Annotated in this window: 51 protein-coding genes (1 of these 51 only partly in view); 30 read left to right on the top strand and 21 right to left on the bottom strand. The window is 64.7% G+C overall.

The features are described 5' to 3' along the window. Positions 1-145: 145 nt before the first annotated feature. Together PMI40_RS18230 and PMI40_RS24115 are read right to left on the bottom strand one after the other, a co-directional pair. Positions 146-793, bottom strand: a complete 648-nt coding sequence (locus PMI40_RS18230; RefSeq protein ID WP_008118396.1) for a DUF1120 domain-containing protein — start codon at positions 791-793, stop codon at positions 146-148. 135 nt (positions 794-928) lie between these two features. Next, positions 929-1,108: a hypothetical protein gene (locus tag PMI40_RS24115; RefSeq protein WP_157221610.1), complete on the bottom strand. Its 180-nt coding sequence runs from the start codon at positions 1,106-1,108 to the stop codon at positions 929-931. On the opposite strand from PMI40_RS24115, the gene PMI40_RS18235 reads away from it, so the two are divergent. Genes PMI40_RS18235 through PMI40_RS18260 form a run of 6 tightly spaced genes read left to right on the top strand, consistent with a single transcriptional unit; the run spans position 1,107 to position 6,819 of the window. Continuing rightward, on the top strand, positions 1,107-2,153 hold the full coding sequence (locus PMI40_RS18235; RefSeq protein ID WP_008118398.1) for a LacI family DNA-binding transcriptional regulator: 1,047 nt from the start codon (positions 1,107-1,109) through the stop codon (positions 2,151-2,153). The two genes, PMI40_RS24115 and PMI40_RS18235, sit on opposite strands and share 2 nt — an antisense overlap. A gap of 51 nt (positions 2,154-2,204) precedes the next feature. After that, positions 2,205-3,212: an ABC transporter substrate-binding protein gene (locus PMI40_RS18240; protein WP_008118400.1), complete on the top strand. Its 1,008-nt coding sequence runs from the start codon at positions 2,205-2,207 to the stop codon at positions 3,210-3,212. A gap of 20 nt (positions 3,213-3,232) precedes the next feature. Then, the gene (locus PMI40_RS18245) at positions 3,233-4,093 is read left to right on the top strand and encodes an ABC transporter permease (protein WP_008118402.1); all 861 of its coding nucleotides are present in this window, start codon (positions 3,233-3,235) and stop codon (positions 4,091-4,093) included. 10 nt (positions 4,094-4,103) lie between these two features. After that, entirely contained in the window at positions 4,104-4,907 is an 804-nt protein-coding gene (locus PMI40_RS18250) for an ABC transporter permease (protein ID WP_008118407.1), read from the top strand. Next, the gene (locus PMI40_RS18255) at positions 4,904-6,001 is read left to right on the top strand and encodes an ABC transporter ATP-binding protein (protein WP_008118408.1); all 1,098 of its coding nucleotides are present in this window, start codon (positions 4,904-4,906) and stop codon (positions 5,999-6,001) included. Before PMI40_RS18250 ends, PMI40_RS18255 begins: the two co-directional genes overlap by 4 nt. Further along, positions 5,998-6,819: a phosphodiesterase gene (locus PMI40_RS18260; RefSeq protein ID WP_008118411.1), complete on the top strand. Its 822-nt coding sequence runs from the start codon at positions 5,998-6,000 to the stop codon at positions 6,817-6,819. The genes PMI40_RS18255 and PMI40_RS18260 overlap by 4 nt, the downstream gene beginning before the upstream one ends. Before the next feature lie 66 nt (positions 6,820-6,885). On the opposite strand, the gene PMI40_RS18265 is transcribed toward PMI40_RS18260, so the two are convergent. The 5 genes from PMI40_RS18265 to PMI40_RS18285 form a co-directional block, all read right to left on the bottom strand. Further along, positions 6,886-7,212: a barstar family protein gene (locus PMI40_RS18265; protein ID WP_008118413.1), complete on the bottom strand. Its 327-nt coding sequence runs from the start codon at positions 7,210-7,212 to the stop codon at positions 6,886-6,888. Between the two features lie 7 nt (positions 7,213-7,219). Next, positions 7,220-7,639, bottom strand: a complete 420-nt coding sequence (locus PMI40_RS18270) for a biopolymer transporter ExbD (RefSeq protein WP_008118414.1) — start codon at positions 7,637-7,639, stop codon at positions 7,220-7,222. Then, on the bottom strand, positions 7,636-8,343 hold the full coding sequence (locus PMI40_RS18275; RefSeq protein WP_008118415.1) for a MotA/TolQ/ExbB proton channel family protein: 708 nt from the start codon (positions 8,341-8,343) through the stop codon (positions 7,636-7,638). The genes PMI40_RS18270 and PMI40_RS18275 overlap by 4 nt, the downstream gene beginning before the upstream one ends. 104 nt (positions 8,344-8,447) lie before the next feature. Next, on the bottom strand, positions 8,448-9,254 hold the full coding sequence (gene dapB, locus PMI40_RS18280; protein ID WP_008118417.1) for a 4-hydroxy-tetrahydrodipicolinate reductase: 807 nt from the start codon (positions 9,252-9,254) through the stop codon (positions 8,448-8,450). Positions 9,255-9,285: 31 nt separating this feature from the next. Next, positions 9,286-9,828 carry an outer membrane protein assembly factor BamE gene (locus tag PMI40_RS18285; protein ID WP_008118419.1) on the bottom strand — a complete coding sequence of 181 codons (543 nt, stop codon included), beginning with the start codon at positions 9,826-9,828 and terminating at the stop codon, positions 9,286-9,288. Between the two features lie 97 nt (positions 9,829-9,925). On the opposite strand from PMI40_RS18285, the gene fur reads away from it, so the two are divergent. Further along, complete coding sequence (fur, locus tag PMI40_RS18290) at positions 9,926-10,351, top strand: ferric iron uptake transcriptional regulator (protein WP_008118421.1); 426 nt, start codon at positions 9,926-9,928, stop codon at positions 10,349-10,351. Positions 10,352-10,446: 95 nt separating this feature from the next. On the opposite strand, the gene hrcA is transcribed toward fur, so the two are convergent. Beyond that, positions 10,447-11,472, bottom strand: a complete 1,026-nt coding sequence (hrcA, locus tag PMI40_RS18295; RefSeq protein ID WP_008118423.1) for a heat-inducible transcriptional repressor HrcA — start codon at positions 11,470-11,472, stop codon at positions 10,447-10,449. Positions 11,473-11,547: 75 nt separating this feature from the next. After that, on the bottom strand, positions 11,548-12,264 hold the full coding sequence (locus PMI40_RS18300) for an HAD family hydrolase (RefSeq protein ID WP_008118425.1): 717 nt from the start codon (positions 12,262-12,264) through the stop codon (positions 11,548-11,550). Between the two features lie 184 nt (positions 12,265-12,448). Between PMI40_RS18300 and PMI40_RS18305 the strand changes: the two genes are divergently transcribed. The 8 genes from PMI40_RS18305 (at position 12,449) to PMI40_RS18340 (ending at position 24,383) form a co-directional block, all read left to right on the top strand. Continuing rightward, positions 12,449-13,366 carry an NAD kinase gene (locus PMI40_RS18305; RefSeq protein ID WP_008118426.1) on the top strand — a complete coding sequence of 306 codons (918 nt, stop codon included), beginning with the start codon at positions 12,449-12,451 and terminating at the stop codon, positions 13,364-13,366. A gap of 61 nt (positions 13,367-13,427) precedes the next feature. After that, positions 13,428-15,074: a DNA repair protein RecN gene (gene recN, locus PMI40_RS18310; protein ID WP_008118428.1), complete on the top strand. Its 1,647-nt coding sequence runs from the start codon at positions 13,428-13,430 to the stop codon at positions 15,072-15,074. Between the two features lie 25 nt (positions 15,075-15,099). Next, positions 15,100-16,137, top strand: a complete 1,038-nt coding sequence (hemH, locus tag PMI40_RS18315) for a ferrochelatase (protein WP_008118430.1) — start codon at positions 15,100-15,102, stop codon at positions 16,135-16,137. Positions 16,138-16,588: 451 nt separating this feature from the next. Then, a complete protein-coding gene (grpE, locus tag PMI40_RS18320; RefSeq protein WP_008118433.1) occupies positions 16,589-17,158 on the top strand; it encodes a nucleotide exchange factor GrpE in 570 nt (189 codons plus the stop codon). Between the two features lie 138 nt (positions 17,159-17,296). Then, positions 17,297-19,243: a molecular chaperone DnaK gene (dnaK, locus tag PMI40_RS18325; RefSeq protein WP_008118434.1), complete on the top strand. Its 1,947-nt coding sequence runs from the start codon at positions 17,297-17,299 to the stop codon at positions 19,241-19,243. 208 nt (positions 19,244-19,451) lie between these two features. Further along, positions 19,452-20,582 (top strand): molecular chaperone DnaJ, encoded by a 1,131-nt coding sequence (gene dnaJ, locus PMI40_RS18330; RefSeq protein ID WP_008118435.1) that lies wholly within the window; start codon positions 19,452-19,454, stop codon positions 20,580-20,582. A 317-nt stretch (positions 20,583-20,899) separates the two neighbouring features. Further along, a complete protein-coding gene (can, locus tag PMI40_RS18335; RefSeq protein WP_040502413.1) occupies positions 20,900-21,577 on the top strand; it encodes a carbonate dehydratase in 678 nt (225 codons plus the stop codon). A 328-nt stretch (positions 21,578-21,905) separates the two neighbouring features. Next, positions 21,906-24,383: a hypothetical protein gene (locus PMI40_RS18340; protein ID WP_238540978.1), complete on the top strand. Its 2,478-nt coding sequence runs from the start codon at positions 21,906-21,908 to the stop codon at positions 24,381-24,383. A 28-nt stretch (positions 24,384-24,411) separates the two neighbouring features. On the opposite strand, the gene panB is transcribed toward PMI40_RS18340, so the two are convergent. Together panB and PMI40_RS18350 are read right to left on the bottom strand one after the other, a co-directional pair. Next, complete coding sequence (gene panB, locus PMI40_RS18345; RefSeq protein ID WP_008118438.1) at positions 24,412-25,242, bottom strand: 3-methyl-2-oxobutanoate hydroxymethyltransferase; 831 nt, start codon at positions 25,240-25,242, stop codon at positions 24,412-24,414. A gap of 4 nt (positions 25,243-25,246) precedes the next feature. Continuing rightward, a complete protein-coding gene (locus PMI40_RS18350; RefSeq protein WP_008118439.1) occupies positions 25,247-25,888 on the bottom strand; it encodes a deoxynucleoside kinase in 642 nt (213 codons plus the stop codon). Positions 25,889-26,245: 357 nt separating this feature from the next. Here PMI40_RS18350 and PMI40_RS18355 point away from each other — a divergent pair, with 357 nt between their 5' ends. The 10 genes from PMI40_RS18355 (at position 26,246) to PMI40_RS18400 (ending at position 37,487) form a co-directional block, all read left to right on the top strand. After that, positions 26,246-27,286: a chemotaxis protein gene (locus PMI40_RS18355; protein ID WP_238540979.1), complete on the top strand. Its 1,041-nt coding sequence runs from the start codon at positions 26,246-26,248 to the stop codon at positions 27,284-27,286. 11 nt (positions 27,287-27,297) lie between these two features. After that, positions 27,298-27,666: a response regulator gene (locus PMI40_RS18360; RefSeq protein ID WP_008118441.1), complete on the top strand. Its 369-nt coding sequence runs from the start codon at positions 27,298-27,300 to the stop codon at positions 27,664-27,666. Between the two features lie 16 nt (positions 27,667-27,682). Beyond that, positions 27,683-28,015 carry a lipid asymmetry maintenance protein MlaB gene (locus PMI40_RS18365; protein ID WP_008118442.1) on the top strand — a complete coding sequence of 111 codons (333 nt, stop codon included), beginning with the start codon at positions 27,683-27,685 and terminating at the stop codon, positions 28,013-28,015. Beyond that, on the top strand, positions 28,012-30,207 hold the full coding sequence (locus tag PMI40_RS18370) for a chemotaxis protein CheA (protein WP_008118443.1): 2,196 nt from the start codon (positions 28,012-28,014) through the stop codon (positions 30,205-30,207). Before PMI40_RS18365 ends, PMI40_RS18370 begins: the two co-directional genes overlap by 4 nt. Before the next feature lie 47 nt (positions 30,208-30,254). Then, positions 30,255-32,036: a methyl-accepting chemotaxis protein gene (locus PMI40_RS18375; RefSeq protein ID WP_008118444.1), complete on the top strand. Its 1,782-nt coding sequence runs from the start codon at positions 30,255-30,257 to the stop codon at positions 32,034-32,036. Between the two features lie 82 nt (positions 32,037-32,118). Then, positions 32,119-33,672: a methyl-accepting chemotaxis protein gene (locus PMI40_RS18380; protein WP_008118445.1), complete on the top strand. Its 1,554-nt coding sequence runs from the start codon at positions 32,119-32,121 to the stop codon at positions 33,670-33,672. 49 nt (positions 33,673-33,721) lie between these two features. Then, positions 33,722-34,291, top strand: a complete 570-nt coding sequence (locus PMI40_RS18385) for a chemotaxis protein CheW (RefSeq protein WP_008118446.1) — start codon at positions 33,722-33,724, stop codon at positions 34,289-34,291. Positions 34,292-34,295: 4 nt separating this feature from the next. Beyond that, positions 34,296-35,126: a protein-glutamate O-methyltransferase CheR gene (locus tag PMI40_RS18390; RefSeq protein WP_008118455.1), complete on the top strand. Its 831-nt coding sequence runs from the start codon at positions 34,296-34,298 to the stop codon at positions 35,124-35,126. Then, the gene (locus PMI40_RS18395) at positions 35,123-36,241 is read left to right on the top strand and encodes a chemotaxis response regulator protein-glutamate methylesterase (RefSeq protein WP_008118457.1); all 1,119 of its coding nucleotides are present in this window, start codon (positions 35,123-35,125) and stop codon (positions 36,239-36,241) included. Before PMI40_RS18390 ends, PMI40_RS18395 begins: the two co-directional genes overlap by 4 nt. Then, the gene (locus PMI40_RS18400; RefSeq protein ID WP_008118459.1) at positions 36,228-37,487 is read left to right on the top strand and encodes an EAL domain-containing response regulator; all 1,260 of its coding nucleotides are present in this window, start codon (positions 36,228-36,230) and stop codon (positions 37,485-37,487) included. Before PMI40_RS18395 ends, PMI40_RS18400 begins: the two co-directional genes overlap by 14 nt. Before the next feature lies 1 nt (position 37,488). Here PMI40_RS18400 and folK read toward each other — a convergent pair whose 3' ends face one another. The 5 genes from folK to PMI40_RS18425 are packed head-to-tail and all read right to left on the bottom strand — an operon-like array spanning position 37,489 to position 41,989. After that, entirely contained in the window at positions 37,489-37,965 is a 477-nt protein-coding gene (gene folK / locus PMI40_RS18405; RefSeq protein WP_008118462.1) for a 2-amino-4-hydroxy-6-hydroxymethyldihydropteridine diphosphokinase, read from the bottom strand. Between the two features lie 7 nt (positions 37,966-37,972). Continuing rightward, entirely contained in the window at positions 37,973-39,526 is a 1,554-nt protein-coding gene (gene pcnB / locus PMI40_RS18410) for a polynucleotide adenylyltransferase PcnB (protein ID WP_008118465.1), read from the bottom strand. Continuing rightward, positions 39,523-40,203 (bottom strand): HAD family phosphatase, encoded by a 681-nt coding sequence (locus PMI40_RS18415; protein WP_008118467.1) that lies wholly within the window; start codon positions 40,201-40,203, stop codon positions 39,523-39,525. Before PMI40_RS18415 ends, pcnB begins: the two co-directional genes overlap by 4 nt. Beyond that, the gene (gene hda / locus PMI40_RS18420) at positions 40,200-40,904 is read right to left on the bottom strand and encodes a DnaA regulatory inactivator Hda (RefSeq protein ID WP_008118470.1); all 705 of its coding nucleotides are present in this window, start codon (positions 40,902-40,904) and stop codon (positions 40,200-40,202) included. The genes PMI40_RS18415 and hda overlap by 4 nt, the downstream gene beginning before the upstream one ends. After that, positions 40,901-41,989, bottom strand: coding sequence for an AI-2E family transporter (locus tag PMI40_RS18425; protein ID WP_040502386.1), 1,089 nt, complete (start codon positions 41,987-41,989; stop codon positions 40,901-40,903). Before PMI40_RS18425 ends, hda begins: the two co-directional genes overlap by 4 nt. A 103-nt stretch (positions 41,990-42,092) precedes the next feature. Here PMI40_RS18425 and purM point away from each other — a divergent pair, with 103 nt between their 5' ends. After that, positions 42,093-43,136 carry a phosphoribosylformylglycinamidine cyclo-ligase gene (purM, locus tag PMI40_RS18430; RefSeq protein ID WP_040502392.1) on the top strand — a complete coding sequence of 348 codons (1,044 nt, stop codon included), beginning with the start codon at positions 42,093-42,095 and terminating at the stop codon, positions 43,134-43,136. Positions 43,137-43,238: 102 nt separating this feature from the next. Here purM and PMI40_RS18435 read toward each other — a convergent pair whose 3' ends face one another. From PMI40_RS18435 to PMI40_RS18450, 4 genes are all read right to left on the bottom strand, one after another. Beyond that, complete coding sequence (locus PMI40_RS18435) at positions 43,239-44,117, bottom strand: proteasome-type protease (RefSeq protein ID WP_008118474.1); 879 nt, start codon at positions 44,115-44,117, stop codon at positions 43,239-43,241. Between the two features lie 142 nt (positions 44,118-44,259). After that, positions 44,260-45,273, bottom strand: a complete 1,014-nt coding sequence (locus PMI40_RS18440; RefSeq protein WP_008118476.1) for an alpha-E domain-containing protein — start codon at positions 45,271-45,273, stop codon at positions 44,260-44,262. 1 nt (position 45,274) lies between these two features. After that, positions 45,275-46,702: a circularly permuted type 2 ATP-grasp protein gene (locus PMI40_RS18445; protein WP_008118477.1), complete on the bottom strand. Its 1,428-nt coding sequence runs from the start codon at positions 46,700-46,702 to the stop codon at positions 45,275-45,277. A gap of 258 nt (positions 46,703-46,960) precedes the next feature. Then, complete coding sequence (locus tag PMI40_RS18450) at positions 46,961-47,617, bottom strand: glutathione S-transferase family protein (RefSeq protein ID WP_008118478.1); 657 nt, start codon at positions 47,615-47,617, stop codon at positions 46,961-46,963. A gap of 293 nt (positions 47,618-47,910) precedes the next feature. Here PMI40_RS18450 and PMI40_RS18455 point away from each other — a divergent pair, with 293 nt between their 5' ends. From PMI40_RS18455 to PMI40_RS18470, 4 genes are all read left to right on the top strand, one after another. Further along, positions 47,911-49,140 (top strand): polyhydroxyalkanoate depolymerase, encoded by a 1,230-nt coding sequence (locus tag PMI40_RS18455; RefSeq protein WP_008118479.1) that lies wholly within the window; start codon positions 47,911-47,913, stop codon positions 49,138-49,140. A gap of 121 nt (positions 49,141-49,261) precedes the next feature. After that, a complete protein-coding gene (locus tag PMI40_RS18460; RefSeq protein ID WP_008118480.1) occupies positions 49,262-52,603 on the top strand; it encodes a DUF2126 domain-containing protein in 3,342 nt (1,113 codons plus the stop codon). 45 nt (positions 52,604-52,648) lie between these two features. After that, positions 52,649-55,150 (top strand): circularly permuted type 2 ATP-grasp protein, encoded by a 2,502-nt coding sequence (locus PMI40_RS18465; protein WP_008118481.1) that lies wholly within the window; start codon positions 52,649-52,651, stop codon positions 55,148-55,150. A gap of 1 nt (position 55,151) precedes the next feature. Then, positions 55,152-56,096: a transglutaminase family protein gene (locus tag PMI40_RS18470; RefSeq protein ID WP_008118483.1), complete on the top strand. Its 945-nt coding sequence runs from the start codon at positions 55,152-55,154 to the stop codon at positions 56,094-56,096. Between the two features lie 17 nt (positions 56,097-56,113). On the opposite strand, the gene PMI40_RS18475 is transcribed toward PMI40_RS18470, so the two are convergent. Next, positions 56,114-57,408, bottom strand: the 3' portion of a protein-coding gene (locus PMI40_RS18475; protein ID WP_008118484.1) for a methyl-accepting chemotaxis protein. It continues 277 nt past the right edge of the window; only the last 1,295 of its 1,572 coding nucleotides appear in the window; the start codon falls outside the window, past its right edge; the stop codon is at positions 56,114-56,116.

The following is a 57,408-nucleotide window of genomic DNA, read 5'->3' on the forward strand; positions in this document are numbered from 1 at the left end:
CGGCTGGGCTGTATTTCTCTTGCATGGCAAGGGGCGCGTTGGGAAAACGGAACCCCTGCATTATCCCGGCTCGCCCCGCCGCTGACCTAGCGTTGGCGGCCGATCCTGCTTTCGATATCGGCGCCGGCCGCCGGCATCGCCAGGCTCAGAGGTAGACCAGTTCGAGGGTAGCCGAGCCGTCCAGGTTGATGGCCTCGTTGGCCGGCAGCAGGCTTGCCCGGTTCAGCACGGCGGTCACGTCCAGGGTGGCCACGATGCGCTGGTAGTTGCCCACGGCGAGGCTGCCGGGTGTGCCCCACGACAGGGTCTGGTCGGTGCGCACGCCACCCGTGGTGTTCCTGGTCCAGGCGCTGCCGGCCTGCACACCGCGCGCCAGCAGATCCAGCGTCGCGCCGTCCCCGACGATTTTCCGCATGGCAACCCGGTAGGCGCCGATGTTGGTATTGCCCACCTTGCCCAGGCCATATGTGGCTTTCTGGTCGATCACATCGGGCAATGCGACCTTGCTGGCGCTGCGGTTGTCGGTGGCGCGAATGCCTACCCTGGTCGGTGCGTCGCAGTTGATGCTGAGTTCGACCTCGCGGGTGGCCAGTTTGGTGGCTTCGGTCTGGTCCAGGTTGCGGTAGCTGAGATTGGGATAGTTGACCGTGCCATCGCCTTGCAGCACCGGTACGCAGGCGCTGGGCCGGATCACTCCGCGTACCTGCAGATGGGCCGACCCGCCCACTGCGATGGGGGCGGCCAATGCTGCGGCCAGCAGCAGGGTGGAGTTGATGACGATGCGCTGGTTCATAAAAGCTCCTTGGATAGGTTGAGAGTGGTCTGCGGCGGGCGTTGTCATTCACGTTTTTCTTGTCGACCCTGCAATCCGGGCGATGCCGCCATCACATGTTGTCTAGCGGGCAATGCAATTGCCATCGGAAAACTCTCAAAAAATCACTGAAAATGCCTCGTCGATATGTGGCGGGCTCGTCACAGCGGCCCGCCCGGTACGCCATGGCCCCGGCTTCAAGGGAGCGAACCCGGCATGATGCGGCGTGGCGAGGGTCATCACGTGGTCATATTCAGCGGGCATCATGAAATCGTTTTCATGACGTGGGTATTCCATGCGACCTTCCATCAAACAGGTAGCCACGCTGGCCGGGGTCTCGATTGCGACGGTATCGCGCTTGCTCAATCATCCCGGTACGGTCAGCGCCGAGACTGCCGACAGGATCCAGCGCAGCATCGCGCAACTGGGTTTTCGGCCCAACTTCACCGGCCGTAACCTGCGCGCTGGCAGCTCCCGCACCATCGGCGTGGTATTGCCCACGCTGACCAACACGGTATTCGCACAATGCCTGCAAGGCATCGAGTTGGCCGCGCGCGCACTGGACTACTCGGTCATGTTCACCACCACCGAATACCAGCCGGCCGAGGAGTGCGCCGCGGTCGAACTGCTGCTGGCGCACCGCGTCGACGGCATCATCCTGACGGTCGCCGACGCCGGTGCCAACGCCACGCTGGACTTGCTCGAGCGTGAACGCATTCCGTTCGTGCTGACGTACAACCAGTTGCCCGATCCGCAGCCGGGCATGCCGCCCCGGGCGTCGGTGTCGGTGGACAACCGCGCTGCGGCCTGCGATGCGGTGCGCCACCTGCTGGCGGCTGGCCACCGGCGCATCCGCATGTTGTCGGGCCGTTTCGATGCGTCCGACCGCGCCATGCAGCGCTACCTGGGTTATCTCGACGCCATGCGCGCCGGTGGGGTGGAGCCGATGCCGCCGATCGAACTCGAATTGCACACCCTGACGGCCGCCGCCGATTACCAGCAGATGCTGGCCGATCCTGGCTTGAGGCCAAGTGCCCTGTTCTGTTCCAACGACATGCTGGCCATGAGCGCCATGCGCGACCTGCGCGCGCTGGGGTTGCGATTGCCGCAGGACATGTCGGTGATGGGCTTCGATGGCATCCCGATCGGGGCCCTGGTCGAGCCGGTGCTGGCCAGCGTGGTGCAGCCGTCCGAGCAGATCGGCGACGTCGCGCTGCGCACCTTGCTGGCACTGCTGGAGCAGCGTGGCGGCAAGTCGGCGCCGCCGGCCGGGCCGGGGCGGCAAGTGTTGGCCCACGGCATACGCAGCGGCGGCTCGGTGAGTCCGCTGGCAGGCACCTGAATTTCGCAGCAGTTTTTCAACCACCTCCACTTCATTTACAGGGGAACCGAGATGTTCGGCAAACGTGTTATCCAAACCCTGGTCGGCAGCGCGATGCTGTCGGCCTGCCTGGCCGCTTCGGCGCAGACCGCGATCTGCTACAACTGTCCGCCGGAATGGGCGGACTGGGCGTCCCAGATCAAGGCGATCAAGGACACGACCGGTATCACCGTGCCGCCCGACAACAAGAACAGCGGCCAGGCGCTGGCCCAGATGCTGGCCGAGAAGGCCAGCCCGGTGGCCGACTTCGCCTACCTTGGCGTGAGCTTCGGCATCGAGGCGCGCGGCAAGGACCTGGTCAGCCCGTACAAGCCGGCCCACTGGAACGAAGTGCCCGCCGCACTGAAGGACGCCGACGGCTACTGGACCACCATCCACTCCGGCACCATGGGCCTGATGGTCAATGTCGATGCGCTCAAGGGAAAGCCGGTGCCCAGGTCGTGGCAGGACCTGCAAAAACCCGAGTACAAGGGGCTGGTCGGCTACCTCGACCCGGCCAGCGCCTTCGTCGGCTATGTCGGCGCGGTGGCGATCAACCAGGCGCTGGGCGGCACGCTGGACGATTTCTCGCCGGCCATCGGCTTTTTCAGGAACCTGCAGAAGAACCAGCCCATCGTGCCCAAGCAGACCTCGTATGCGCGCCTGATCTCGGGCGAGATCCCGATCCTGCTGGGCTATGACTTCGATGCCTACCGTGCCAAATACAAGGACCATGCCAACGTCGCCTTCGTCATTCCCACCGAAGGCACCGTGACCGTCCCTTACGTGGTGGCGCTGGCCAAGAATGGCCCGCACCCGGAGCAGGCCAGGAAGGTGCTGGATTTCCTGCTGTCGGACCAGGGCCAGGCCATCTGGGCCAATGCCTACCTGCGTCCGGTGCGCGCCTCGGCCATGTCGAAGCAAGCGGAGTCGCGCTTCCTGCCGGCGGCCGATTATGCCCGCGCCAAGCCGGTGGACTACGGCAAGATGGCCGAGGCGCAGCGCAAGTTCGGCGAGCGCTACCTGGCGGAAGTGCGCTGATGCGCGGGGCAGGACAGACCATGGATGCAAGCCGTCTTTCAACGGCGCCGCCGGCGCACGGCACCAGGCGTGGCGAGGGCGCCTGGCTGTGCTTCGCCGCCCCCGGCGTGGCCTTGTTCTGCGCCTTCTGGCTGCTGCCGATGGTGCGGCTGGTCGGCGTGGGCGCCAGCGGGCCGGGCGGGGCGATGGCCTATCTGGCGGTGCTCACCAACCGCCATTACTTCACCAGCCTGCTGTCGACGCTGGCCTTGTCGGCGGCAGTCACGCTGGTGACGCTGGCGATCTCGGTGGCGGTGGGTCTGTTCCTGCAACGCAACCGGTTCTTCGGGCATTCGATGTTGCTGGCCATGTTGACCTTTCCGCTGGCCTTCCCCGGCGTGGTGGTGGGCTTCATGGTGATCATGCTGGCCGGCCGCCAGGGCCTGGTCAGCCGTTTCACCGATTGGCTGCTGGGCGAGCCGCTTGTGTTTGCCTATGCCTTGCCGGGCCTGTTCCTGGGTTACCTGTATTTTTCGATCCCGCGCGTGATCCTGACCGTGACCGCCGCTGCCGCCAAGCTCGACACTTCGCTGGAAGAAGCGGCGCGTTCGCTGGGCGCGCGGCCCTGGCAGGTGCTGTTGCAGGTCATCCTGCCGGCCCTGGCGCCGGCCTTGATCTCGTCGGGCGCGATCTGCTTTGCCACCAGCGTGGGCGCCTTCGGCACGGCCTTTACGCTGGCGGCCAATATCGATGTACTGCCGATGACCATCTATAACGAATTCACCGGCTACGCCAACTTCGCCACTGCCGCGTCGCTGTCGGTCGTGCTGGGTGCGATTACCTGGCTGGTGCTGGCGCTGGCCCGTTCGCTGGCCGGCAACGGCGTGGCTGCGGCGGCATGAGGAGCGATGCATGAGACGTGACTTGCGATTCTGGCTGCAACTGGCCTTCACGCTGCTGGTGTGCAGCTTCATGATCGTGCCGGTGCTGCTGTCGATGGTGGCCGGGTTGACCGAGAATTTCTTCGTCGGCATTTCCAGCGGCTTGACCCTGCGCTGGGTGGCACAGGTCTGGGAGATGTACCAGCCGACCATCTGGCGCTCCATCTTCATCGCCCTGTCGTGCCTGCTGGTCACGCTGGCCACCGGGGTGCCGCTGGCCTATATGCTGGCGCGCTATCGCGGGGGCAACAGTCGCCTGGCGCGCGTGATCGAAGAGCTGCTGATGATGCCGGTGGCGGTGCCGGGACTGGCCACCGCGCTGGCGCTGATCATGGCCTATGGCCAGTACCGGGCGTTTCGCGGCAGCCTGTTGTTCATCCTGGTGGGACACGTGCTGTTCGTGCTGCCGTTCATGGTGCGCCCGGTGCTGGCGGTGATGCAGTCGTCGCAACTGGCGCAGCTCGAGGAGGCTGCCGCCAGCCTGGGCGCCGGCATGCTGCGGCGTTTCTTCGGGGTCGTCGTTCCCAATGTCAGTGGCGGCATCCTGGCCGGTTCGCTGATGGTGGTGACGCTGTCGATCGGTGAATTCAATATCACCTGGATGCTGCATACGCCATTGACCATGACGCTGCCGGTTGGCCTGGCCGACGCCTATGCATCGATGCGGTTGGAGGTCGGCTCGGCCTACACGCTGATTTTCTTTTTCATGATCATTCCGCTGCTGGTGGGCATGCAGTGGGTGACGCGGTTCGCAGACAAGAGGGCAAGTCCATGAAGCAAGCTGTATCGATACGCCTGGCCGCCTGTGCCAAATCCTTCGCGGGTGGCCACCGCGCGCTGCAGCCGCTGGACCTCGAGATCGAGGCCGGCGAGACCCTGGTGTTGCTGGGGCCATCGGGTTGTGGCAAGACCACCACGCTGCGCATGATCGCCGGCCTGGAGTTTCCCGATGCGCCCGGTCGGGTATGGTTCGGCGACGACGACGTGACGGCGCTGCCGATCGAGAAACGCGGCGTCGGCATGGTGTTCCAGAACTACGCGCTGTTCCCCAACATGAGCGTGGGCGAAAATATCGCCTATGGCATGAAGCTGCGCAAGATCGCCGCACCCGAGCGCGCCGCGCGTGTCGAGCGGCTGCTGGAGATGGTGCATCTGCAGGGCCTGTCGCGACGCCGTGTGGACCAGCTGTCGGGCGGGCAGAAGCAGCGCGTGGCCCTGGCCCGCGCGGTGGCCGTCGAGCCGCGCGTGCTGCTGCTCGACGAGCCATTGACCGCACTCGACGCCAAGCTGCGCGAGGCCGTGCGCAGCGACTTGAACCAGTTGTTGCGCAGCCTCGGCATCACGACCGTGTATGTAACCCACGACCAGGGCGAGGCGATGGCGCTGGGCGACCGCATCGTGGTGATGGAGCGCGGACGCATCGCCCAGGTCGGCACCCCGCAGGACATCTACTATCACCCCGCCAATGCGTTCGTGGCCGATTTCATCGGCGCCATGAACCGGGTACAGGGCGTGGTGTCGGGCGGTCGCTTGCAGACGCCGGCAGGCAGCCTGGCGCTGGCCGGGCAGGTCGCCGAAGGACAGGTGGCGACGGCCATGTTCCGCCCCGAGGATGTGCGCGTGATCGATCTCGCGCCAGGCCAGCGGCCCGCCGAAGGCCGTGCGGACATGGCCGGCATGTTCAATGGCAAGGTGGTGTCGAGCTTCTTCATGGGCGACCGTACCCGACTCGAGATCGACATCGGCGCGCCGCATCCGCTGATCGCCGAGACCGCGCGACGCGGCCATTGGCATGGCGGGCAGGGGGTGGCGCTGGAGGTGCCGCTGTCGGCGCTGGTGCGCCTGCCGGCGGTCGGGGAGGCAGCATGATCCTGGCCCAAATCTCCGACCTGCACATCAAGACCGATGGCATGAAATCGTATCGCGTGGTGGACACCGCCGAAAGCCTGCGGCGCTGCGTGGCGCAACTCAATGCCTTGCGCCAGCAGCCCGATGCGGTGGTGATCACGGGCGACCTGGTGGACTTCGGCAAGCCCGGCGAATACGCTTTCCTGCGCCAGTTGCTGGCGCCGCTGCAACGGCCTTATTACCTGTTGCCGGGCAATCACGACGAACGGGAGGCCTTGCGGGCGGCGTTTCCGGCGCACGACTACCTGCAGCAGGGCGGCGAGCGTATCGAATACGTGGTCGATATCGGTCCGCTGCGCATGGTGGCGCTCGATACGGTGATTCCGCGCGCCAGCGGCGGCGAACTGGCACCCGGGAGCCTGCAATGGCTGGACCATACGCTGGCACGGCAGCCGCTGCGGCCGACCGTGATCGCGATGCACCATCCGCCATTTACCACCGGCATCGGCCACATGGACGACATGGGGCTGGCCAATCCCGAGGCGCTGGCGGCAGTGGTGCGCAAGCACCCGCAGGTCGAGCGGGTGTTATGCGGTCATTTGCATCGCGCCATCCAGAGCCGCTTTGCCGGGACCCTGGCGTCGACCTGCCCGGGAGTGTCGCATCAGGTCGATCTTGATCTGGACCGACAGGCACCGTCGGCCTTCGTGATGGAACCACCCGGCTTCCAGTTGCATTGGTGGGATGAGGCGAGCCGTTCGCTGGTCAGCCATACCGCGTTCATCGGGCAATTCGATGGGCCTTATCCGTTCTATGACGGCGACCAACTGATCGACTGAGGTGGCGTCACGCGCGCGTCAACGGGTTGCCGTCTTGGCATCACCCGGTGGTTTCGAGCGGGCGAACTACTTCCAGGCCAGTTCCAGTACCGGCGCCTCGTCGTAGTCCTCGCAACGGTCGTTGATGGCGGTACAGCAGAACTCGACTTCCTCGACCAGGTCGGGCAAGCGGCGATGCAGGTCGGCGCTGCCGGTGATCTCGATACGCAGCATCTCCTTGGGCTTGAGCTTGAATTTGCACATGCCGTCGTCGTCGCGCAGGTAGGACAGGCAATCGACCCAGGCGTCCATGTTGCGACCATAGAAATCGGGAAAGCCGAACGCTTGCGCGCTCAGGTCGTGAAAGCTTTCCCAGTCGGTGATGCGGTCGCCCGCCAGTTGTACGCTTGCCATGGTTGCCTTACTTTTTCTTGGGTTCGGTGACGAAGCCGAGCTTGGTCAGGCCGGCGCCCTGGGCGGCCGACATCACTTCGGCAATGATCTCGTAGCGGGTCGACTTGTCGGCGCGCAGCTGCAGTTCGGGTTGCGGCTGGCGCGCCGCGGCGCTGGCCAGGCGGGCATCGAGCGCGTCCATCCCGACGGCCTGGTCGTTCCAGTACAACTTGCCGGCGGCGTCGATGGCAATGGTGACGGTCTCGGGTTTTTCGGGCGCCGGCGCCGAGCTGGCGGTGGGCAGGTCGAGCTTGACCGCGTGCGTAAACAGCGGCGCCGAAATGATGAAGATCACCAGCAGTACCAGCATCACGTCGACCATCGGCGTGACGTTGATGTCGGCCATCGGGCCGGGGTTCTGGTTGTCGTTGAAACCGCCGAAGCTCATGATGCGGCCCTCCGGTCGGCATCGCCCACGCGCGCACCGGTGGTCAGGTAGGCGTGCAGGTCGTGCGCGAAGCCATCGAGCTCGGCCAGGCGCACGCGGTTGATGCGGGTGAAGGCGTTATAGGCCAGCACGGCGGGAATGGCCACCACCAGGCCCAGCGCGGTCATGATCAGCGCCTCGCCCACGGGGCCGGCGACCTTGTCGATCTGTACCGTGCCGCTGGCCGAGACCGCCGCCAGCGCATGGTAGATACCCCAGACCGTGCCGAACAGCCCTACGAAGGGCGCGGTCGAGCCGACCGAGGCCAGCAGCGTCAGGCCGCGCTCCAGGCGCGCCGAGACACGGTTGATCTCGCGCCGCAAGGTGCGGGTGATCAGCTCGCCAGGGTCGGTGGCGGCATTGAGCGAGGCTCCCGGCTGCTGGCGATGGGATACGTCGGCGGCTGCAGCAGCCCGTTCGGCCAGGGGCGTGTAGATCGCCTCGGTGTCGAGTCCCTGCATGGCGCCGATGGCGTCGACCAGCGTCGGTGCCTGCCAGAAATCGTCGAGCGCATTGCTGCCGGCCCGGATGCGCCAGGCCGACCAGGCCTTGGCCAGGATGTAGTACCAGCTGGCCACCGACATCAGCAGCAGCAGGTAGGCCACGGTGTGCGACACGGCGTCGCCTTGCGCCCAGTAATGGGCAAATCCGGTTGTCGATTCCATATCTGGACCTCATGTCGAAACGGCCATGGCCGTAAAAGAAAAATCGCTGCCGGACCAACCCTGGTGCGGCAGCGACTCGTCACTAGCTTGGCCGGCAGGGCGGCTTAGCGCAAGCCCAGCACGTCCTGCATGTCGTACAGCCCGGTCGGTTTGTCGGCCAGGAAGCGTGCCGCGCGCAGGCTGCCCATCGCATAGGCGACGCGGCTGGACGACTTGTGCGAAATCTCGACCCGCTCGCCGATGCCGGCAAACAGCACCGTGTGGTCGCCGATGATGTCGCCGCCGCGCACCGTGGCAAAGCCGATCGACGATGGATCGCGCTCGCCGGTGACGCCTTCTCGGGCGTAGACGGCAACGTCGTCGAGCTTCTTGCCCAGCGAGTCGGCAATGACTTCACCCATCTTCAGTGCGGTGCCCGAGGGCGCGTCGACCTTGAAGCGGTGGTGCGCCTCGATGATCTCGATGTCGTAGCCGTGGGCGAAGTTCTTGGCCGCCATTTCCAGCAGCTTCAGGGTGACGTTGACGCCCACGCTCATGTTGGGGGCGGCCATGATGGCGACCTTGTGCGCAGCACCGGCGATCAGTTCGCGCCCGACCGGCTCGAAGCCGGTGGTGCCGATGACGACCTTGACGCCATGCGCGGCGCAATACTCGACATGCTTGAGCGTGCCTTCGGGACGGGTGAAGTCGATCAGGACGTCGGCCCCGGCCAGGCCGGTGGCCAGTTCGGAGGTGATCGTCACGCCCGTGGCGCGGCCCAGGAACAGGCCGGCATCGGTGCCCAGCGCCGGCGACTGCGCCACGTCGAGGGCGCCCGACAGGGTAAGATCGTCGGCATTGACGATGGCTTCGATCAGCATGCGGCCCATGCGCCCGGAGGCGCCGGCTACCGCGATTTTCAGGACGGCCATGGGATATCGGGTCAGTGAGGTTGCTGGATGGTCAAGGCTTGGCGGAAGTGGGCGCCTGCGGCGACGCCGGCTTGGTATCGGAGTCGACCAGCTTGGCCTTGGAGCCGGTCTTGGCGTTGGTGATCAGGGTCAGGTATTCGCTTTCGGTGGGCAGGTTCTCGCCGCCCTCGATGTGCTCGACCAGGTCATCCTTGAAGAATACCGAGACCCGGCTGGCCATGATTTCGCCGTTGCCTTTGGCCAGGCGGAAATCGTAGTCCCAGCGATTGGCGTGGAACATGTCGTTCAACAGCGGCGTGCCCAGCACGAAGCGCACCTGGTCGCGGGTCAGGCCCGGACGCAGCTGGGCGACCATTTCCTTGGAGACGAAATTGCCCTGCTGGATGTCGATGCGATAAGGCCGCAAAAAGCCGAACAGGCTGCCGCTCTTGCCCGATACCTTCACGCCGGAAGTGTCTGCCGCGGCGCTCGTGTCGGGGGTCTTGGTCGAGGAACAGCCGGACATGGCCAGCGTCAGCGCCGCCGCCAGGATGGCAAGGCGGCCGGTCGCCACGGAGTGGCTTCGGGACTTCATTCGGGGCAGCATACGCATAAAGAAAGATATCAACCGGGTTGAACCATGGACCTAAAGCGCTATATGATAAGCCAGATAACCTCCAATTTACTCAACCATGCCCAATAATCCCTCCGAACTCAAGGCCAGCGGCCTGAAGGCTACCCTGCCGCGCCTGAAGATCCTTGAGATCTTCCAGAACACCAGCGTGCGCCACCTCAGCGCCGAGGATGTCTACAAGCAATTGTTGTCGGACAACCTCGACGTCGGCCTGGCGACCGTGTATCGGGTATTGACGCAGTTCGAGCAGGCAGGCCTGCTGCAGCGCAATCACTTCGAGACCGGCAAGGCCGTGTTCGAGCTCAACGAGGGTTCGCACCATGACCACCTGGTATGCCTGGATTGCGGCAAGGTGGAAGAATTCTTCGATGCCGAAATCGAGAAGCGCCAGCTCAAGATTGCCCAGGAGCACGGTTTCGAGATCGCCGACCACGCCCTGGCGCTGTATGGCCACTGCAAGAACTGCCGTCGGCCGAAGAAGTAAAAAGCGGTCAAGAGCCGGCCTGCGGGGCCGAAAAACCGAAAGCCACGTGGTTTCACGTGGCTTTCGGTTTTTTACGGCCGAACAAACGCGCCTGTCTAGTGCTGGCTCAGCGCGCTCGACAACAGCTTGGCGGTGATGTCGACGATCGGGATCACCCGTTCATAGGCCATGCGGGTGGGGCCGATCACGCCCAGCGTGCCGACGATGCGGCCGTTGACCTCGTAGGGGGCGGTGACGATGCTCATGTCGTCCATCGGCACCAGCTGCGATTCGCCCCCGATGAATATCTGCACGCCCGTGGCTTTGCTGGACACGTCGAGCAATTGCAGCAGGCCAGTCTTCTTCTCGAACATGTCGAACAGCTGGCGCAGCGAATTCATGTTGGACGACAGGTCGGTGACCGACAGCAGGTTGCGCTCGCCGGAAATGACCACGTTGTTGTCGGCATCTTCGCTCATGGCGTCGCTGCCGGCCTCCACGGCGGCCTGCATCAGCATGGTCATGTCGTCGCGCAACTGGCGCAGCTCGCCCTGCAGGCGCAGTCGAACCTGCTCGAACGACTGGCCCGCATAATGCTGGTTGATGTAGTTGGCGGCCTGGGTCAGCTGGCTCGGGGTGTAGTCGACTTCGGTCAGCAACATGCGGTTCTGCACGTCGCCGCCCTGGTCGACGATCACCAGCAGGATGCGTTTTTCGGACAGCCGCAGGAATTCGATCTGCTGGAACACCGCTTCGCGCCTGGGCGTCATGACGACCCCGGCAAACTGCGATAGCGACGACAGCACCTGGGCGGCGTTGGTGATGATCTTCTGCGGCGAGGTGTTTTGCAACCGGTTCTGCATGCGGCCTTCGAGGGCGCTCTCGTCGATCGCCTCCACCGTCAGCAAGGTATCGACGAACATGCGGTAGCCGCGCGGCGTGGGCACCCGGCCGGCCGAGGTGTGCGGGCTGGCGACAAAGCCCATCTCTTCCAGGTCGGCCATGATGTTGCGGATCGTGGCCGGCGACAGTTCCAGCCCCGACAGCTTGGACAGCGCGCGCGAACCCACAGGCTGGCCGTCGGCGATATACCGTTCGACCAGGGCCTTCAAGAGAGTACGTGCGCGGTTGTCGAGTTGCATGCTTACTATTCTAACGACTAATCGATGCAAAAGCGGTGCTTGGCTTGACCTCGTGGCAAATAAGCCGCTGGACGGTCAATCCAGCTGTTGCAGCCAGTGTTGCAGCTCATGCAGGTCGCGGCAGATGGCGTCCGGTGCAAAGCCGGGTTCCAGCTGGCGCTCGAAGCGGTTCATCCATACCGCGCGCAACCCGGCCTGCTGGGCGCCGCGCACGTCCAGTGCGAGGTCGTCGCCGACATAGACGGTGTGGGCGGGGGCGATGCCCAGCGCATCGCAGGCGGCGTGGAAGATGGCGGGGTCGGGTTTGGCGCGGCCGAAGGTGTGGGCCGCGATCGAGACCTTGAAATGACCGGCCAGGCCGATGTGATCGAGGTTGGCGAAGCCATTGGACACCGAGCCCAGGGTCAGTGTCTGGCCCAGTCGCCGCAAGCCAGGCTCGACGTCGTCGAACAGGTCGACGGTGCTGCGCGCTTCGGAGAACAGCGCCATGGCGTGTTCGACCAGTCCCGGGTCTTCGCCGTGTTCGAGAAATACCTCGGTCAGCGCGGCATGACGCAGCTTCCACAGGTCGATGCGGTACACCGGGTCGCTTTCGAGCAGCGCCATGCGGCGCTCGCGCAGGCTGGCGATGGTGTGGGTGCGGGTGATGCGTGGCGCATTCTGGCGCAACCAGTCGAACAACAGGGTCTCGGCGCGCACCAGCACCGGCTGGATCGCCCATAGCGTGTCGTCGAGGTCGAACAGGACCGCCTTGACGGCCGGTGCGCGAGCGGAGCTTGCAATTTCATTCATTGGCATTCATTTTCATGATCAACAGGCGCCGGCCCGGTCGGGGCGGACGTCCGGGGCGGGCTCGACAGCCGGGTCCGCGCAGGCAGGCCGTCACCGGCGTTTTGGGTGGGCGCATCGCGCCGGTATGCGCGAAATGCGTTGCGCCAGGTTCTGGGCAACATCAAATTATGTTCTAATCCGCAGCATGTGGCCCATCAAATTACCCATCCAGGCAGCGGTACCCAAGACGATCGCCATCGTCGGCAAGTTTCAGGCGGTCGGCATTACCGAACTGCTGTCCGAGATTGCCGTCTTCCTCGAGTCGCACGGTCACACCGTGGTGTTCGAGGCCGAGACCGCCCACAACGTCGCGCTGGACGGGTACGACGCCATGACGCCGGAACAGATAGGGCAGCACGCCGACCTGGCCATCGTGGTCGGTGGCGACGGCACCATGCTGGGCATTGCACGCCAACTGGCGCCTTACAACGTGCCGCTGATCGGGATCAACCAGGGCCGCCTGGGTTTCATCACCGATATTTCCCAGGACCGCATGATACCGTCCCTGGGCGATATGCTCGAAGGCAAGGTCGAGGCCGAGTCGCGTTCGCTGCTGGAGGCGCGGGTGTTTCGCGAAGGCGTCGAGATCTTCCATGCGCTGGCCTTGAACGATGTGGTGGTGGCGCGCGGCGCCACCTCGGGCATGGTCGAGCTGCTGGTCGAGGTCGACGGCCGCTTCATGTACAACCAGCGTTCCGACGGCCTGATCGTGGCCACCCCGACCGGCTCGACCGCCTATGCCCTGTCGGCCGGCGGCCCGATCCTGCACCCCAGCCTGCACGGCATCGTACTGGTGCCGATCTCGCCGCATGCGCTGTCGAATCGGCCCATTACCATTTCGGATTCTTGCGAAATCGTCATCCAGGTGGTGGCGGGGCGCGAGGTCAGTGCCAACTTCGACATGCAGTCGCTGACCAGCGTGCTGCACGGCGACCGGATCGTGATTCGCCGCTCTGCCCACAAGATCACCTTCCTGCACCCGCAGGGCTGGAGTTATTTCGACACGCTGCGCCAGAAGTTGCACTGGAACGAATATCCGTCGCTGGAAGGGCGGCTACAATAGGCGCCAACTGATGCGGCAGCGAGCTGCCCGCCCATCGCGCCATCCACCTGTCCAGGACATCATGCTGCGTACCCTCACGATTCGCGACTTTGTCATTGTCGACGCCATCGAGCTCGAATTCGCACGCGGGTTTTCCGTCTTCACCGGCGAGACCGGCGCCGGCAAATCCATCCTGATCGATGCCCTGGCCCTGGCCCTGGGCGGTCGCGGCGACGCCAGCGTCGTGCGCGAGGGCGCCGCGCGGGCCGACATCAGCGCCGCCTTCACCCCGACGCCCGAAGTGCAGGCCTGGCTGGAGGCCAACGAATACCACGACGAGGACGGCGGCGTGCTGCTGCGGCGGGTGATCGATAACGCCGGGCGCTCCAAGGCCTACGTCAACGGCAGCGCCGCCACCGCCACCCAGTTGCGCGAACTGGGCGAAATGCTGGTCGACATCCACGGCCAGCATGCGCACCAGTCATTGATGAAACCCGATGCCCAGCGGCACCTGCTCGATAGCCAGGCCGGGCTGCTGGAGCTGGTGCGCGAGGTTGCCGGCGCCCATCGCCACTGGCGCGCCCTGGCCCGCCAGCGCGAACAGTTCGAGCAGGACCAGCGCAATGTGCTGCTGGAGCGCGAGCGGCTGCAATGGCAGGTAAGCGAACTGGACAAGCTGGCCGTGAAGCCTGGCGAGTGGGACGAGATCAGCGCCGAGCACACCCGCCTGTCGCATGCCGCCGCGCTCATCGGCGGCGCCCAGGAGGCCTTGCTGGCGATCTCCGAATCGGACGCGCCGATGCTGTCGCAGTTGTCGTCGATCACCCAGAAGCTGGGCAAGCTGGCCGATGTCGATGTTGCCTTGAAGCCGGTGCTCGACGTGCTGGAGCCGGCGCGCATCCAGATGCAGGAGGCGGTCTACGCCCTCAACGACTACCTGGGGCGGGTCGAGCTCGATCCGGCCCGGCTGCAGGAGGTCGAGTCGCGCCTGGAAGCCATTCATTCCACCGCCCGCAAGTTCCACGTGCAGCCGGACGACTTGCCGCAGGAACACGCCAGCCTGTCGGAGCAACTCAGGCAACTGGCCGACGCCAGCGACCTCGACGCGCTGCGCGCGCAGGAAGACAAGCTGAAGTCGGCCTACCTGGCCCTCGCCGGCAAGCTGTCCCGGGCGCGCGCGGCCGCCGCCGAGGCGCTGGGCGCGGCCGTCACGGCGGCCATGCAGGACCTGTCGATGTCGGGCGGTCGCTTCGCCATCGCCCTGCACGGCGGCGAGCCCGCCGCCCATGGCCTGGAGCAGGTCGAATTCCAGGTTGCCGGACATGCCGGCGTGGCGTTGCGCGCGCTGGCCAAGGTCGCCTCCGGCGGCGAACTGGCCCGTATCTCGCTGGCCATCTCGGTGATCGCATCGCACGCCACAGGCACGCCGACGCTCATCTTCGATGAGGTCGACAGTGGTATCGGCGGCGGCGTGGCCGAAGTGGTGGGGCGCCTGCTGCGCCGCCTAGGGCAGGAGCACCAGGTGTTGTGCGTGACGCACCTGCCGCAGGTGGCCAGCCAGGCCAACCAGCACTTCCAGGTCAGCAAGCGCAGCCAGGGTGAACGTACGCTGTCGACCATCGACGCGCTCGACGCCAAGTCGCGCGTCGAGGAAATCGCCCGCATGCTGGGCGGACTCGAGATCACTGCCACCACCCGCAAGCATGCGCGCGAATTGCTGGCGTCCTGAGCGTTCCTCCTTCTATCCCGATTCGATGTCATTCAAACCAGAGCCCCCGCTTCCCACCGACCGTAGCACCGCCGTCGTGCTGGTCAACCTCGGCACGCCCGACGCCGCCGAAACCACGGCGGTGCGGCGCTACCTGAAGCAGTTCCTGTCCGATCCACGGGTGGTGGAGATCCCGCGCGCGGTATGGTGGTTCATCCTCAACGGCGTGATCCTGCCGTTTCGCTCCTCGCGCTCGGCTGCCAAGTACCGCACCATCTGGACCGAGCAGGGGTCGCCGTTGATGGTGCACACCCGGCAACAGGCTGCCGGACTGGGCCGGTTGCTGGCCGGTCGCGGCCACCAGGTGCGCGTCGAGCACGCCATGCGCTACGGCAATCCCGCTCTGCCGGACGTGCTGCAGCGGCTCAAGGCAGAGGGTTGCCAGCGTATCCTGGTGCTGCCTGCCTATCCCCAATATTCGGGTACCACCACCGCCTCGATCTTCGACGCCGTGTTCACCCATTATCGGCAGGTACGCAATATCCCGGCGTTGCGCCTGGTGCGTGACTATCATCTGCATCCGGCCTACATCGATGCCTTGCGGCAGTCGGTGCAGGCCTACTGGGCCGAGCACGGCTGCGGCGAGCGCCTGGTGATGAGCTTTCATGGCGTGCCTCGCCGTACCCATGAACTGGGCGACCCGTATTACGACGAATGCCTGCACACAGCCAGCTTGCTGGCGCAGGCACTGGGACTGGAGGCGGATCGATACCTGGTGACGTTCCAGTCGCGCTTCGGGCGCGCCGAATGGCTGCAGCCCTATACCGCGCCGACCGTGGCGCAATTGGGACGTGACGGGATAGGACGCATCGATGTGGTCTGTCCCGGTTTTACCAGCGATTGCCTGGAGACCCTGGAAGAAATCGCCATGGAGGTCCGGGACGAGTTCCTGCATGCCGGTGGCGCACAATTCCATTACATCGCTTGCCTCAACGAATCGCCGCCCTGGCTGGCGGCGTTGGCCGACATCGCCGAGCAGGAACTGGCCGGATGGCCGACGCGCCAGGCGGGGCTGCTAGAATAACTGGCTCGAGCGGGAGAGCGGCGGCAGGGCAAGCCGGCGTGGGGGCTGGCGGTGCAGGCGGTTGCTACAGGGCAAACTCCCCGACCAGCTGGGAATAGCTGATCCACGCCGTCGCCAGCAGGCTGTAGGCCGCGACCAGGATGGTCACTGCGATCAGAGGCAATTTCATGGTGTCCCCCATTTGGATGTCGGCGCTGTCCGCGCATGGCGCCCCACCATGTTAGGCCACGCCGGCATCGACTTGAAGCCGGGGCGCGACATGTTTGTAACCCCTCGTAACAATTCTCTTGTTGAAATGACAGGAAAAGGCAAAAAGGCCTTGAAATGCGGGCAAGCCCCCCTTATCTAGGGCGGCATCCGGGTTCGGTCCTGTCATCCCTGTTGTGCCTTGGCGACGGGACGCCTGGCAAGACTTCACGTAACGCTTTGATTTGTTGGAGGTAATTCAGGAATGCAAGACAACGATAAACAGCAAGCCCAGAACGAGCAGGCGTCGGTGCAGGCCGAACAGGTGAACAGCGGTGAAGGCGAGGCCCAGGTGGAGCCGGTCGCTGCCGCCGAGCCGACACTGGAAGACAAGCTGGCCGCCGCTGAAGCGCGTGCCGCCGAGATGCAGGATGCTTTCCTGCGGGCGCGTGCCGAGGGCGAAAACATTCGCCGCCGCGCCCAGGACGATATCGCCAAGGCCCACAAATTTGCCATCGAAGGGTTTGCCGAATCGCTGCTGGCGGTCAAGGACAGTCTTGAAATGGCCCTGAAGCTGGACAATCCCAGCCTTGAATCGCTCAAGGAAGGGGTCGAGATGACCTTGAAGCAACTGTCTTCGGCGTTCGAAAAAAACAAGTTGCAAGAGGTCAACCCACAAGCCGGTGAAAAACTCGACCCGATGAAGCACCAGGCCATCTCGGCCGTGCCGGCCGAGCAGGACGCCAATACCGTGGTCACCGTGTTGCAGAAGGGCTACGTTATTTCCGAGCGTTTGCTGCGCCCGGCACTGGTGACGGTGGCACAGGGAAAGTAATTCAGGCGGCGGACGCCAAAAGGCATAAAAATTGCTTTTTGGGCTGGCTCCGGCGCTTGAAACTCTGACTGTCCTCCACATATTAAAACCATTCAAAACTACTATGGCCCGGCATCCAGGGCCGATCGAGGAAAAATCATGGGAAAAATCATTGGTATTGACCTGGGCACCACCAACTCTTGCGTTTCCGTCATGGAAGGCAATACGCCCAAGGTAATCGAGAACTCCGAAGGCGCGCGTACCACGCCGTCGATCATCGCCTATCAAGAAGACGGTGAAGTCCTGGTCGGCGCACCCGCCAAGCGCCAGGCTGTCACCAACCCCAAGAACACCATCTACGCGGCCAAGCGCCTGATCGGTCGCAAGTTCGACGAGAAGAACGTGCAGAAGGACATCGACCTGATGCCCTACCAGATCGTCAAGGCCGACAACGGCGACGCCTGGATCGGCGTGCGCGACAAGAAGCTGGCACCACCACAGATCTCGGCCGAAGTGCTGCGCAAGATGAAGAAGACGGCAGAAGACTACCTGGGCGAAGAAGTGACCGAGGCGGTCATCACCGTGCCGGCGTACTTCAACGATGCACAGCGTCAAGCCACCAAGGATGCCGGCCGCATTGCCGGCCTGGACGTCAAGCGCATCATCAACGAGCCGACCGCGGCGGCATTGGCATTCGGCCTGGACAAGGCTGAAAAGGGCGACCGCAAGATCGCCGTGTATGACCTCGGCGGCGGTACCTTCGACGTGTCGATCATCGAGATCGCCGATGTCGATGGTGAAAAGCAGTTCGAAGTGCTGTCGACCAACGGCGACACCTTCCTGGGTGGCGAAGACTTCGACCAGCGCCTGATCGACTACATCATCGAAGAGTTCAAGAAGATCAACGGCCTGGACCTGTCCAAGGACGCCATCGCCCTGCAACGCATCAAGGCCTCCGCCGAGCGTGCCAAGATCGAGCTGTCGTCGTCGCAACAGACCGAGATCAACGAACCGTACATCGCCATGGCCAATGGCGCGCCGGTCCACCTGAACCTGAAGATCACCCGCGCCAAGCTCGAATCGCTGGTCGAGGAACTGATCAACCAGACCATCGAGCCATGCCGCATCGCCATCAAGGATGCCGGCGTGAAGGTGTTTGATATCGATGACGTGATCCTGGTCGGCGGCATGACCCGCATGCCCAAGGTGCTGGAAAAGGTCAAGGAATTCTTCGGCAAGGAACCACGCCGTGACGTCAACCCCGACGAAGCCGTCGCCGTGGGCGCCGCGATCCAGGGTTCGGTGTTGTCGGGTGATCGCAAGGACGTGCTGCTGCTGGACGTGACCCCGCTGTCGCTGGGTATCGAGACCATGGGCGGCGTGATGACCAAGATGATCAAGAAGAACACCACCATCCCGACCAAGTTCAGCCAGGTGTTCTCTACCGCCGACGACAACCAGCCGGCAGTGACCATCAAGGTGTACCAGGGCGAGCGCGAGATGGCGGCCGGCAACAAGGGCCTGGGCGAGTTCAACCTGGAAGGCATCCCGCCGTCGCCACGCGGCACGCCGCAGATCGAAGTGACCTTCGACATCGACGCCAACGGCATCCTGCACGTGGGCGCCAAGGACAAGGCCACCGGCAAGGAAAACAAGATCACCATCAAGGCGAACTCGGGCTTGAACGAGGACGAGATCGAAAAGATGGTGCGTGACGCCGAAGTCAACGCCGAAGAAGACAAGCGCCTGCGCGAGATGGCCGAGAGCCGCAACCAGGGCGATGCGCTGGTGCACTCCACCCGCAAGGCGCTGACCGAATACGGCGACAAGCTGGAAGGCGGCGAGAAGGAAATCATCGAGGCAGCCATCAAGGAACTCGAGGATGTCCTCAAGGGCGACGACAAGGCAGCTATCGATGCCAAGACCGCTGCCCTGTCGACTGCGGCGCAGAAGCTGGGCGAGAAGATGTATGCCGACCAGCAGGCGCAGGCAGCCGCGGCCGGTGGCGCTGGCGCCGCCGGTGGTGCGGCCGAGGGCGCTGCCGCCGGTGCCGGCCGTGCCAAGGACGACAACGTGGTCGACGCCGACTTCAAGGAAGTCAAGTAATCCCAGCCTGACGCCAACGACGGACGGCATGTGCCCGGGTGCCAGACCGGCTGTGACAAGCAGCCGGTTTGGCAACCCGGGCCGATTTTTGAAGTGCGTATTATCCAGTGCACGCATAAGCACCGGCGGCCACGCCAGGTTCAGCGACCAACGCTGCACTTGGCTTTTTCCGTATGTTGGTTTCGGCCTTTAGAGACGAGTTGCAAATATGGCAAAACGCGATTTTTACGAGATTCTCGGACTGGCCAAGAACGCCACCGACGAAGAGATCAAGAAGACTTATCGCAAGCTTGCGATGAAGTATCATCCTGACCGCAATCCTGACAGCAAGGGCGCTGAAGAGAAGTTCAAGGAGGTCAAGGAAGCCTACGAGATGCTGTCCGATCCCGAGAAGCGCCAAGCCTACGATCGCTACGGCCATGCCGGCGTCGATCCCAACATGGGCGGCGGCGCGGGCGCCGGCGCCGGTGGTTTCGCCGATGCCTTCGGCGACATCTTCGGTGACATCTTCGGTGGCGGCGGCGGTGGTCGTGGCCGCAGCGCGGGACCCCAGGTCTATCGCGGCGCCGACCTGCGCTACAACCTCGAGATCACGCTGGAACAGGCCGCCCACGGTTTCGATACCACCATCCGGGTACCGTCCTGGGACGAATGCGGCACCTGCCACGGCAATGGCGCCAAGCCGGGCACCACGCCCACCACCTGCGGCACCTGCGGCGGTCACGGCCAGGTGCGCATGCAGCAGGGCTTTTTCAGCATCCAGCAGACCTGCCCCAAGTGCCACGGCAGCGGCAAGGTGATTCCCGAACCCTGCCCGACCTGCGCCGGTGCCGGACGGATCAAGCGCAACAAGACCCTGGAAGTCAATATTCCCGCCGGGATCGACGACGGCATGCGTATCCGCTCGGGTGGCAACGGCGAGCCCGGTGTCAACGGTGGCCCGTCGGGCGACCTGTATGTCGAGATCCACATCAAGCAGCACGATGTGTTCCACCGCGAGGGTGACGACCTGAGCTGCGAAATGCCGATTTCGTTCGCCAAGGCAGCGCTGGGCGGCGAGATCGAAGCGCCCACGCTCAATGGCAAGGCGGCCTTCTCCATTCCCGAGGGGACCCAATCGGGCAAGACCTTCCGCCTGCGCGGCAAGGGCGTCAAGAACGTGCACTCCAAGGTGCCGGGCGACCTGTTCTGCCGCGTGGTGGTCGAGACCCCGGTGAAGTTGACCGAACGCCAGAAGGACCTGATGCGCGAGTTCGAGCAGTTGACCACCGAAGGCGGCGCCAAGCATAGCCCGCAAACCAAGACCTGGAAGGACAAGGTCAAGGAATTCTTCGAGTAACGGGCTTCGTGCCGGATACCGGCCGGCCATGCGCCGGCCGCTTCCTTGCCGCGTATCTTCTATACAATGCAATCGCGGTGATATCGCCATCGTCCACGGTGCCCATGTGCCGTGGCAACCGGAAGACCAGGAGCCACACGCCTGAAAAGCAGCGTCGCGCAGGGGCCGGCATATCGGCGCGACATCGGCAACACGGACATCGCAACGATGCCGGCCGCAAGCTGCTTGTCTTTCGCTCATCCATCCAGCGCGCTATCGCGCCGCCTGCCCACGCAGACGGCGCATCGATGCGCGCGACCAACCAGATCTTGCCGCCCATGACATCACCAAGCCCACAAGACATGATCCAGGAACAGCTGCTCAAGGGAAACCGCCGCTGGGCCTCCGAAATCACCGCCCGCGACCCCGACTTCTTCAAGAAGCTGGGTGCCCAGCGCTCGCCCGAATACATGTGGATCGGCTGCTCGGACAATCGCGTGCCGGCCAACGACCTGCTGGGCTTGCTGCCCGGTGAACTGTTCGTCCATCGCAACATCGCCAACGTGGTGGTGCACACCGACCTGAATTGCCTGTCGGTGTTGCAGTTCGCCGTTGACGTACTGAAGGTCAGGCACGTGATCATCTGCGGCCACTATGGCTGCGCCGGCGTGTCGGCCGCGCTGACCAAGCGCCGTGTCGGCCTGGCCGACAACTGGCTGCAGCATGTGCAGGACGTGCATGAAAAGCACCTGCACTGTTTCCACGACGGCATGAGCCACAACGAGCAGCACGATCGCCTGTGCGAACTCAACGTGCTGGAGCAGATGGCCAACATCTGCCGCACCACCATCGTCACCGACGCCTGGGAGCGCGGCCAGGAGCTCAGTATCTATGGCCTGGTCTATGGCGTGCACGATGGCCTGTTGCGTAACCTGACCGAGGCCATCGGCAGTGCCGACGAATGCCAGCGCCACCTGAGCCAGAGCCTGGCGCGTTACGCCGACGTGCAACGCTGAGGCGGCCTGCAGCGTTTGGGGTGGACGGGCGCATGGCCCAGTCAACAGCGGCCCGGTCGAGGAATCGACCGGGCCGTTTTGCATGGGGACCATGTCATCGCCGCGCCGCGCCGCGCAGGCCTGGCCTGCCGATCCGTGGCGCATGTGCCTTGGCCTGACGCCGACGCCGATGCCGACGCGGGTGGATGGAACCGGGCAGGAAAGAATCGTCACTTATTTCCGTTGCCTCACTCCTCGCCCCACCAAGCCTGAAACGAATGAATCGCGCGACCGCCTCGCCCGCGGTCCGCTCACGTTTGGCCAGGCGCAAACCTGTAAAGAAATCAATATGCCCACGATCGCTCCTAGCTTCCCTGTGGTGACGGCCGGTCTCGACCCTGCCGCGCTGAAACCGGCCGACCTCAAATCGGCATCGGTGCCGGTCACGACCCCGAAGGTAGCCCTGTCGACAGACCAGCAACGCGCCACCGGTCCGGCCGGCCTGGCATTGCCCAAGACCTCCCAGACCAGGCTGAGGAACACCGCCCGCCATTTGCAACAGGTCACGCAGGCGCTGGGTGAGGAGCTCATGGCCCTGCACGAGCAATTGCGTGGCCAGACCGACGACGATGGCCAGGCCGGCGGCCTGATCCGGCGCAATCGGCTCAAGACCCGACTTGGCAACCTGATGGACAAGACCAGCGAGATGAGCAATTTCCGGCTCTTTCCGACGAGCACGCCGCATGGCGAGCCAGGCCGCCTGGCGGCGCTGTTGCTGGAGCGGCAGAGACAGGCTGGCGGTCCGCAGCCGCATGTGCTGGCCCAGTTGGGCCTGGAACAGAAGCTGCAGGTGCTGTTCGACTATCACCCGCAACTGGCCGGGGTGGTCGAGCGTGCCGGCCGCGGCAAGGTCGCCGCGGCAGTGCAGCACATGGCCTCGAGCAGCCCGCGCGTGGACCTCACGCTGGACGCCATCGACGACATGTACGCCCAGGTGCGAGCCGCGCGCGAGCAGGGCCACACGGATGCGCACATCACGCAGATGCTGAGCCAGGCCACCTCCCGCTTGCAGGCATCGGGCGGCATTTTCGGCAGGGCCTCGACGCGCATCAGGAATAATCCGGGCAACAACGATGAAGTCGATGCCAACATGCTCGGCAAGTGGATCGCACAGGGCAAGCCGGTGGCGACCACCGAAACCGTGCGCTATGGTTTCATCAACAAGGCGCCGGGCGTGGTCGACACCGACGACCAGGTCCTGCTCGAGAAGTGGCTCGGGGTGGCCGGTTTCGACACCAGCGAGGTGGCGGGCAATACGCCGCTGCTGGTGCGCGAGTGTGCCGACCGGGAACACCTGAGCCAAGCGGTGGAGGAACCGCTGCGCAAGCGCCTGATCGTCGATGAACCATTCGAAGTCTTCAATCCGGCGGGCGCGCGCAGCGACGAATCGACGCCGCTGTTGCATGGCGCCGCCACCACCACGGTCGAGATCGAGCAGGTGCCGATGCTGCTGGCGCTCAAATACGTCATCTGCGGCCAGGACCAGCGGGTGCACCAGGACGTGCTGAAGATACTGGACGACGCCAGGATCATCGAAGCCTTCTCCAGCCACGATCCCGCGCTGGCCGAGAAGATCTCGGGCGCGCTGCGCGGTGCCGACCAGCCGGCTGCGATGCGCCTGCACCGCAAGCTGGTGGCCGCCGAATTGATGAATACCTTCCTCGAGGGCGGCTCGGCGCTGGAGACGGCCAAGGACGTCGCGCCCTACGCCCTGGGCGGGATGTTCATGGAAGCGGTGAAGCACCTGACGCCGGACGGCTTGCCCAAGTCGATCGTGACCGAACTGTTCCTGGGCGGCGCTGACCTGGGCGACAACGGCATGGGCTGCATGGCAGAGCTGAGGTCGCAGGCCATGACGGTCAAGGGGATCGAGGTGGGCGGCATCGCCGACCTGTACGAAAAGACCTTCGGCCAGCCAGGCGCCAACATGGGGGTCATGCTGGCGCACCTGGCCTTGCTGGGCGCCGGGGCCGCCAACCCGGAAAGCAAACTGGCGGGGGTGGCCAAGGCCATGGGTTTCGTCAAGCCCACCGGCCCGCTGGCCGCCATCACCGAGACCCAGATGCAATCCTTCCTCACCGGCTCGGGAGTCAGTGTGGCCATGACCACGCTCTATTCCGGCGCCGGTGCGCTGTCGTCCAATCCGGCCTTCCTGGCGCTCCTGGGCGCGGGTGCCATCATGGGCACTTCCATTTCGCCGGCCATCGGCTTTGGCATCCTGCATGCCGAGCTGGCGCTGGCGGTGAAGAAGCGACTGGTGGACCGGACCCTGGCCCCGCCGCAAGAGCTCGCGTTGAGCGATGACGCCGCAGTGACCAGGTTTTGCCATAAGGAAGCGATGAACCAGTTGATGATGCAGACCGGCAATGGCGCAGGCAACATCGCCTTCCTGTTCGCACCGCTGGCGGCCAGCGCCAAATTGCTGGGGTTCGCGGTGCCCAAGGAACTGGTCGACCTGGTGCTCGAGCCGCTGATGCCGGGCATGGAGAATATCGTGCGGGTCGGTGCCATGGATGACCACGAAGCATCCAAGCGGGACGCCATCAAGAAGATCAAGGAAAAATGCATCGAAGAAGCTGCCGACGGCAATGCCACGCCGATGACGCTGGACGATTTCGATGCCATGACGCTGAGCGGGGTCGACAGGGTTGCGGCGCAATGGTCACTGACCATCGCCAGTCCCTTCGTGTGGATGCTGGGGCGCAGCCACTACCCTGACCTGGTGCCGGTACCGTCGCAGGCAGACGCGCCCGACACCCGGCATTGAGCGTGGCCGGGCGCGGTTTCGGATAGGGTCAGAAGCAGTGTTGCGGCGCCGGGAAGCTGCCCTCCCGAACCGCCGTCACATAGGCTGCGAGCGCGGCCTCGATACTGTCGGCGCCTTCCATGAAATTGCGTACGAAGCGGCTCTTGTGGCCCGGGAAGACGCCCAGCATGTCGTGCATCACCAGCACCTGGCCCGAACAGTCGGGACCGGCGCCAATGCCGATGGTGGGGATGGTCAGGCGCTCGGTGACTTCCCGGCCCAGGGTCGCCGGCACCGCCTCGATCACGATCAGCGAGGCGCCGGCCTGTTGCAGCGCGGCCGCATCGGCATGCAACTGGGTAGCGCCGTCGCTGGTCTTGCCCTGGACCTTGAATCCGCCCAGTTGATGCACCGATTGCGGCGTGAGACCGATATGGGCGCACACCGGGATGCCGCGCTCGGTGAGGAACCTGACCGTGTCGGCCAGCCAGGCACCGCCTTCCAGCTTGACCACCTGCGCACCGGCCTGCATCAGCACTGCCGCATGGCCAAACGCATCTTCGCGCGAGGCGTAGGTGCCGAACGGCAGGTCGGCGACGACCAGCATGGCGCCGGCCCCGCGCGCCACGCTGGCGGTATGGTAGGCGACGTCGGCCAGGCTCACCGGCAAGGTCGAGCCATGGCCCTGGCAGACCATGCCCAGCGAATCCCCGATCAATACCGTATCGACTCCGGCGCGATCCATCAGGCTGGCGAAGCTGGCGTCGTAGCAGGTCAGCATTGAAATCCTGTCGCCCTTGTTGCGCATCGCCTGCAGCGTGTGTGTCGTGACCGGCTTGCTGCGCGCGGCCGAACCGGATTGCTGAAGATAACCTGCCATGGGTTCAAACTCCCTGATTGAGAAAGGCACGCTTGCCGCGCATCGCTTCGATGTGCAGCAGCAGCGTCTGGAGGTCGGCATCCTGGTGTGCCGGATCCAGGTGCTCGGTGTTGATGGTCAGCACCGGCGCCTCGTCGTAGTGATAGAAAAAGTTGCTGTAGCCGTCCGACAGGCTTTGCAGGTATTCCGCCGAGATCGCCTCTTCCATGTCGACGGCACGTTGCGCGATGCGCGCCTGCAACACCTCCACCGGCGCCTGCAGATACAGCACCAGGTCCGGCACCCGGACCTGCACCCCCAATTGCGCATGCAATTGCTGGTACAGCAGCAGTTCGGGTTCGGGCAGGGTCAGTTGCGAAAACAGCATGTTCTTCTCGAGCATGAAGTCGGCCACGAAGCGTTGCTCCAGCAGCGCCTCGTCCAGTGGTGCCCGCAATTGATGCAGGCGCTGCAGCAGGAAGCAGGTCTGGGTCTGGAACGCAAACCGTGGCGCGTCGCGATAGAAGTCGGCCAGAAAGGGATTGGCCTCGGGTTGTTCGAGCAGGGCGTGGGCCCCGAACAGGGTCGATAGACGTTGCGCCAGCGAGGTCTTGCCGACCCCGATCGGGCCTTCGATGGCGATATAGCGATAGCTGTCCAGTTCCATGGATGTTCTCTTTTCTTGGATGTCGGAAATCGTGTCCCGGCAGGTGCGGCATTGTAGTTGATTTTGCCGCCGCCACCGGCGTGTCGGGCTTCAGCCCCGGCTGATGGATAAGAGAGGATTCATGTGGTTGTTTTGACAATGTTTAGTCGGAATAGCGTGGTGTCCCTGACAATTCGGTAGTAAATCGCCCTTTATTCGAAAGAAAGCGAGGCGCCTGGAGACCGCAAAATGGCTTAGGCCCCCAATGGGCCTGGCGCCGGCGCGGTTGCTTTGGGGATAGACCTGCCTGGGCTGCCAATAGTGCCGTGTGGCGTGTGCTGCCGTCGGCGACGGGGGATCGAAGGATAACAAGAAGGAGTGGGATTGAAATCGCTACGTCATGTCTTGCCGGTGCTGTGTGTGCTCAACCTGCTGCTGTTCATGATGCTGGCCGGCAGCTGGTGGTTGGGCGCGCTGGTGGGCCTGTTCATCGGCGGCGCGTTCTACCTGACCTGCCTGCCGGCGCCTGCCCAGGAGCCGGTCCCGGCGCCGCCCGGGACGATGCCCGACGGCTTGCCGGCCCTGTTGCGCCAGGTGTTGCCGATATGGCGCGGGCATGTCGAACTGGCGCGCACCCAGACCCAGGGCGCCATCGATACGCTCAGCGCCCGTTTTGCCGGTATCAACGAGCGCCTGGGACGCAGCCGGCAACTGGCGCATGACGCGCCAGGCGCCGAGATCGGGCAGCTGTTGCAGGATGCCGGGCAACAGCTCGGGACCCTGGCGCAGGCGCTGGAACGCATCCTGGCCTCGCGCCAGTCGCTGCAGGGCAAGCTCGAAGGGCTGGCCGCGGCCAACGACGAAATTCGTCAACTGGCACTCCAGAACCAGCAACTGGCTGGCCAGGCCGGCGTGAGCGACCTGCTCAGCGACCAGCAAAGCTGGCAGGAGCTGGCCGAGCGCGCGGCCGCCAACAGCCGCCAGATCGTGCTGCGCACCAAGGCCGCCCGCCAGCAGATCCAGGCGGCGGTGATTGCCGCCGTGGAGCTGCCCGACGGCGCCGACGGCATCGTCGAGGACTCGCGCGCCATGATCGAGCGGGTGCTGGCCCGGTTCGGCCAGGCCGCCACCGCATTGGCTTCGACGGTAGAGCAGATGGCGGCCGAGAACCGGGCGGTCGACCAGGAGGTGGGCGAGATTCTGGTCAACCTGCAGTTCCAGGACCGCATCGGTCAGATTCTCGAGCAACTGCAGGGCGACATCGCCCGCATGCAGGGCCGCTCCCCGGAAAGCACGCTGCCGTCGCCGCAACAATGGCTGGCCGAACTCGAGCAGACCTATACCACCCCGGAACAACGCCAGGTGCATGCCGGCGCAGGGGGCCGCCCCACGCTGCAGTCACAGGTCGACTTCTTCTGATGGAGCCTCGTATGGAAAAGAGCATTTTGATCGTCGACGACTCATTCAGCCTGCGCCAGACCATTTCGATCGCCTTGAGGGCGGCCGGGTACCACGTGGTCGAGGCCAGCGACGGCAGGGATGCACTCAGGCAACTCGATGGCCGCAAGTTCAACCTGGTCATCTCGGACCTCAACATGCCCCATCTGGATGGCCTCAATTTCGTGCGGGAGATGAAGCAGATGGCAGCCTATCGTTTTACCCCCGTGATCATGCTCACCACCGAAAGCGGCGAGGCGTTCAAGCAGGAGGGCAAGGCCGCCGGTATCCGCGCCTGGGTCCACAAGCCGTTCCAGCCGGCGGTGCTGCTGGAGGCCGTGGCCAAGCTGGTGCTGCCGTGAACCGAGGACACCTGCGATGCCATTGAAGTATTCACTGCAGCATGACAGGTCGCTGTTGACGTTCAACGGCGGCCTGACGATCTTCCAGGCGGCCGAGCGCAAGCCTGAGCTGCTGCACATCCTGGCGCGCAGCCAGGGCACGCTGGCGCTCGACCTGTCCGGCGTGGACGAGATCGATACCGCCGGCGTGCAGCTGCTGTTGCTGCTGCGACGCGAAGCCGCAGCGCAGCAGCGCGCGGTCGACGTCATCGCCTACAGCCCTCCGGTGCTGGCGGTGTTCGACCTGTTGCAGCTGCATTCGCTGTTCTTTGCCGCGCCGCCCGGGCCTGCCGCGCAGGAGGAAGCATGAAGAAGGATTCGGCGCGCGACGCGGTGGTGCAGGAAGCCCGCGAACTGCTGGTGGCGATGGAGGCGGCGCTGCTGCAGATCGAGATGGATGGCCCATCGCGCGACGCCATCAATGCCATCTTTCGCGCCGCCCATACCATCAAGGGATCGGCCGGCCTGTTCGCACTCGACAGCATCGTGCAGTTCACGCATCTGGTCGAGAGCGTGCTGGACCGGGTGCGCACCGGGCAGCTCTCGCTCGACCCGCACATGATGTCGCTGCTGCTCAAGTGCGGCGACTACATCGGCGAACTGGTCGATGCCATCGAGCGCCACGAGGAAGACCGCGAGCCGGACCTGCCGCGTCGCACCGAACTGGAGGCATCACTGAACCTGTTGCTGGGCGGACCTGGCCGGGCAGTGGCAGCGCCCGCGCCGGCGCCGACGACGGCGAGCGTCGCGCCCGCCGCCGCGCCGCGGGTGGCCGCCGGGCCATCGGCCTCCAATCCGTATTGGCACCTGTCGCTCACATTCAATCGCAACGTCATGCGCGATGGGCTCGACCCGGTGTCGTTCCTGCATTACCTGCGCACGCTGGGCCGCATCGTGGCCATCGTCACGGTGCAGGAAGACATGCCGGCGGCGCCGCAGATGGACGCCGAGACCTGTTATGTGGGGTTCGAGATCTGCCTCATTTCCGATTCCAGCCAGCAGACGCTGGAGAACGTGTTCGAGTTCGTGCGCGACGACAGCCGCATCGAGATCATTGCCCCGCATAGCGCTTTGTCGGCCTATGGCGCGGTACTGCATCGGCTGGGCCCGGCCAGCGCCCTGGCGTTGGGGCAGGCATGGCACGCCCACGGCGCCTTGAGCGCGGACGAACTGGATGGCCTGGGCATGGCCCGGCGTGCCTCCCTCGACGATGAGCTGGTGGTCCCGGCGCTGGCCATCGATCCGATGGCGCCGTCGCCGCGCCCGCTCGATGGCGACGGCGCCGTGGCCGGCAGTGCGCGCCCCAGGCTATTGGAAGAGCGCCGGGCACAGGAACAGAAATTCATCAAGATCGAGGTCGCCAAGCTGGACCAGCTGATCGACCTGGTGGGCGAGCTGGTGATCGCCGGCGCCGGTGCGCGCCTGATTGCGCGGCGTCGCAAGGATAGCCAGTTCGAAGAGGCGACCCAGACCATCCACACCTTGATGGAGCAGATCCGCGATGCCGCGCTGACGCTGCGCATGGTGCAGATCAACGAGGTGTTCCAGCGCTTTCCCCGGGTGGTGCGGGATCTGGCGCAGGACCTCGGCAAGGATATCGAGCTGGTCATGACCGGCGCCGATACCGAACTGGATAAATCGATGGTCGAGCGCATCGCCGATCCCTTGATGCACATCGTGCGCAACGCCATCGACCACGGCATCGAGCCGCCGGCCAGGCGCATCGCGGCCGGCAAGCCGGCCAAGGCCACGCTGCAGCTCAATGCGTCGCACGAATCGGGTAGCGTGGTCATCGAGGTGATGGACGACGGTCGCGGCATGGACCGTGACCGTATCCTGGCCACCGCGGTCGAGCGGGGCCTGGCCACGGCCGATGCCGACCTGTCCGACGCCGAGATCTACCGCTTCGTCTTCGAGCCGGGCTTTTCCACGGCGGCGCAGGTGACGGCCCTGTCCGGGCGCGGTGTCGGCATGGATGTGGTCAGGCGCAATATCGACGCCCTGCGTGGCGAGATCGACATCGATACCCAGGCCGGCATAGGCACCGTGGTACGGGTGCGCCTGCCCTTGACCCTGGCCATCATCTCGGGCTTCCAGGTGGTGGTGGGCAATGCCGTGTTCGTGGTGCCGCTGGATATGGTGGTCGAGTGCATCGACATGCCCGAGCATCATGGCGGGCGCCATATCGTCTCGGTGCGTGACGAGGCACTGCCATTCGTACCGCTGCGGGAGCTGTTCGACCTGGCAGAGCAGGGACGTTCCCGCAAGAGCCTGGTGATCGTGCAGTATGGCCAGCAACGCGCGGGCCTGCTGGTCGATGGGCTACTGGGCGAATGCCAGGCCGTGATCAAGCCGCTGGGCATGCTCTTCGGCAAGGTCAAGGGGCTGTCCGGCTCGACCATCCTGGGCGATGGACGGGTGGCGCTGATCCTCGACATCCCGCACCTGATCCACTACACGCAGCAGCATGACCAGCACCAGATGGTCCAGGCAGGTCCGTGATGACGCAGCCGCTCCGAATCGTGAACGACCCCAGATAGGGATGCAACATGAACAATACATTGACCCACAGGATGAGCATCAAGCAACTCTTCATCTGGCTGGCAGTCGTGCTGTCGCTGCTGGTGGCGGTGGTCATCAGCCTCACCGACGCGCTGCGCGAGGCCAACCTGACACTGGAGAACGCACATGCCTCGCGCTACTACTCGGCCACCCTGGCCAACGAGCTGCGGCGCACCACCGAGGACATGACCAAGTTCGCCCGGGCCTATGTCACCACGGGCGACCCCAACGACGAAGAACGTTATTACATGATCGTCGACATCCGCAACGGCAAGCGCGCCCGACCCGGCAACTATGATCGTTTCAACTGGGACCTGGTGGTCGCCCGCAAGCTCGAAGATGGCAAGGATGCACGCCCGGTACCGCTGGCCGAGCTGATCAAGCAGTCCGGCTTTACCGAGCAGGAACTGTCCAAGATGCGCGATGCGATCCAGGTCGCCGATCAACTTTCGAAGATCGATATCACCGCCTTTCATGCGGTCAAGGGCGAGTTCGACGACGGCGAAGGCAAGTTCACCGTGGTCGGCGCGCCCAACCAGGCCATGGCGCAGGAGCTGGTATTTGACCAGAACTATCGCAGCCTGTTCGGGCGCGCCATGAGCCCGGTCAACGATTTCCTGCGGCTGGTGGACGAGCGGACCCAGGCCAAGGTGCAACATGCCCAGCAACAATATGCCCAGTTGCAGCAGAAGATATTCTGGCTGCTGGCGGCGTCGGTGCTGGTGCTGTTCCTGTGCCTGTGGTTTGCCTATTACACGATCCGGTCCCAGATCGGCGGCGAGCCGCGCGACGCCATGGCCGTGCTGCGCCGGGTGGCCGAAGGTGACCTGACCGTCAACGTGCCCTTGTCGTCCCGTGACAAGGTCAGCGTGCTCTACAGCACCCAGCAGGTGATCAACAAATGGACCGAAGTCATCGGCGACGTCGGTGGCACGGCCAGCTCGCTGGCGTCGGCCTCGGAGCAGATCTCGTCTTCGTCGCAGGCGCTGTCGCACAATGCGTCCCAGCAAGCCACCAACGTCGAGGAGACCAGTGCCTCGGTGGAACAGATCACCGCCACCATCGCCCAGAACGCCGAGAACGCGCGCACCACCGACAATATCGCCAGCCTGTCGGCGCGCGCGGCCAGCGACGGCGGCGACGCCGTGCGCGAGACGGTGGCGGCGATGAAGCAGATTGCCGGCAAGATCGGTATCATCGACGACATCGCCTACCAGACCAACCTGCTGGCGCTTAATGCCGCCATCGAGGCTGCCCGCGCCGGCGAGCACGGCAAGGGGTTTGCCGTGGTCGCGGCCGAGGTGCGCAAGCTGGCGGAGCGCTCGCAGGTGGCGGCGCAGGAAATCATCGCCGTGGCCGAACAGAGCGTGGGACTGGCCGAGAAGGCAGGGGGACTGCTCAACCAGATGGTGCCATCGATCCGCAAGACGGCCGACCTGGTCCAGGAAATCGCCGCCGCTTCGCACGAACAGTCGGCCGGGCTGGAACAGATCAACAACGCGGTACACCAGATGGCGCAGACCACCCAGATGACGGCATCGGCGTCCGAGGAGTTGTCGTCGACCTCCGAAGAGATGAGCGCTCAGGCGATCCACCTGCAGGACCTGATGCGCTTTTTCCGGGTCGGCGAAACACGCAGCACGCCATTGCGGCCAAGCGCCACCGTCAACGAACCGGCCGCGATCAGTCCGCAGGCCAGGGCACGTCGGCTGTCGATGCTGGATAACGCCGAGCAGTCCGTGGACGAGTCATCCTTCAAGCGTTTTTGAGCGCGGCGGGCGCGCAGCGGGGCCAGGGGTGGCAGGGGTGGCAGGGGGCACGGGGTGACCGGCCGAACAAGGGGGAGGTGCGATGAAGCTGGCGAACAAACTGACGCTGTTTTTCATGCTGGGGGCCGTGATCACGCTGGGTGTCGGTGCCGAGGCCGCCTACAACCTGTACAAGGTCAATGCCCTGCTGCAGGACATCTACCGCTCCAACCTCAAGACCATCGTCTACCTCAACGACACGCGCAAATATGCCCAGGAGGCTTTCCTGAGCATGACGCTGTTGCAGAAATCCCAGGCCGCCGACGAGCGCAGCCGCAACGCAGCCACCGTGGAACGCCAATTGCAGGATATGGTCATGTCCTACCAGGCCTACCAGGGCACCACGGTCCTGACGCCGATGGAGTCCGACCTGCAGCGCCAGGCCGATCGCATCCTGGCCGACTACCAGCGGGTGATGCTCGAGGCCCGTACGGCGGCGCTGCGCGGGGCCGGCTACGAGGGCAGCACGCTCCAGCTGCATGCCGAGCGCATGCGCAACCAGTTGCAGCTGCTGACCGACGAAAACGTGCGCCAGGCCACTCTCAACAAGCAGCTGGCCGATGACCTGGAGCGCCGCAACATCATCGAGGTCGCGGCGGTCACGGCGATGGCGGCACTGATCGCACTGGCCATGGGGTTCTACGTGCGCTTGCTGTTTGCACGCCAGATCGGCGGCGATCCGCGCGAGGCGATGATGAGCCTGCGCCGCGCCGCCGGCGGTGACATGACGGTACGTTTCAAGGTCTCGACCCTGGGCCAGGGCAGCATGCTGCACAGTGCCCAGCAGATGACCGAACGCCTGGGCGGCGTGCTGGGCGACGTCAGCCTGGCGACCAGCATGCTGGCCAACGGCGCCGGGCAACTGGCGGCCGCGGCCATGCAGTTGAGCGACAATTCGTCGCGCCAGGCGGCCGATGCGCAGGAGACCGGCAGCGTGGTCGAGGAAATGACCGCCACCGTGCTGCACAATACCGACAACGCCAATCGCACCAATGCCATCGCCGGCGACGCAGCCCGCATGGCCAGCGAGAGCGTGCAGGTGGTGCGCGAGACGATTGACGCCCTGCGCGCCATTGCCGGCCAGATCGGCGTGATCGACGACATCGCCTACCAGACCAACCTGCTGGCACTCAATGCATCCATCGAAGCCGCGCGCGCCGGCGAGCACGGTCGCGGTTTCGGGGTGGTGGCCGGCGAGGTACGCAAGCTGGCCGAGCGGTCGCAGGCGGCTGCCCAGGAGATCGTCGAGGTCGCCGGGCGCAGCACCGAGCTGGCCGAGCGGGCCGGCGAACTGATCGATGGCATGCTGCCATCGATCCAGCGTACCGCGGACCTGGTCGACGAGATATCGTTTTCGGCACGCGAGCAGAATGCCGGGCTACTGCAGATCAATACCGCCATCAACCAGATATCGGCGGCCGCGCAGGTCAACGCGGCGGCCTCCGAAGAGCTGTCCGCCACCTCCGAGGAAATGAGCTCGCAGGCCGTCAACCTGCGTGAGCTGATGGGGTATTTCTCGTTGCAGCGCCCCCGCTCGGATGCGCTTTACCCGCGCGAACTGGCCGGCACCAGGACGGCGGCCACGGGGGGCGCATGAGCGCGCGCGTGCCAGACCAACACAGCCAGATCGGTAACAGGAGAACGCAATGCCCAGTGTGAGCCTCAATGGGGCCTTGGCCAGGAGCAAGCCGCCGGAAGTGGTGGTGGAGAGCCGCCAGTTCCTCACTTTCCTGGTGGGCCGGGAAAGTTTCGCCATGCCCATCGAGAACATTCGCGAAATCATCGAGTTCGGCGGCCTGACCGAGATTCCCTTGATGCCAAGCTTCCTGCGTGGCGTCATCAACCTGCGCGGGGCGGTAGTGCCGGTGATCGACCTGTCGGTCCGCTTCGGACGCGCGCCGACGGTGTTCGCCAAGCGCACCTGCATCATCATCATGGAACTGGAGCAGGACGGCCAGTTGCTGCTGCTGGGTGTGATGGTCGACGCGGTCAGTGCGGTGCTCACCCTCGACGCCAGCACCATCGAGCCGCGGCCATCGTTTGGCGCCGGCATCCGCGCCGCCTTCATCGAAGGCATGATCCGGGTCAACGAGTGCTTCGTGGTGGTGCTGGATGTCAAGGAAGTGCTTTCGGTGGACGAACTCTCCAGCCTGCTTGGCCTGAGTGCCGACGGTATCCTGGCCGGCGACGACCGGCCGGAAGTCAACGGCGGCTGAAGCGATGACCCCGGTTCCCGAGGTACTCACGCCGGAGGTCAGCGATCGCGAGATGCTGCTGTTCCAGCAATTGTTCAAGCAACATATCGGCTTGCACCTGCCGCTGTCGAAGAAAGCCTTGCTGCACAGCCGCCTGGGCGCGCGCATGCATGAGCTGGGGCTGGCACAGCTGGCCGACTACCACGCATTGATCGCGCCCAGCGCCAACCACGCGGAGCGGCAGCGGGCGATCGACCTGATCACCACCAACGAGACCTATTTCTTCCGCGAGCAGGCCCATTTCGATTTCGTCGTGCGCGAGTTGTTGCCGCTGTGGCGCCACCAGGCGCGGCTGCGGGTTTGGAGCGCCGCCAGTTCCACCGGCGAAGAAGCCTATACGCTGGCGATGTTGCTCGATACCCATCGGCCCGGTGGCGGCTGGAGCGTGTTTGCCTCCGATGTGAGCCTGCGCGTACTCAACTTTGCACGCCGCGCGCTGTATCCGATGGCGCGCGGGCAGAATATCCCGCCCTCGTTCCTCAAGCGTTATTGCCTGCGCGGCACCGGCGAATACGAGGGCCATTTCCTGCTCGAGAAGGCCGTGCGCGGCGCGGTCGAATTCGCCCAGCGCAACCTGACCGACCTGGCCGCCAGCGACGATGGCCAGTTCGACCTGGTGTTCTTGCGCAACGTGATCATCTATTTCGATGCCGAGACCAAGCTCAAGGTGGTCGGCGACGTCGTGTCACGGCTGCGGCCGGGCGGCTATCTGGTGGTGGGGCACTCCGAGTCGTTGCACGGCATGCCGTTGCCGCTCGAGATGCACTCGCCATCGATCTACAGGAAACCATCATGATCGGGGTGCTGGTGGTGGACGACTCGTCCGTGGTGCGCCAGCTGATGCATGAGCTGTTGGCCGCCAGCGGCGACATCGAGGTCATCGCCACCGCGTCCGATCCCATCTTCGCCATGCGCAAGATGCGCCAGCGCTGGCCGGACGTGATCGTGCTCGATATCCAGATGCCGCGCATGGACGGCATTACCTTTCTCAAGCAGATCATGGCCATCCGCCCCACGCCGGTGATCATCTGCTCGAGCTTGACCGAGGCTGGCGCGGCGGTAACCGCCGAGGCCCTGGCGGCCGGCGCGGTGAGCATCATCAGCAAGCCGGCACTGGGCGTGCGCGACTTCCTGCACGACAGCTTCGACGACCTGGCCAATGCAATCCGGGCGGCCGCGGCGGCCCGCATCGGTCGCATGAATGCCGCCGCGCCAGCCGAGCAGGCAGCACCGCTGACGCCGGCGCCGGTGCCGCCTGCCTTGGCCAACCAGGGCCAGCCTCGGCACACGGCCGACGTCGTGCTGGCCGCGCCAGGGGCAGTCGATGCCTTTCATCCGACCACCAGGCACATCGTCGCCATCGGTGCCTCGACCGGCGGGCCGCAGGCGCTCGAGGCCGTGTTGTCGGGCCTGACGCCGCAGTGTCCTGGCGTGGTCGTGGTGCAGCACATGCCGGAGCGCTTTACCCGCAGCTTCGCCGAGCGCCTCGACACGATCTCGCCGGTCGAGGTCAAGGAAGCACAACACCTGGACAGGGTCTTGCCAGGGCGCGTGCTGATCGCCCCGGGCGGCATGCATCTCATGGTGCGGCGGGACGGGTCGCAGTACTACGTCGAGGTGGTCAATGGGCCACTGGTAAGCCGGCACAAGCCATCGGTGGACGTGTTGTTTCGCTCGGTGGCGAAATCGGCCGGCAGCAACGCGGTGGGCATCATCATGACCGGCATGGGCGACGACGGGGCGCGCGGACTCAAGGAGATGGCCGAGCGCGGCGCCGCCACCTATGCCCAGGACGAACGCAGCAGTGTGGTCTTCGGCATGCCGAAGGAAGCAATCCAGTTGGGTGGCGTCGGCGACGTCATCTCCCTCGCAAATATTTCTGCAGTGATCGAAAACTATGGCTACCGCTAACCAGGATAAACAGATCGAGTCGGCACTGGTGGTCGACGACAGCGCGCCGCAGCGCCAGCACACGGTGCGCCTGCTGCAGGCACTCGGGGTGGACGTCATCTACGAGGCCGGCAATGGCAACGAGGCGCTGGAGCTGTTGGGGTTGCTCAAGCTGCCGCCGGGGCTGGCGGTGATCGACCTGGAGATGCCGGGCATGGATGGCATCGAGCTGATCCAGCAGCTGCAGCAGAAGGGGGTGCAGATGCCATTGATCGTGGCCTCCAGTCGTGAAGCGTCATTGCTGCTGTCGGTCGAGACCATGATCCAGGCGCTGGGCATGAACGTGCTGGGCGCATTGCAAAAACCGCTGAGCAGCGAAAAGATCGCGCTGGCGCTGCGTAGCTTCAAGCCCGGCGGGGCGGTCCACCAGAAGCGTGCCGATCCGGGACCGACGGTGTGCGAGAGCGACCTGGCCCAGGCCATCGCCACGCGCCAGATCGTGCCGTTCTACCAGCCCAAGGTCGACGTGCAGACCGGCATCCTGAAAGGCGTGGAGGCGTTGGCGCGCTGGATCCATCCCGAGCGCGGCGTGATTGCCCCGGACCATTTCATTCCCCTGGCCGAGGCCTGCGGCCTGATCCACGACCTGACCATCGCCATGATGGACCAGTCGATGCAGCAGGCGGCGGTCTGGCACAGTCGCGGCCTGCCGATCAAGGTGGCCGTCAACCTGTCGCCGTTGTCGTTGGAACAGCCCGACTTCATGCAGCGCATCCTCGACCTGCTGGGCCGCCACTCGCTGGCCGCCGACCGGCTGGTGCTGGAGATCACGGAGGGGTCGGTGGTATCCAACAAGGGTAACTCGCTGGGCATGCTGGCGCGCTTGCGGCTCAAGGGTTTCGGCCTGTCGATCGACGATTACGGTACCGGTTTTTCTTCGATGCAGCAGCTCGCACGCATCCCCTTCACCGAACTCAAGATCGATCGTTCGTTCGTACACGGGGCCCACCAGCGCCAGAACCTGCGGGTGATCCTGCAGTCGGCTTTGGACATGGCGCAGCGCCTGGAGCTGGTGACCGTGGCCGAGGGTATCGAGACCATCGAGGACTGGCGCCTGTTGCAGGGTTTCGGGTGCAATATCGGCCAGGGCTACCTGATCGCCAAGCCGATGCCTTCCAATGAATTGCCGCTATGGCTCAAGGGCCATCACAAGCGCCTGCCCGAGTTGCGCGCCGAGGGCGACGACGGCGCCGTGCGGCCCCAGTGATTCAGAGCCTGGCGATGACCTGGCCGGCGACGCCGGCCAGTCGGGCCTGCGCGGGGCCATGGCCGGGCACGACGATGGCGGGCGCGATCTCCAGCAGCGGAACCAGCACGAAGGCCCGTTGCATCATGCGTGGGTGCGGCACGGTCAGCTCGTCGCTATGGATGCATTGCCCGCCGTACAGCAGCAGGTCCATGTCGAGCGTGCGTGGCGCATTGCGATAAGGCCGCAGGCGGCCATGCTGCTGCTCGATCCGTTGCAATGCGTGCAGCAGTTCGAGCGGGGGCAGGTCGGTGAGCACTGCGGCGACCGCATTGACGTAGTCGTCGCCGCCGGCATCGATCGGGGCACTGCGGTACAGCGAAGAACGCTCCAGCAGGCGTGAGCCGGCAAGGCCGGCCAGTTGCCCGATGGCCTGCTCGACGCTGGCACGGGCGTCGCCCAGGTTGGCCCCGATGCCGACATGGGCGATCACCGGCATCGATCGTTCAACCCTGCTCGGACGAGCCCGGGCCGCCGTCGCCGGCCGGCTTGCGGCGGCGCGTACGGGACCGGCTGCGCGCAGCGCGTGCGGCGCCGTCGGCGTCGTCCTGGGCGGCGGCGGCAGGGGCGGCCGGGGCAGCTTCGGGGCGCTCGGGACTGTCGGTGACTTCCCGTGCGGTGTCGGCTGCACCGGTTTCGCCATCGGCGCGCGAGCGGCCGCGGCCACCGCGGCGCTTGCGCTTCTTGGGCGCACCGGTGGGCGAGGCGCCATCGGCGGGCTTGCGGGCCAGCAGCTCTTCGCGCTCGGCGCCACCGCCATTCATGAAGTCGGTCCACCATTGCGCCAGCTCGGCGTCGAGCTCTCCCGATTCGCAGCGCAGCAGCAGGAAGTCGTAGCCGGCACGCAGACGCAGGTGCTCCAGCAGCTTGTAGGGCGCCTTGCCGACGCGGCGTTCGAAGCGCGGCTGCATGGCCCAGATGTCGCGCATGTCGGAGGCTATCTTGCGTTGCAGTGCCAGTTTGTCGGTCTGCGCCTCGAGCACGTCATCGGCGGCCAGGTGCAGCGCCGGGATCGGGAACTCGCCGGCGGCCTGGTAGGCGCGCCACTTCTCCAGCACCTGGTGCCACAGCAGCGAGGCAAACAGGAAGCCCGGCGACACCGGCTTGCCCTGGCGCACCCGCTCGTCGGTGTTGGCCAGTGCCAGCGTGACGAATTTTTCACCCAGGGGTTGTTCCAGCACCACGTCGAGCAACGGCAGCAGGCCATGATGCAGGCCTTCCTTGCGCAACTGCTGCAGGCAGGCCAGGGCATGGCCGCTCATGAGCAGCTTGAGCATTTCGTCGAACACGCGGGCCGCGGGCACGTTGTCGATCAACGGTGCCATCACGCGGATGGGCTGGCTGCTGGCGGGGTCGATGTTGAACTTGAGCTTGGCCGCGAAGCGCACCACGCGCAGCATGCGCACCGGGTCTTCGCGATAGCGCGCCTCGGGTTCGCCGATGATGCGCAGCGTCTTGGCGCGGATGTCGGCGATACCGCCGTGATAGTCCAGCACCGTCTGCGATGCCGGGTCGTAGTACATGGCGTTGATGGTGAAGTCGCGGCGCACCGCGTCTTCGTGCTGTTCGCCGAAGGTATTGTCGCGCAGCACGCGGCCGTGCTCGTCCTTGGGCGAGGCGTCGGCCGAGGCACCGCGGAAGGTGGTGACCTCGATGAGCTCCTGGCCGAACATCACATGCACGATCTGGAACCGGCGGCCGATGATGAAGGCGCGACGAAACAGCTGCTTGACCTGCTCCGGGGTCGCGTTGGTGGCGACATCGAAGTCCTTGGGCTTGATCGACAGCAGCAGGTCGCGCACCGCACCACCGACGATGAAAGCCTTGAAGCCGGCATCCTGCAGGGTCTGCGTCACCCGAACCGCGTTGGGCGAGACCAGTTGCGGGTCGATGCCGTGCAGCTGGGGGCCGAGGATCTGCGGCTCTGTTGCGGACACCACGGGCGCCTCGACCTTGGCCCGGCCGCGGCTGATGATCGAGCGAATCAGTTTTTTGATCATTGGGCGTGGCCGTCGAAGAGATCCAGTACCGGCCAGCCGCGCGCCTGGGCGTGCGCCAGCAGCTTGGCATTGGGGTTGGTGGCCACCGGATGGGTGACGCGCTCGAGCAGCGGGATATCGTTTTGCGAATCGCTGTAGAAGTAACTGCGCTCGAACCTGGACAGGTCATGCCCCAGTTGCTCGAGCCAGGCTTCGGTATGGGTGATCTTGCCCGGGCCGAAGGTGGGTGTGCCCAGCAGCTTGCCGGTCAGGTTGCCTGCCGCATCCAGCTCGGGCATGGCGGCGATCAGGTGGACCTTGCCGAATTGCTCGGCGATCGGCTTGGTCACGAAATGGTTGGTGGCGGTGACGATGGCCACCAGGTCGCCGTCGGCCAGGTGCTTTTGCACCAGCGCCACGGCTTGCGGCAGGATCGCCGGCTGCACGACCTCGGCCATGAACTGGCGATGCATCTCGTCCAACCTGGCACGGGGGAACCCGGACAGGATGCCGAAGGCGAACTCGAGGTACTTGTACGGATCGAGGGTGCCGGCCTGGTAATGCGCGAACCAGGCATCGTTAGCCTGGCGGAAGCTGTCGGCTTCGACCGCGCCGGTGCGGGCCAGGAACTCGCCCCATTCGTGGTCGGAGTCGAGCGGAAGCAGGGTGTGATCGAGATCGAATAAGGCGAGGTTCATTGTTGTTCGGATTCCTGTTGTATCAGCTCACGCAGCAGGGGCAGCGTGATGGCGCGCTTGGTCGCCAGCGAGTAGCGGTCGAGCGCATCGAGCATGCGCGACAAGGAGGGCATGTCGCGCCGGTAGTGGGTCAGCATGTATTGCAGCACGCCCAGCGGCACTTCCATGCCGCGCGCCAGTGCTGCGTGCAGCAGCGCGGCGATCTTTTCGTCGTCCGACAGGTCGTGTACCTGGTAGATCAGGCCCCAGCCCAGGCGGGTGCGCAGGTCTTCGCGCATTTCCAGGCGGGTCGGCGGCAGCTTGCCGGTCGAGATCAGCCAGCCGCCCTGTTCGCGGATCTGGTTGAACAGGTTGAAGGCGGCGACCTGGGTTGGTTCGGGAAGCTGGTCGACGTCGTCGATGAGGTAATGCGACACCTGGGTCGTGTAGTCGAACTCGGGCTCGGCGGCGCTGGCGCCGATCAGGCGGGCGTGCTGGCCGACCTCGCGGGCGATGGCCTGCAGCAGGCTGCTCTTGCCCACGCCGCTCTCGGCCCAGAGGTACAAAAAGCGGTCGGTGCTGGCACTGACGGTATGACTGGCGCGGTCCGGCCCGACCAGCAGTTGCTGCAGTCGCTGCAGCAGTTCCTGGTTGCGACCGGCGATGATGGTCTCGAAGCTTTGCGGGCGGTCCGCGCTGAGATCGAGCGGAATCTGTTTCATGGCTGACGGTTGTAGAAATTGCTGGCAAGGTATTCGCGGCGCACATGCATGGCCAGCACCGAGAGGATAGCCGAGGTCGGCAGCGCCAGCAGCACGCCGACGAAACCGAACAGCTGGCCGAATGCCAGCAAGGCAAAGATGACGACCAGCGGATGCAGTCCGATGCGTTCGCCGACCAGTTTCGGGGTCAGGATGAAACTTTCCAGCACCTGGCCCAGGCCATAGATCAGGGCTACCCACAGCAGGCCGTAGACGCCGTCGAACTGCAGCACCGCCGCCAGGATCGCCAGCACCAGGCCCAGTCCGAAGCCCACGTAGGGAATGAACACCAGCAACCCGGTCAGCACGCCCACCGGCAGCGCGCTGTCGAAGCCGGCTGCGCTCAGCGCTGCCGAATAATAGATCGCCAGCACCAGCATCACCAGCAATTGCCCGCGCAGGTATTGCCCCAGCAGGTCATCGACCTCGCTGGCCATGAGGGTGACGCGACCGGCCCAGCGGCGCGGGATCAGGGTCTGCATGCGTTTGATGAAGGGGTGCCAGTCCTGCAGCAGGTAGAACAGCACCATCGGCACGAACAGCAGGTTGGCCAGGCCGGCCAGCAGGGCGGTGCCGCCGACCCGCAGGGAGGCCAGCACCGAGGCCCACATCTCGTCGCTGCTGGTGCTGATCTGCTGGGTCAGCAGCGCCTTGATGCCGGCCATGTCGAGTCGTACCTCGATGCCCAGCTGGTGCAGGCGCGGCGAGACGAAGGCGTTGAGCTGGTCCAGCAGCGGCGGTATCTGTGCCTGCAACTGGGGAATCTGGCGCAACACCAGCGGAATGACGATCAGCGCCAGCGCCAGCATGGCCAGCACCAGCAGCATGACCATGATGCATACCGCCACGAAACGGGGGATGCGCAGCGGGCCGATGCGCTTGCGGGCGATCCAGTCCACGCCCGGATTGAGGGCGTAGCCGATGATGCCGGCGGCCACGAACGGCGACAGCATGGGGCCCAGCGCAACGAGCAAGGCAAGCAGCAGGAACCCGACGATCAGCCATACCAGATTTTGTTTTTGCTCGTCAGACAAAGAAAAAGGCATGGAATCGGGGTTTGAGGGTGTCGGTTTTGTTAAAATCACGGTCTGGCAGGGGCTTGAAACCCTTGAATTTCCCTATTTTACCGTCTTCAGTGGCAATATCATCATGACTTCATCTACCAATGTCTCCCTTTCCTACCGTGACGCTGGCGTCGACATCGATGCCGGCGATGCCCTGGTCGAGGCAATCAAGCCATTTGCCAAGCGCACGAGCCGCGAAGGCGTGCTGGGCGGTATTGGTGGTTTCGGCGCCCTGTTCGAGATCAGCAAGAAATTCAAGGAGCCGGTGCTGGTATCGGGTACCGACGGCGTCGGCACCAAGCTGAAACTGGCCTTCCACCTGAACCGTCACGATACGGTCGGTATCGACCTGGTGGCGATGAGCGTCAACGATATCCTGGTGCAGGGCGCCGAGCCGCTGTTCTTCCTCGACTACTTTGCCTGCGGCAAGCTTGACGTGCCCTCGGCCACCGATGTCATCAGGGGCATTGCCGCCGGTTGCGAACAGGCCGGTTGTGCCCTGATCGGTGGCGAAACCGCCGAAATGCCGAGCATGTACCCCGATGGCGAATACGACCTGGCCGGCTTTGCCGTTGGTGCGGTCGAAAAATCGAAGATCATCGACGGCAGCAAGATCGTGCCGGGCGATGTGATCCTGGGCCTGGCATCGTCGGGGGCGCATTCCAACGGTTATTCGCTGGTACGCAAGATCCTCGAGGTGGCCAAGCCCGACCTGGACGCCGATTTCCATGGCCGCAAGCTGGCCGATGTGCTGCTGGCGCCGACCCGCATCTACGTCAAGCCATTGCTGGCACTGATGGAAACACTGGAAGTCAAGGGCATGGTCCACATCACCGGTGGCGGCCTGGTCGAGAATATCCCGCGCGTGCTGCGCGGCCATCTCACGGCCGAGCTCGACGCCAAGTCGTGGACCATGCCACCGTTGTTTACCTGGCTGCAACAGCATGGCGGCGTGGCCGACGCCGAGATGCACCGGGTCTTCAACTGCGGCATCGGCATGACCGTGATCGTCTCCAGGGAAAACGCCGACGCGGCCGAAGCACAGCTCAAGGCCGCTGGCGAGACGGTGTACCGCATCGGCCAGATCCGTGCCCGGGCCGAAGGCGAAGCGCAAACCATCGTCAAGTAAGCACCAGGCAAGGGGCAGTGGCCGCGGCCCCACCGGGCCGCGCCAGAAAAAAATGGCTGCAAGCAATTGCAGCCATTTTTCATTTCTTCAGCGAAACACGCCTCAGGTCGCCTGCTCGGAGTCGCCGTCCTGCTGGGCCAGTGTCTGGCGCGGGACTGCCTGCGCCTCGCGCGCCACGCCATGCGGGGGCGGCACCCGCACCGGCTCGCTGTGCTCGGACAGCGACGACAGGACGTTGAGGGTGGCTTCCGGGGCGGCATCCCAGACCGGGTCGTCGATGGCTTCGAACACGCGCTTCAACTGCGCGCCCCAGCTGCGGCGAATCATCTGGAAATACTGGTTCTGCTCGTCGATGGTCACAAAACGTGTCACCGCCAGTTCATCGGTGTTATAGACCAGCAGGTCCAGCGGCAGGCCGACCGAGATATTGGACTTGAGGGTCGAGTCCATCGAGATCAGGGCGCACTTGGCGGCCTCGTCGAGCGTGGTCTGGGGCGTGACCACGCGGTCGATGATGGGCTTGCCGTACTTGGCTTCGCCAATCTGGAAATAGGTGTTCTCGTCGTGCGACTCGATGAAGTTGCCGGCCGAATACATCTGGAACAGGCGGCAGCGCTCGCCCTTGATCTGGCCGCCGAAGATGATGCTGACGTTGAAATCGATGCCGAACTTGTTGAGCTCACCGGCTTCACGATCGTGGACCGCACGAATCGCGTCGCCCAGGATCTGGGCGGCTTCGTACATGGAAGTGGCGGTCCAGATGCTGCGCCCGTCGGTATTGGTGCGCTCGCTCAGCAACTGCCGGATCGATTGCGAGATCGACAGGTTGCCGGCGGTCATCAGGATCATCACGCGATCGCCTGGATTCTCGTAAACACTCATCTTGCGGAAAGTGCCGATGTGATCGACGCCCGCATTGGTTCGAGAATCGGACAGGAATACCAGGCCGCTGTTCAGGCGCATGGCAACGCAATAGGTCATGATGTGATCTGCTAATGTAAAACGCGAATTTTACAGGAACCCCGTTGGCGCAAAGCGCGCCCGGGCGTTTCTGTCGCCCAGTATCTACATTAACGGCACATTTCTGAATTTTCTTAGGAGTGTTCTGCGAATGGGCAAATTTTCATGCTGCCAAAGGGACAAGAAAATCGCGGCTTATCCGATTGCCCAGCTCGAAGATGCGTTCCAGGAACACGGTCAGGTAATCGTGCAGTCCGGCATCGAGCACTTCCTCGATGCGGGCAAACTGCAGGTCGGCATGCAGCTTGCCGGCAAAGCGCTCGGTGTCGGCCGAGACGTCATTGTGCACATTCTTCAGGTTCGACAGCACCTGGCCCATGCAACCCAGCAGCGAGCGCGGCATGTCGGAGCGCAAGATCAGCAGCTCGGCCACCCGCTCCGGCGTGATGACATCGCGATACACCTTGCGGTAGATCTCGAAGCCCGATACCGAGCGCAGGATCGCAGCCCAGTAGTAGAAGTCGATCTGGCCGATGTCGTCGTCGCCCTGCGACTGGGACTGAGTCTGGGATTGAGATTGAGACTGGGATTGCCCGCCCTGCTTCTGGCCCTGGGTTTCCTTGGCGCCGTGGAACTTGACGTCGATGATGCGGGCCGTGTTGTCGGCGCGCTCGAGGAAGGTGCCCAGGCGGATGAAGTGGAAGGCTTCGTCCTTCAACATGGTGCCGATGGTGACACCGCGCGAAAGGTGCGAACGATGCTTGACCCATTCGAAGAAATCGCTGGGGTTCTGTTCCAGCGCGCTGGTCTGCAGGTACGACTGCATCTTGATCCAGGTGGCGTTCTGGATTTCCCACGCTTCGGTGGTCAGCGCACCGCGCACGGCGCGCGCGTTCTCGCGCGCCTGGCGCAGGCAGGAGGCGATCGACGAAGGGTTGTCGGGGTCGCGCACCATGAAGTCGATCACATCCTTCTGCGTGACCTGTTCGTATTTCTGGTCGTAGCCGTAAAGCAGCTCCGAGATGCCCAGTACCGCGCGCCAGCCCTGCTCGGCGTCGGCGATCGATTGCGGCAGCAACGCGGTCTGCACATGCACGTCGAGCATGCGCGCGGTGTTTTCGGCGCGCTCGGTATAGCGCGCCATCCAGAACAGGTGATCGGCGGTACGGCTCAACATGTCATTTCTCCAGAATCCAGGTGTCCTTGGTGCCGCCGCCTTGCGACGAATTCACCACCAGCGAGCCTTCCTTGAGCGCCACGCGCGTCAGGCCACACTTGACCATCGTCACCTGCTTGCCGGACAGCACGAACGGGCGCAGGTCGAGGTGACGTGGTGCGATCCCGGCTTCGACGTAGGTCGGGCAGACCGACAACGCCAGCGTGGGCTGGGCGATATAGCCGTCGGGCTTGGCGATGATGCGGGCGCGGAAGTCCTCGATCTCCTGCCTGGTCGAGGCGGGGCCGACCAGCATGCCATAGCCGCCGGCGCCGTGCACTTCCTTGACCACCAGCTGGTCGAGATTGGCCAGCGTATAGGACAGGTCTTCCTTCTTGCGACACTGGTAGGTCGGGACGTTGTTGAGGATGGGTTCTTCCGACAGGTAGAAGCGCACCATGTCCGGCACATACGGATAGATCGACTTGTCGTCGGCCACGCCGGTACCGATGGCATTGGTCAGCGTCACCTTGCCGGCGCGATAGGCCTGCAGCAGGCCGGGCACGCCCAGGGCCGAGTCGGCGCGGAAAGCCAGCGGATCGAGGAAGTCGTCGTCGATGCGGCGGTAGATCACGTCGACCCGCCGCGGGCCGCGCGTGGTACGCATGTAGACCACGTTGTCCTTGACGAACAGGTCTTGCCCCTCGACCAGCTCGACGCCCATCTGCTGGGCCAGGAAGGCATGCTCGAAGTAGGCCGAGTTGTACATGCCCGGCGTCATCACCACCACCACCGGGTCGGTCACGCCGGCCGGCGCCACCGAACGCAGGTTGTCCAGCAGCAGGTCGGGATAGTGGTCGACCGGGGCGATCTTGTGACGGGTGAACAGGTCCGGGAACAGCCGCATCATCATCTTGCGGTTCTCCAGCATGTACGACACGCCGGACGGCACCCGCAGGTTGTCCTCGAGGACATAGAATTCGCCCTCGCCGGCGCGCACGATGTCGACCCCGGCGATGTGGGCGTAGATGTCGTTGACCACCTTGACGTCCTGCATCTCGCGCCGGTACTGGGCGTTCTGGAAGATCTGCTCGGCCGGGATGATGCCGGCCTTGACGATCTTCTGCTCATGGTAGATGTCGTGGATGAACATGTTGAGCGTCTTCACGCGCTGCACCAGCCCGGCTTCCAGCTTGGCCCACTCGGCCTTGTGGATGATGCGCGGGATGATGTCGAACGGGATCAGGCGCTCGGTGCCGGCGTCGTTGCCGTAGACGGCGAAGGTGATGCCCACGCGGCGGAAGATCAGGTCGGATTCGGCGCGCTTGCGGGCGATGGTCTCGGCCGACTGGGACGCCAGCCATGCCGCGAATTGGCTGTAGTGCTGACGCACTTCAGCGGTGGCGCCAGCGGCGCCGCCTGAATACATCTCATCGAAGAAATTTGCCATAAGTTTGATTCTTTTTCCGGCTGAAGAACGAACTCTTCTTGGGTTGCGTTGTGACAAACGAGGCAAGGGTAAAACTGCACCTGCGTGCTTGAAACAAGACTATCAGAGGCCTCTGTTTTTGGACAGTGGAAAGTTCATCCGGCACCACCGGCGACCAGCCGATGGCACCTTGGCTGACAACCCGCTGTCGGATTCGTCTGACTCTTCAGCCCTGTATTCATTAACTTTTCGCGTCGCGCCAGGCTGGCCGCGATCGGCTTAGAACTCCACGTCGAGCTCGTCGATATCCTCCGGCTCCTTCCTGGCCGCGGTGATCCATTCCTGCATCTCGGGCATGGCCATGATGCGCTTGCCATAGGCGGTGCAGATCGGGTCGAGCCTGACATCATAGGTGACGAAGCGGGTCACGACCGGGGCGTACATCGCGTCGGCCATGCTGCGCTGCTCGCCGAACAGGAAGGGGCCGCCGTACTGGGCCAGGCATTCCTTCCAGATGGTGGTGATGCGGGCGATGTCGGCTTCGGCACGCGACCAGACCTTGAAATTGGGGAAGTGGCCCTTGAGGTTCATGGGCAGCGCCGCGCGCAGGGCGGCAAAGCCGGAATGCATCTCGCCACATACCGAGCGGCAGTGCGCGCGCGCTGCCTGGTCGGCCGGCAGCAGCTTGGCCGACGGCCTTATCTCGTTGAGGTACTCGGCAATGGCCAGCGTATCCCATACCAGCACCGAACCGTGTTTCAGGCTCGGCACCAGGATCGACGATGACAGCAGCAGGATCTCGGCGCGCGCGGCGGCGTCGTCCGGCGGCACGATGTCTTCCTCGAAGGACAGTCCGGCAAAGCGCGCCAGCAGCCAGCCGCGCAGCGACCACGAGGAGTAATTCTTGCTGGTGATGCGCAAAGTCGTCTTAGGCATGTCAGTCCTTTATCGGTTTTCTATCGGGTTTGACTTTGAGCATGTCGGCACTGGCGCCGGTAGCGTCGATGCGTTCCCGGTTCCCGCGTCTGCTCAATCGGGATCAGGGTAGGCGCGCCTTGTGGGCAGCGCTCTGCAAGCGGTGCTTGCAAAGCGCGTGCCAGGCCGGCGATTTGTGGCACCGCACCGGCGACAAAGTCGCACCGGGTGCAAGTTTCGTGGCATGCATATTGCATCGCAGGATGGGCCAGCGAGACAACCGACACAAAAGCAAGAGCTAAAGGCGGCACCCGATGATCAATACCTACCAGCTCTACCAGCAGTATGCCGATGCCACCGATCCCCTGCGGGCCTGGGCCAGGATGATGGTGCCGGTGTTCGGACTCGAATGGCCGGGTATTCCCAGACATCCCGTGATGCGCAAGCTGGCATCGGCCTGCGAGGTGTTTGCCCGTACCCAGCTCACCCATGCCCGCCCGGGCTTCGATATCGGCGCGGTCGAGGAGGGCGGGCGCACGATTGCGGTGCACGAGGAAGTCGTCGGCGCCACGCCTTTCTGTACCCTGCTGCGTTTTCGCAAGGCAACATCGGGCCCGCAGCCGCGCCTGCTGGTGGTGGCGCCCATGTCAGGCCACTTCGCGACCTTGTTGCGGGGAACCGTCAAGACCCTGCTGCGCGACCATGATGTCTACATCACCGACTGGCACAATGCCCGCGATGTGGCGCCTGGCCATGGCCGCTTCGGCATGGAGGAATATGTCTCGCACGTGATCGGCATGCTCGAGCTGGTGGGCCCGGGGGGCCACCTGCTGGCGGTATGCCAGCCGACCGTGGCGGCCCTGAGCGCGACGGCCGTGATGGCCCAGGCGGGGCATCGGGCACTGCCGCGCAGCCTGACGCTGATGGCCGGCCCCATCGATACCCGGATCAATCCGACGGCAGTCAATGAACTCGCCAGGAGCCGGCCTATCGAATGGTTCGAGCGCAACCTGATCAGCGCCGTACCGGCGCGTCACGCCGGGGCGGGGCGTCGGGTCTATCCCGGTTTCGTGCAGCTGGGAGCATTCATGAACATGAACCTGAAGCGGCACGTGGACGCATTTCGCAATCTCTACCAGTACCTGGCCGAGGACGAAGCGGACCGGGCCGCGCAGATCAAGACCTTCTACGAAGAATATTTCGCCATGGCCGACCTGCCCGCCGAGTTCTACCTGGAAACCGTACGCAGCGTGTTCCAGGAGCATGCCTTGCCGCGCGGGATGTTGCGCTACCAGGGGCGCCTGGTCGACCCGGCCGCCATCCGGCGCACGGCGCTCTTTACCATCGAAGGCGAAAAGGATGACATCTGTGCCGTCGGCCAGACGCTGGCTGCACAGGAACTGTGCACCGGCATCCGGCCCAGCATGCGCTTGCACCACGTTCAGACGGCGGTCGGTCACTATGGGGTCTTCAATGGCCGCCGCTGGGAAAACGAAATCTACCCGCGCCTGCGCGATTTCATTAATATGCATCACAGGATGTAAGCGCACGCACTGTAACGAGGCGGTAAGAAAAATGCATTATCAATTCCGCAGGTCGTGCCAGTCGTCAATCGTCGACACCGACGCCGTGATTTCATTCATTTGCTTGTCGTAAAGGATCTTCATGTCAATCCACGTGGCGTTGAACCATGTCACTTCGTACAAGTATGACCGTGCCATCAACCTGGGCCCGCAGGTCATCCGGCTGCGGCCGGCACCGCACAGCCGCACCCGCATCCTGAGTTATTCGTTGCGGGTGCTGCCCGAGCAGCATTTCGTCAATTGGCAGCAGGACCCGGAATCCAATTACATGGCGCGGCTGGTGTTTCCCGAGAAAACCACCGAATTCACGATCGAGATCGACCTGGTGGCCGAGATGTCGGTCATCAATCCCTTCGATTTCTTCCTCGAACCCTACGCCGAGCAGTTCCCGTTCGAGTACGCCGAGGAACTGCATAACGAATTGCAGCCCTATCGCCACAAGCTGCCGTTGTCCCCGCTGTTCAAGAAATTCCTGGAAGAGATCCCGACCGAGCCGATGGCCAGCGCCAACTTCCTGGTGGCGCTGAACCAGAAGCTGGCCGACCACATCGCCTACACCATCCGCATGGAGCCCGGCGTGCAGACGCCGGAGCAGACCCTGGAACTGGGTTCGGGATCGTGCCGCGATTCATCCTGGCTGCTGGTGCAGTTGCTGCGCCACCTGGGGCTGGCCGCGCGCTTCGTGTCCGGGTACCTGATCCAGCTCACGGCCGACCAGAAGTCGCTCGACGGCCCTTCCGGCCCCGAGGCCGACTTCACCGACCTGCATGCCTGGTGCGAGGTGTACCTGCCCGGCGCCGGCTGGATCGGGCTCGATCCGACCTCGGGCCTGTTTGCCGGGGAAGGCCACATTCCGCTGTCGTGCACGCCCGAGCCGGCATCGGCGGCACCGGTCAGCGGCATGGTGGAACCCTGCGAAGTCGAATTCGAGCACCGCATGAGCGTCTCCCGCATCTGGGAGGCGCCCCGCGTGACCAAGCCCTACACCGAACAGCAATGGCGCACCATCGAGGCGCTGGGGCATGCCATCGACCGTGAGCTGGTGGCGGCCGACGTGCGCCTGACCATGGGCGGCGAGCCCACCTTCGTGGCGCTCGACCATCCGGATGAGCCGGAGTGGAATACCGCCGCGCTGGGCGCGACCAAGAAGCCGCTGGCAGCCGAGCTCTATCACCGCATGCGCGAGCGGTACGCAAGCCAGGGGTTGCCGCATTTCGGCCAGGGCAAGTGGTATCCGGGCGAACAGTTGCCGCGTTGGGCGCTCAATTGCTATTGGCGCCGCGACGGCCAGCCGATCTGGCTCAACAGCGCCCTGATCGGCGACGAGACGCGTCCCAATGTGACCGACAAGATCGTGACCAGCCATTTCCTGCATCGCGTGGCGCGACTGCTGAAGGTGGCCGGCACCAACGTCTTCCCGGCCTATGAAGACGTGTTCTACTACATGTGGCGCGAGCGGCGCCTGCCGGGCAATGTCGATCCCTTCGATTCGCGGGTCGATGACAAGCAGGAGCGCGAACGCCTCATGCGGGTGTTTACCCAGGGCCTGCAGAGCGCAGTGGGCCATGTGCTGCCGCTGGCGCGCAGCGACGACGGCGCCAGCTGGCAAAGCGGTTCGTGGTTCCTGCGCAGCGAGCGCTGCTACCTGTACCCGGGCGATTCGCCGCTGGGCTATCGCATGCCGCTCGATTCGCTGCCGTGGGTAGCCGGCAGCGAGGCGCCGGTGATCTATCCTTCCGACCCGTCGCAGGCGTTTCGTGCGTTGCCGGCCGCCGTCGAGATCCGACGCCAGTTCAGCCTGGCACCGGAACCGGTGGCGCGTCCGACCGCCACGACGGTGCCGGACGATGCCGCAGGCGAGTCCGGCGGTGCCGCCGCGGCCCCCAAGCCGTTTGAATCGGGCAGCGGGATCACCCGTACCGCCTTGTGCGCGGAGGTGCGTAACGGCGTGCTGTATCTTTTCATGCCGCCGCTGGCGCAACTGGAGCATTACCTCGAACTGGTCGCGGCCATCGAGTCGGTAGCCGAGGAGCTCAAGCAGCCGGTACTCATCGAAGGCTACGAGCCGCCGAGCGACCCGCGCCTGCGCAAGTTCAGCGTCACCCCGGACCCGGGCGTGATCGAGGTCAATATCCAGCCGGCCAACAACTGGGACGAGCTGGTCGAGCAGACCACCCACCTCTACGACGCCGCCCGCGCCTCGCGCCTGACGACCGAAAAATTCATGCTCGACGGTCATCACTCGGGTACCGGCGGCGGCAACCACATGGTGCTGGGTGGCATCACCACCGGTGATTCGCCTTTCCTGCGGCGCCCGGACCTGTTGCGCAGCCTGATCTCGTATTGGCACAACCACCCGTCCCTGTCGTACCTGTTCTCGGGCATGTTCATCGGCCCCACCTCGCAGGCGCCCCGCATCGACGAGGCACGCAACGACTCCACGGTCGAGATCGAGCTGGCCTTCGCCGAGATGGAAAAGCAGCAGGCCAACGGCGGCTGCGCGCCATGGCTGGTCGATCGCCTGTTGCGTAACCTGCTCATCGACGTCACCGGCAATACGCACCGCGCCGAGTTCTGCATCGACAAGATGTATTCACCCGACAGCGCCACCGGGCGCCTGGGCCTGCTGGAGCTGCGGGCCTTCGAGATGCCGCCGCACGCGCGCATGAGCCTGACCCAGCAGCTGTTGCTGCGCGCCCTGGTGGCGCGTTTCTGGAAGACACCCTACAAGCCGGCGCGCCTGGTGCGCTGGGGCACCGAACTGCACGATCGTTTCCTGCTGCCGCATTTCATCGAGCAGGACTTCCAGGACGTCATCGACGACATGGTCGAGGCAGGGTACCCGATGCGGGCCGAGTGGTTCGCGCCGCACATGGAGTTCCGCTGCCCCAAGATCGGCGACTACGCGGTCAAGGGCATGCAGCTCGAACTGCGCACCGCGCTCGAACCCTGGCATGTGCTGGGCGAGGAAAACAGTGCCGGCGGCACCGCCCGTTATGTCGATTCGTCACTGGAGCGGATGCAGGTCAAGGTCAGCGGCATGGCCTCGGATCGCTACGTGCTGAGCTGCAACGGGGTAGCGGTGCCGCTGCAGCCGACCGGCCGCGTGGGCGAGTTCGTGGCGGGGATCCGCTACCGGGCCTGGCAACCGCCGTCGGCGCTGCACCCGACCATCGGTATCGACTCGCCGCTGACCTTCGACCTGGTCGATACCTGGAACGGGCGCAGCCTGGGCGGTTGCCAGTATCACGTGGTGCATCCGGGCGGGCGTAGCTACGAGACCTTCCCGGTCAACGCCTTCGAAGCGGAAAGCCGCCGCCTGGCGCGTTATTTCCGCATCAACCACACGCCGGGAAAATTCGATATCGCGCCGCGACCGGCCTCTATCGAGTTTCCTTTTACGTTAGACTTGCGCTACTTTTAATCCCGGTCTGGCGCGGCATGCTTGCCGCGCCGATTCCCCGTTCCTATGCCCCAGCGTCTTCTGGAAAGTTATCCAGTCAGCAGCGATCGCTATGACGAGATGCTGCAGGCCGACGGCCGCTTGCGGCCGCACTGGCGTACGCTGATCGACCAGCTCGAGAACCTGTCGCCCGAGATGCTGCGCCGGCGCGCCAACGAGGTGCGCGACGCCATCGCCAGCGACGGCGTGACCTATAACGTCTATGCCGACCCCAAGGGCGCCAATCGCCCGTGGGAGCTCGACCTGTTGCCGCACATCGTGGCCGCCGACGAATGGCATTCGCTGGAACGCGCCGTAGCGCAGCGCGCGCGCCTGATGAACGCCATGCTGGCCGACATCTATGGCCAGCAGAGCCTGCTGCGCGAAGGCCTGCTGCCGCCCGCGCTGGTGTTCGGCCAGCACGGCTACCTGCTGCCATGCCACGGCGTCACGCCACCGGGCGGGGTGCACCTGCACGCCTATGCGATCGACCTGGCGCGTTCGGCCGACGGCACCTGGTGGGTGGTGTCGGATCGTACCCAGGGACCGTCCGGCACCGGCTATGCATTGCAGAACCGGCAGATCATGGCACGCGCCATGCCCGAGGCGCTGCGCGACATGCAGGTGGAGTCGCCGCACAGCTACTTCCATACGCTGCGCTCGACCTTGATGCGATTGGCGCCGGCCCGCGGCGAGCAGCCGCTGATCGTGCTGCTCACCCCCGGCCCCTACAACGAGACCTATTCCGAGCATGCGTTCCTGGCGCATACGCTGGGCTTCCCGCTGGTCGAAGGGGTCGACCTGACGGTACGCGGCGACCAGGTGTTCCTGAAGACCCTCAACGGCTTGCGGCGGGTGCACGCGATCCTGCGCCGCATGGACGACGATTTCTGCGATCCGCTCGAGTTGCGCGCCGACTCGGCGCTGGGCGTGCCCGGCTTGACCCAGGCAGCCCGGCTGGGCAACGTGCTGGTGGCCAATTCGCTGGGCAGCGGCATGCTCGAATCGACCGCGCTGCACGGTTTCCTGCCGGCCATCAGCGAGCGCCTGCTCGGCGAACCGCTGGCCTTGCCCACGGTGGCCTCGTGGTGGTGCGGCGAAAAGCCGGCGCTCGACTACACGCTGGCCCATCTGGACGACCTGGTCATCGTGCCGGCGTTTTCATCGATGCGCATGCAGCCGGTGTTCGGCCACAGCATCACCGGCAGCGCCCGCCGCCGGCTGGTGGAAAGCCTGCAATTGCAACCGCACGCCTATGCCGCCCAGGAATGGGTGCGCCTGTCGCAGGCACCGGTGATGTCGCGCAGTGGCGACTACCGCCTGATGAATCGCACCATCAGCCTGCGCGTGTTCGCGGTGGCCGACGGTGTCGGCGGCTACAAGGTGATGCCGGGCGGGCTGACCCGCGTGGCGTCGCGCCAGAAGCGCGACGTGGTGTCGATGCAGCAGGGCGGCACTACCAAGGACGTCTGGGTATTGCACGACAACGATGGCGGGCGCGACGCCGCCGAAGAGGACACCGCGGTTGCCGCCAGTGGACTGGTGATCCGCAATACGGTCGACGTATCGTCGCATGCGGGCGAAAACCTGTTCTGGATGGGACGCTATTCGGAACGCGTCAAGAACCTGTCGCGGCTGCTGCGTACGACGCTGCAATACACCACCGACGGCCAGAGCGAAAGCCGCGGCATGCTCGGCAGCGTCAGCTGGATCTGCGGCCAACTGGGCGTGCTCATGCCCAAGGCCGAGCCGCGCCCGACCATCACCGGGTTGCAGCAGAGCCTGCAGGCGGCCGTGATCGACCCCTCGGCGGCGGTGAGCGTGGCCACCCAGTTGCGCCAGCTGGCACAAGCGGGCTACCAGGTGCGCGAGCACCTGTCGCTGGACAACTGGCATGCACTGACCAAGATGCCGACCATGGTCAACGACCGCATCAACAGCCCGGCATCGGCCCAGCAGGTACTGGGCAATGTGATCGATGCCTGCTCCGGCCTGGCCGGTCACGCGCTCGACGACATGACCCGTGATGCCGGCTGGCAGTTCCTGATGGTGGGCCGCCATATCGAACGCATGGTCAACATGGCGACCCTGTTCGACAACTTCCTGCTCCTGCCGGCGGCGCGCCAGACGGCGGCCCTGTCGTGGCTGCTGGAAGCGGCCAGCAGCATCGTGACCTACCGCGTGCGCTACCGGCGCACGCCCGAATGGCTGCCAGTGCTGCACCTGCTGGTGTTCGATGTGTCCAATCCGCACGGCATGGCCTACCAGTTCCGCATGCTGCAGCAATACCTGAGCGATATCGGCCAGCAACTGGGCCTGCTCAGCATGACCATCCCGAGGCACCTGTCGGCCCAGCTCGAAGCGATGAACCTGTCCGACTTCGCGCACGGCGCGGCCACCGCCGACGAGGCCAATGCGCGCCTGGCGCAGTTGATGCGCGACGCGGTGGGCGGGGGCTACATGCTGTCGGACGATCTGTCGCGCCATTACTTCACACCGCTGACCGCTCCGGTCAGCCAGGGGGTTTGAGATGAGCGAAGAACTGCGCCGTTTCGTCTATCAGATCCGGCACCAGACCAGCTACCAGTATTCGCTGCCGGTGCGCCTGTCGCACCAGCGCTTGCACCTGACGCCACGCACGCTGCCGTGGCAGCGCTGCCTGTCGCACCAGGTCAATGTGACCCCGGCGCCGCAGCTGGTGCGCAGCTACGAGGACAACTTCGGCAATGTGATCAAGTCGTTCTCGCTGGATACCGATCACACCAGCCTCGAGGTGTTCGCCGATTCCAGGGTCGAGCTCACGCCGCGTCGGCTGCCGTCCGACACCCTGTCGTGGGAAGAGGCCGCCATGCTGATGTCGTACCAGGGCGCACGCCCGCTGTCGGCCGACCTGCTCGATGCCGCCAATTTCATGTTCGAGTCGTCGCATGTGCGCATCAAGCGCGAGTTCATTCACTATGCGGCGCAGTGCTTTGCGCCGGGGAGCTCGGTGCTTGAGGGGGTGCGTACCCTGATGCTGCGCATCTTCGAGGAGTTTTCATTCGATCCCGAAGCCACTACTGTGTCGACCCCGGTGACCGAGGTATTCGCCAACCGGCGCGGGGTCTGCCAGGATTTTGCGCACCTGATGCTGTCGTGCCTGCGCTCGATAGGCTTGCCGGCGCGCTATGTCAGCGGTTACCTGCTGACCGAGCCGGCACCGGGCCAGGCGCGCCTGATCGGCGCCGATGCGTCGCATGCCTGGGTGTCGGTGTATTGTCCTGGCGCCGACGGCGCCGCCGGGGCCTGGATCGATGCCGATCCGACCAACGGTATCTTTGCCGATACCGGGCACATCACATTGGGTTGGGGGCGCGACTTCCTCGATGTCTCGCCGTTGCGTGGGGTACTGATCGGCGGCGGCCAGCAAAGCATGCAGGTGGCGGTCACCGTGCTGCCCGGCGACGAGGCCGGCCAGCTGGCGTTCGCCACGTAAGGCTGGCCGGCGCCAAGTCAGGCAGGGGCCAGCGAAAAAACGCTCACCGCTTGTTGCAGCCGTTGCGCCTGGCCCTTGAGGGTCGTGGCCGCCGCTGCAGCCTGTTCCACCAGCGCCGCATTCTGCTGAGTGGTCTGGTCCATCTGCACGATGGCATCATTGATCTGCTGGATGCCGGAGGCTTGCTCGCGGCCGGCGGCGGTGATGTCGGCCACCACATCGGACACCTTGCGAATGCTCTCGACCACGCCATCCATGGTGCTGCCGGTCTGCTGCATCAGCTGGTAGCCGCTGTCGACGTTGTTGACCGACTGCTCGATGAGGGACTTGATCTCCTGGGCGGCGGCCGTGCTGCGCTGGGCCAGCGAGCGCACTTCGGCGGCCACCACCGCGAACCCTCGGCCCTGTTCGCCGGCGCGCGCGGCCTCCACCGCTGCGTTCAATGCCAGGATATTGGTCTGGAACGAAATGCCATCGATCACGTTGATGATGTTGACGATTTCCTTGGACGAGGCATTGATTGCCGTCATGGTCGTGACCAGCCGCTGCATCGCCTGGCCCGCATTCTCGGCGATATCGGACGCCGACCGCGCCAGCTCGCCGGCATGCACCGATTTGTCGGCGTTCTGCCGCACGGTGGAGGTCAGCTCCTCGATGGCGGCCGCGGTCTCTTCCAGCGAACCCGCCTGTTGTTCGGTGCGCGCAGAGAGGTCCAGGTTGCCGGTGGCGATCTCGTCGGTGGCAACCGCAATGGCGTCGCTGCCGGTGCGCACTTCGCTGACAATATCCTTGAGGTTGCCGTTCATCGACTTGATGGCTTGCAGCAGGCTGGCCTGCCTGCCGGCGACTTCGATCTGGCTGCCCAGGTCGCCGCGGGCGATGCGGTTGGCGATATCGGTGGCATAGGCAGGCTCGCCGCCGAGCTGCCCCACCACGCCACGCGAGATGACCAGCGCCAGCGCGATGCCGATGGCCAGGGCGATGCCGCCCAGGATGAGCATGGTCACGCGGGCGGTGTCGTAGAAGGTGCTGGCCTCGCCGCTGGCGATGTTGTTGAGACGGTCCTCCAGCGCGGCCAGTTCGCCCAGTGCGCTGCGCCGCTGCGCCTGCTTGGCGGTCAAGCCGTTGTCGAGCAACTGGCGCAGGCCTGCGATGTCGTCGGCGTCGGCCAGCTCGGTCAGCGTCTTGAGCAGCGGTGCGGCCGATGTCGTTAGCGACTTGACCTGCGCCATGGCCGCCTTCTCGACGTCGGCGGTTTCCTCCAGCGTGGCAAACATGGTATCGAGCTCTTTCTCGATGCTCTGGTAACGGG

Source organism: Herbaspirillum sp. YR522 (assembly GCF_000282575.1).
Taxonomy (GTDB): domain Bacteria; phylum Pseudomonadota; class Gammaproteobacteria; order Burkholderiales; family Burkholderiaceae_D; genus Herbaspirillum.

Coding starts and splice junctions, on each gene's coding strand:
- PMI40_RS18230 (WP_008118396.1), bottom strand. CDS start 793: ATGAACCAGCGCATCGTCATCAACTCCACCCTGCTGCTGGCCGCAGCA.
- PMI40_RS18235 (WP_008118398.1), top strand. CDS start 1,107: ATGCGACCTTCCATCAAACAGGTAGCCACGCTGGCCGGGGTCTCGATT.
- PMI40_RS24115 (WP_157221610.1), bottom strand. CDS start 1,108: ATGGAATACCCACGTCATGAAAACGATTTCATGATGCCCGCTGAATAT.
- PMI40_RS18240 (WP_008118400.1), top strand. CDS start 2,205: ATGTTCGGCAAACGTGTTATCCAAACCCTGGTCGGCAGCGCGATGCTG.
- PMI40_RS18245 (WP_008118402.1), top strand. CDS start 3,233: ATGGATGCAAGCCGTCTTTCAACGGCGCCGCCGGCGCACGGCACCAGG.
- PMI40_RS18250 (WP_008118407.1), top strand. CDS start 4,104: ATGAGACGTGACTTGCGATTCTGGCTGCAACTGGCCTTCACGCTGCTG.
- PMI40_RS18255 (WP_008118408.1), top strand. CDS start 4,904: ATGAAGCAAGCTGTATCGATACGCCTGGCCGCCTGTGCCAAATCCTTC.
- PMI40_RS18260 (WP_008118411.1), top strand. CDS start 5,998: ATGATCCTGGCCCAAATCTCCGACCTGCACATCAAGACCGATGGCATG.
- PMI40_RS18265 (WP_008118413.1), bottom strand. CDS start 7,212: ATGGCAAGCGTACAACTGGCGGGCGACCGCATCACCGACTGGGAAAGC.
- PMI40_RS18270 (WP_008118414.1), bottom strand. CDS start 7,639: ATGAGCTTCGGCGGTTTCAACGACAACCAGAACCCCGGCCCGATGGCC.
- PMI40_RS18275 (WP_008118415.1), bottom strand. CDS start 8,343: ATGGAATCGACAACCGGATTTGCCCATTACTGGGCGCAAGGCGACGCC.
- dapB (WP_008118417.1), bottom strand. CDS start 9,254: ATGGCCGTCCTGAAAATCGCGGTAGCCGGCGCCTCCGGGCGCATGGGC.
- PMI40_RS18285 (WP_008118419.1), bottom strand. CDS start 9,828: ATGAAGTCCCGAAGCCACTCCGTGGCGACCGGCCGCCTTGCCATCCTG.
- fur (WP_008118421.1), top strand. CDS start 9,926: ATGCCCAATAATCCCTCCGAACTCAAGGCCAGCGGCCTGAAGGCTACC.
- hrcA (WP_008118423.1), bottom strand. CDS start 11,472: ATGCAACTCGACAACCGCGCACGTACTCTCTTGAAGGCCCTGGTCGAA.
- PMI40_RS18300 (WP_008118425.1), bottom strand. CDS start 12,264: ATGAATGAAATTGCAAGCTCCGCTCGCGCACCGGCCGTCAAGGCGGTC.
- PMI40_RS18305 (WP_008118426.1), top strand. CDS start 12,449: ATGTGGCCCATCAAATTACCCATCCAGGCAGCGGTACCCAAGACGATC.
- recN (WP_008118428.1), top strand. CDS start 13,428: ATGCTGCGTACCCTCACGATTCGCGACTTTGTCATTGTCGACGCCATC.
- hemH (WP_008118430.1), top strand. CDS start 15,100: ATGTCATTCAAACCAGAGCCCCCGCTTCCCACCGACCGTAGCACCGCC.
- grpE (WP_008118433.1), top strand. CDS start 16,589: ATGCAAGACAACGATAAACAGCAAGCCCAGAACGAGCAGGCGTCGGTG.
- dnaK (WP_008118434.1), top strand. CDS start 17,297: ATGGGAAAAATCATTGGTATTGACCTGGGCACCACCAACTCTTGCGTT.
- dnaJ (WP_008118435.1), top strand. CDS start 19,452: ATGGCAAAACGCGATTTTTACGAGATTCTCGGACTGGCCAAGAACGCC.
- can (WP_040502413.1), top strand. CDS start 20,900: ATGACATCACCAAGCCCACAAGACATGATCCAGGAACAGCTGCTCAAG.
- PMI40_RS18340 (WP_238540978.1), top strand. CDS start 21,906: ATGCCCACGATCGCTCCTAGCTTCCCTGTGGTGACGGCCGGTCTCGAC.
- panB (WP_008118438.1), bottom strand. CDS start 25,242: ATGGCAGGTTATCTTCAGCAATCCGGTTCGGCCGCGCGCAGCAAGCCG.
- PMI40_RS18350 (WP_008118439.1), bottom strand. CDS start 25,888: ATGGAACTGGACAGCTATCGCTATATCGCCATCGAAGGCCCGATCGGG.
- PMI40_RS18360 (WP_008118441.1), top strand. CDS start 27,298: ATGGAAAAGAGCATTTTGATCGTCGACGACTCATTCAGCCTGCGCCAG.
- PMI40_RS18365 (WP_008118442.1), top strand. CDS start 27,683: ATGCCATTGAAGTATTCACTGCAGCATGACAGGTCGCTGTTGACGTTC.
- PMI40_RS18370 (WP_008118443.1), top strand. CDS start 28,012: ATGAAGAAGGATTCGGCGCGCGACGCGGTGGTGCAGGAAGCCCGCGAA.
- PMI40_RS18375 (WP_008118444.1), top strand. CDS start 30,255: ATGAACAATACATTGACCCACAGGATGAGCATCAAGCAACTCTTCATC.
- PMI40_RS18380 (WP_008118445.1), top strand. CDS start 32,119: ATGAAGCTGGCGAACAAACTGACGCTGTTTTTCATGCTGGGGGCCGTG.
- PMI40_RS18385 (WP_008118446.1), top strand. CDS start 33,722: ATGCCCAGTGTGAGCCTCAATGGGGCCTTGGCCAGGAGCAAGCCGCCG.
- PMI40_RS18390 (WP_008118455.1), top strand. CDS start 34,296: ATGACCCCGGTTCCCGAGGTACTCACGCCGGAGGTCAGCGATCGCGAG.
- PMI40_RS18395 (WP_008118457.1), top strand. CDS start 35,123: ATGATCGGGGTGCTGGTGGTGGACGACTCGTCCGTGGTGCGCCAGCTG.
- PMI40_RS18400 (WP_008118459.1), top strand. CDS start 36,228: ATGGCTACCGCTAACCAGGATAAACAGATCGAGTCGGCACTGGTGGTC.
- folK (WP_008118462.1), bottom strand. CDS start 37,965: ATGCCGGTGATCGCCCATGTCGGCATCGGGGCCAACCTGGGCGACGCC.
- pcnB (WP_008118465.1), bottom strand. CDS start 39,526: ATGATCAAAAAACTGATTCGCTCGATCATCAGCCGCGGCCGGGCCAAG.
- PMI40_RS18415 (WP_008118467.1), bottom strand. CDS start 40,203: ATGAACCTCGCCTTATTCGATCTCGATCACACCCTGCTTCCGCTCGAC.
- hda (WP_008118470.1), bottom strand. CDS start 40,904: ATGAAACAGATTCCGCTCGATCTCAGCGCGGACCGCCCGCAAAGCTTC.
- PMI40_RS18425 (WP_040502386.1), bottom strand. CDS start 41,989: ATGCCTTTTTCTTTGTCTGACGAGCAAAAACAAAATCTGGTATGGCTG.
- purM (WP_040502392.1), top strand. CDS start 42,093: ATGACTTCATCTACCAATGTCTCCCTTTCCTACCGTGACGCTGGCGTC.
- PMI40_RS18435 (WP_008118474.1), bottom strand. CDS start 44,117: ATGACCTATTGCGTTGCCATGCGCCTGAACAGCGGCCTGGTATTCCTG.
- PMI40_RS18440 (WP_008118476.1), bottom strand. CDS start 45,273: ATGTTGAGCCGTACCGCCGATCACCTGTTCTGGATGGCGCGCTATACC.
- PMI40_RS18445 (WP_008118477.1), bottom strand. CDS start 46,702: ATGGCAAATTTCTTCGATGAGATGTATTCAGGCGGCGCCGCTGGCGCC.
- PMI40_RS18450 (WP_008118478.1), bottom strand. CDS start 47,617: ATGCCTAAGACGACTTTGCGCATCACCAGCAAGAATTACTCCTCGTGG.
- PMI40_RS18455 (WP_008118479.1), top strand. CDS start 47,911: ATGATCAATACCTACCAGCTCTACCAGCAGTATGCCGATGCCACCGAT.
- PMI40_RS18460 (WP_008118480.1), top strand. CDS start 49,262: ATGTCAATCCACGTGGCGTTGAACCATGTCACTTCGTACAAGTATGAC.
- PMI40_RS18465 (WP_008118481.1), top strand. CDS start 52,649: ATGCCCCAGCGTCTTCTGGAAAGTTATCCAGTCAGCAGCGATCGCTAT.
- PMI40_RS18470 (WP_008118483.1), top strand. CDS start 55,152: ATGAGCGAAGAACTGCGCCGTTTCGTCTATCAGATCCGGCACCAGACC.